A 57,671-nucleotide genomic window follows, 5' to 3' on the forward strand; every position below is an offset into this window, starting at 1 on the left:
TACTAAATATTAGTAGTTGGTCTTAACTAATAAATTGAACAATAGTAATTTTTTTATTTTCAAGATAAAAGGATTTCACTCAAATTTAATATATTCAGGGAACAGACAAAACATTAAAAGCCAAGGGAGAATTTTTTAATTTCTCCCTTGGCTTTCTATTTATAGGTGTTAGTTATTTAATTTTTAATTATTTTCCGCTCATTTGTTGTTGAGCCATTGCAACTAGACGCTTCGTAATTTCTCCGCCAACGGATCCGTTAGCACGCGCCGATGCATCTGCTCCAAGACTCACTCCAAATTCTTGTGCGATTTCGTACTTCATTTGATCAACAGCTTGTTGTGCACCACGAACTACTAATTGATTTGAGCTTCTTGAATTGTTTGACATGTGAATCACCTCCTTTGTAAATATAGAATGTGCGATTTAAAAAATATCATACACTGATGTTTTAAAAATTTGAGATATGGATATAAATGAAAGTTAAAAAGCATTTTTTGTTAGTTATAAGAAATAATAAGTGCGTACAATTAAAAAACCCTAATTCAGATTTAAAATAAATTATCCTCTGCTAAAGTGAAAAGCCGAGGAAAAATTCTTTTGAATTCTTCCTCGGCTCTTTTTTTACTTTAGTTATTTAGAATAACCGTTCAGCTGTTGTTCAGCCATTGCAACTAAGCGCTTTGTGATTTCTCCGCCAACGGATCCGTTAGCACGCGCTGATGCATCTGCGCCTAGCTGTACACCAAATTCTTGTGCGATTTCGTACTTCATTTGGTCAATGGCTTGTTTTGCGCCACGAACTTCTAATTGATTTGAACTTGAGTTGTTTGACATGTGAATCACCTCCTTGTGCATATAGAATGTGCTGGAGGTGAAAAAACATACAACAAATATTCAGGAAATATATTCTTATTTAGAGTAGGTCTAGAAATTCATCTGTTTTCTTTTTAGGGAATGTATGAATTTCACGATTTTTAACTGCCTTTTCAATCATTTCATCGAAATTTGTGAAGCTCTCATAATAATTCATCTTTTCTACTCTAGGCTTTGTTTTTGGATTTGCTGGTGTAAATACTGTACAACAATCTTCAAATGGACGAATTGAAGTTTCATACGTACCAATTTTTTGGGCTACTTCAATTATTTCTAATTTATCAAATGTGATTAATGGACGTAAAATAGGTGTAGTAGTCACATCATTAATCGCAGCTAAGCTTTCTAATGTTTGGCTAGCCACTTGTCCAAGATTTTCTCCTGTAACAATTGCTTTCGCATCTATTTCTTTTCGAACGATATCCGCAACTTTCATCATCATTCTTCGAGTAGATGTCATTGTAACATTTTCAGGTACACTACTTTGAATGGTTTGTTGAATTTCAGTAAAAGGTATAACATGTAAGCGGATATTACCACCAAATCGACTGATTTTTTCACATAATTCTTTAACCTTGCCTAAAGATTGATCGCTTGTAAAAGGTGGGCTAAAGAAATGGATTGCTTCTACTCTTACTCCGCGTTTCATCATATAATAAGCTGCAACAGGACTATCAATGCCTCCGGAAAGTAATAATAATGCTTTACCATTTGAACCGATTGGCAAGCCACCTGCACCATGTATGACATCTACCATCATATATACAGCTTTTTCACGAACTTCTACACGAAGTTCAATATCAGGTTTTTTCATTTGAACTGTCATGCCAGGGAGCGTTCCTAATACGTGGCTACCAATAGCTTGTTGAAGTTCATATGTGTCCATAGGGAATTTTTTAAAAGATCTTTTTGCATTTACTTTAAATGTTTTTCCTTTATAATCCATTCCTTTTACAATTTCGACTGCTAATTCTTTCATTGCTTCAATTGTAGGTTCACATTGTGCAACTGGACTAAACGAGTGAATACCGAAAATATGGGGTAATCGTTCAATTAGTTCTTCCATTTCAGTATCTACATTACTGCTCAAATACATGCGGTCACGTTCTGAACGGATTCGCAAATTTGGAATATCAGCGAACGTATAGCGTAAATTTTCTTTTAATCGATTGATGAATAATTTACGGTTACGACCTTTTGTTGTTATTTCTCCGTAACGAATTAAAATTTCATGCCATTTCATTTGGTTAAAACTCCTTTACTTGGTGCATTACTTTAGAAAAAGCTGTTTTAAATGATGCAATATCTTCATCAGAAATTCCTTCACCTAGACTCATACGAATAACACCTTTTTCATAAGATGGTTCAACTTGAATTGCTTTTACTACATGACTAATAGTATGGTCTTTTGATGAACATGCACTTGATGTTGAGATAATAATCCCTTCATGTTGCATCGCATTAACTAGTATTTCCCCTTTTAATCCTTGTACTGCACAACTAATAATATGTGGAGCACCCTGACTACTAGAAAGGACTCTTACATATGGGAACTGTTTAAAGAATTCGTGCAACTCATCTCTCAATTTACTATATTGAGCTGCTTTTTGGGGTTGTTTTTCAGTTGCTAAGCGCACGGCTTTGGCTAATGCAACATCTTGTGGTACTGCTACAGTGCCACTACGAAATCCCATCTCTTGTCCACCACCATGAATAATAGGTTGGATTTTCACCTGTTTACGTAATGCTAAAAAGCCAGTTCCTTTTAAACAATTTATTTTATGACCTGATACAGTAATTGCATCTGGACCATCTTCTCCATTAAATTGTACAGGAATTTTGCCAAAACTTTGGACAGCATCCATATGATAAAATGCACGGCTATTTTGATGCACAATTTTGGCTATTTCTGATACTGGTTGAACAGCACCCATCTCATTATTTACATGCATAATACTAACAACAACCGTATCCTTTGTTAGCTTTTTCTTTAAATCATCTATTAAAATAACACCATTTTCATCTACATTAACATATTCAACGATAAATCCTTCATTTTCTAATGCTTTTGCACTTTCTAAAACAGAAGCATGCTCAATAGCTGACACAAGTATCTTTTTACCACGATGTTTGTTCGCTCTTGCTAATCCTTTAATCGCGAAATTATTGGACTCAGATCCTCCAGATGTGAAAATAATTTGTAGTGGTGATGTTTTTATAATATCTGCAATTTGTTCTCTTGAACGAGATAATAATGTATTTGCTTCAACCCCCATTTGATGAAGAGATGCTGGATTTGCATAAAAACGTTCATTTGCTTGGATAAATGTTTGCAAAACAGCTGGGTCTGGTTTGGTTGTAGCGCTATGATCTAGATAAATCATTGTATTCCCTTCCTTCCAAAAGAAAACCACCAGCACAGAACCGTGCGGTGGCTTAATGCTTTTCTTATTATGAACGTCATACCTCGCTTTTGGCAAGTACCTGAATTTTTTTCATAGAACCTGGTTCAACAGCTTCTACTGCAGTTGCAGCATACTCTAAAGCTTTTGTATAACGCATTTCTCTAAATGCATCTTCTGCCTCTAAAAGTTGTTGGTGCATAGCAGGATTCGAATTTCTATAACGATTGCCATATTGTATAATTCGTTCAATCAATTGTACATTTTCAAGCATTTCAATTGCTGAACTATGTACATCAACAATGCATTTCTCTGCAATTTCAAGATTTTTGTTTACTGTTTCCATATTAAGTGGAATCTCTTGAAGATTATTGACAACAACAAAAATTCTTTCAGCTGCTTCTTCTAATCTTGCATCCATTTCTTCTGGTATCCCAGGTAAATTTGCTTTATGTAGCATACGTTCTGTTTCGTGCAGCAATTTTTTTTGATTATTTAATGTTGCTCTTGCTTTATTCTCATCTATTCGCAAGCTCTTCATACGGTCAGCAAATTGCTCTTGCTCTTCAAATAATTGCTCAATAGATGTTTTTAGTTCTTTTAAAACTTCTTCCATGCTTGAATAAGCTGATTGTTCTTCTTGTACTTCTATAGACAATAATTCATAATTTTGTCGTAAAGATAGTAACTGTTGTTTACAATTGACAGGAACATCTGCTTCTTTTTGAGATATTCGATAACTTTTTTGAACAGTATCAGCTTCTTTTGCTGTTTTTTCTGTAGCTTCAATAGCTGATTCTAGCAACTCTCCAATTTCTGCAAAATTGTTTTCAACGAATCTTTTACCGATAACTTCTTTTTCAAGTGCATCATAAAAAGATTCAATTTCGTCTTTAATCTCAACAACTCTATGTTGAACAGATGCAATATCAAGTTCTGCAATTTTTTGTTTAAACTCAACTAGATTCTCTTCGATACGATCTAATTTCTCCAAAATTTCTAGGTGCGCTAGGAAATAAGATTGTTCTTCCATCTCCCGGTGACCATTACGGATTTCGTGAATATCAGATGGGATTTTATGTTGAATCTCCGTCAATAATGCAGGGATTTCGTTGATTAGTTTAAAGAGTACCTGTCCTTCCTCATTAAGTTTCACAACGATTTCACGTGCGTTTAAATAATTTCCAGAAGCTGTTAACTGATCATATTCTTCGAATTGAGGATTGAACTTCTCTAATCTTTTTTCAATTGGATTTGCTGCTGGTCCATAAGAATATTGATGCGCTAGTAATGTCTTACGTGCAGATCGATATTGTTCTTTTATTTGCTCAATTTCGATTCTATTTCTTTCTTCACTACCGATTAACTCATCTAATTCTTTTAAAATTTTCACCATTTCTTGGTCATACTCTGTGATGCGAGATTCAATTTCCTTTTCAATCTCTGTAGCTTTACCAAAATGAAATTTATCTACTTGTTCTTCAGCATCAAATAAAAGGACATCAATTTTTGGCATTTCTACATCCATAAGCTCTGTCCATTTATTGCGCCAACGCTCGAACATTTCTTCAGTTTGCCCATTCATGTTCAACGCTTTAACTTTTGTTAGCTCTTCTAGCACTGGCTTATTTTGTATCTGTAGTTTCTTTTGGTCAAGTCTTTCAATTTCATTTCTATGTTTCCGACGAAAAATAAAGACAATTGCTAAAATTACACATAGTACGATGATGGTAGGAATGATATACTTCATCGTAAGCCCCCTTGTCCCAAAATCAATTTTTCAGCTTCTAATTATGCTTAATAGTACCATGTTTTTGGGTATTTTGTTTACCCTTTAAAGAGATTTCTTACAAATTTCTCAGTAATTCGACTATTTTTTTTAAATGGAGGGATTTTTTTTGAAAAGAGATGCACATATTCACACCCAATATTGTCCACACGGAACTAATGATACTATAGAAAATTATATCAAAAAAGCTATAAAATTGGGATTCAAAGATATAACTTTTACAGAACATGCACCGTTACCTACTAATTTTGTTGATCCTACACCTGAAAAAGATAGCGGTATGGACCCTCATAAACTAATTTCATATTTAGATGAACTTAATACATTAAAAGAACAATACAAAGAAAACATACATATCCGCATTGGTTTCGAGGTTGACTATATCGTAGGATATGAAACAGAGACGACTAGTTTTTTAAACATAGTAGGCCCTCAAATTGATGATGCAATATTATCAGTACATTTCCTAAAATATAATGATGAATATACATGTATTGATTATTCAGAAGATACTTTTTTAGAATTTGCAAACAAATTAGGTTCTGTTCAAGCAGTATATGATTTATACTATGAAACATTAAAACAATCAATCTCTGCGGATCTTGGAAAATATAAGCCAAAACGAATCGGACATCCTACTTTAATCCACAAATTCCAACTTGCGCACGGAGAATCTATTAATGATGATGAACATATTAAACAAGTTCTACAGCTTATGGCTGACAATCACTGTGAACTAGATGTAAATAGTGCTGGACTTGCAAAGAAATTTTGCAAAGAATCCTACCCTCCACTACCGTATATTCAATATGCAAAATCATTAAATATACCATTGGTTTTTGGTTCAGATGCTCACCAAGTTGCTGATTTGCATCAATTTTATGATGAAATATTTCCATTAAACAACTAATTTTAAAAGACTAATTCGGAGGAAAGATATTATGAACTATAGTAACGATTTAAAAGCAAAATACAATTTATTAGCCAAACAATTAGATGCCTTACTAGCAGGTGAATTTGATAACGTTGCTAATTTAAGTAATGCCTCTGCTCTTCTTAACCAATTCCTAGACAATATTAATTGGTGCGGATTTTATTTATCAAAAAATGATGAGTTACTTTTAGGGCCATTCCAAGGGCTTCCTGCTTGCGTTCACATTCCATTTGGAAAAGGGGTTTGTGGTACTGCTGCCGAATCACAAAAAACAATTGTTGTAGAGGATGTTCATGCATTTCCTGGACATATCGCCTGCGATAGTGCCTCTCAATCTGAAATTGTCGTTCCTATTGTTAAAGAGCAAACACTTTTCGGCGTACTTGATATTGATAGTCCTATTAAGAATCGATTTTCAACAGAAGATCAGGATGGTCTGGAACAATTTGTTACTATCTTGACAAAGCATCTCTATTTGTAAAAGAATTTTTTCTCAGTTGTGCACCATACTAAAAAGTAAAAACCATAGAATCCACATTATTTTGGGTTTCTATGGTTTTTTACTATATAACGCAAATCATCTATATTTGAATTTTGAGAAAATTAATCTTTATAATAATTTTAATAAGTCACGTAAATGATATTATTTTTCTTTTGAATATTCACTATTAAATAAGCAATATCTGTTTTTGCCTGAATTTTTTGCCTTATACAATGCGACATCTGCATTCTGAAATAGCCTTTTATATGAAAGTTTGAAATCATTATGCCATTCTGAAATACCTGAGGATAACGTAACCGATGGTTCTGTTACACTTGGAATTAGATTAATAATGTGATTGACAATTTCAACCGTTTCATTTGCTTTCTTACTCGGTAGATAAATGGCCATTTCCTCTCCACCCCACCGAGCACAAATTCCTTCATCTTGTATACAAAGTTGTAATTGTTCTCCAATTGACTGTAAGATTAAATCACCCATTTGATGTCCAAATGTATCATTAACCATTTTAAAATTATCAATATCTAACAATACGAACGTCCCACAATTATCTTCGCTCATTGAACTTTCAATATAGCGTTCTAAATATTCTCGTGCATACAACTTTGTCAAATGATCGCGGTCTACCATTTCTTGTAATTGTTCACGTAAAAGAATATTTGAAATGGCTAAAGATGAGTGTCTGATGAGCGATTGCATTAATTTAAAACTATCAAATGAAAAATAGTAGGAATCTTGGTGTAAAATTGCACAATATCCCTGTACTTTTTCTCTAACAATAATTGGAACTACCATCATGGAATTATACGGTATTTTTTCTTCGACTAGACTATCAAATTCTGCGACAAACAAAGGATCTACTGAATTACTAAAATGATTTGAAATATAATCGCAGTAAATTTTTGACTCTTTTCGATAAAAGAACGCTGTAGTTCCATTAGCATTTTGAAATTCATCTTCATTTAGTAAAGCAAAACAAATTTCAGAAGGTTCAAATGACCTTTTCAATTGTTTAGTCAGAAAAGATAATATTTCTTCCTTGTTTAACTTCATATTCAATCGTTGGGATGTTTCATTAATCATTTGCAAATCAGAAACTAAACGATGAGATTGATGGTAAAGTTTGGCGTTTTCGAGTGCGTTTCCTGAAGTTTTAGTTAAATGTTGTATAAATCTTTTTTCTCTCGAACTATAACGATATTCAGTTGGAGCAAAAATTTGCAGAACACCATATATTCCCTGCTTTCCTTTAATAGGTGCATTTAAAAGACGATTATTAATATCGGTAGCATGTTCAATCGTCATTTCTCCTGATACAAACGCTTCTATTGTTGATGGACGTTCCAATAAATAATCAAAGACATATACATCTTCTATTTTAATGCGGTCTTGATCATTTGATAATATCAATTTCGAAGGGAATTTCGGGAAAATTCTTTTTACACCATGAATCATTGCTTCTAAAATATGATCAACATCCATTGTTGAATGGAATACTTCAGTCATTTCAAATAGTTCTTGACTTAACTTTTTCTCATAAATAATATTTTGTGTAATTTTTATCATTTTAACTGTATCGCGTAATAGGTTCTCTAGTTCATCAACGAAAGGAGTTTGTGCAAAAGAATTCCATAATGATGATTCTTCTAAAATAATCATCCCTATCTTGTCACAGTTTTCCTTATCACAGTTATCTTTTAATATAAGAACATCACCAGCATAATCAAAATAATGCTTTAATGTGTTAACTAGTCGATTAGGAAAATGATGTCTATGATTTAAATAAGGTTCAACCAATAGAAATGGAATGCCATTGGAAATATAATAGCCATCACTAGAAGTGGATAGCGGATATAATACGTCATTTTCAATGCTTAAATATTCAACTTTATTAATATTAAATTCTTTACTCATGATTCCTTTAAACAATTCTAAATACTCAACTGCAGTAAGTGGTTTCTTAGCATTTTCTATCCACAAATCAAGCATCTGACTTTTAATACTTTGCATTATTTGTAGACTTCGCAACTTTCCATCACCTTTTTTCTTTGATACAGTATGTAAATATTTTTTACTATTCCAGTATACATCAAATGAGTCTTTTAAACTATAAACAATCTGTATTTTTTACATAATAGCATAAATGCCATTATAAATGACTATTAGTTTTATATCTGTGATGTTTATCAACATCTATACCACATGAAAATTTACTAGATATTTTATAGATTTATCCAAACTACCCGTTAAACATTTTGAATTCAACTTATGATTAGAAAAAATCCATCTATATTCCTGCTTTCAAAAAGTAGGAACTCTAGTTATTAATGAAAAAAGTAATTTTCCTTGACACTTGCATTCATAGAAGATAGAATGTAATTTGTGTAAAATAAACGCAGCGGTTGTATGGTTTTATTGCTTCATTTTATTCCTCTACTTATGTAGACGGTGTATTGCGTAACTCTTCGGCTGCAAGAGCGAAGATACATGAAAATAAAATGACAGTGGAGCTAAATACATCTGGTTTTTATTTTATGCCAAATAAAAAACCAATAGGAGGGACTCTAAATGTCTCGTTATACAGGTCCATCTTGGAAACTATCTCGTCGTTTAGGCATTTCTTTAAGCGGTACTGGTAAAGAAATCGAAAAACGTCCATACGCTCCAGGACAACACGGCCCAACTCAACGTAAAAAATTGTCTGAGTACGGCTTACAATTACAAGAAAAACAAAAACTTCGTCATATGTATGGTATGAACGAACGTCAATTCCACAACTTATTCGTTAAAGCTGGTAAAATGAATGGTGTTCATGGTGAAAACTTCATGATCCTTCTTGAAACTCGCTTAGACAACCTTGTTTACCGTCTTGGTTTAGCTCGCACTCGTCGTGCTGCTCGCCAATTAGTAAACCATGGTCACATCTTAGTTGATGGCAAACGCGTTGACATCCCTTCATACAGCGTAAAACCAGGTCAAGTTATTTCTCTTCGTGAAAAATCTCAAAACCTTGATGTTGTAACTGAAGCTATCGAAGTTAACAACTTTGTACCAGAATATCTTTCATTAGACGCTGACAAAAAAGAAGGTACTTTTGTACGTCTTCCAGAACGCAGCGAATTATCTGCTGAAATCAACGAATCATTCATCGTCGAATACTACTCTCGTTAGTCTTCGAGTATTTCAAAAGATATATTTCAAAACCTTGTTTCCGTTTTATACGGTTACAAGGTTTTTTTATGTTCTTAAAACGTATCAATCTAAAATTTTGTTTATTTATAATACAAGTAGGCATACAACTACTTCTATTATCAGGGCTTTCATATGTTATAAATGACAAATACCTTAAAACAAAGGAGGTCATAAAATGCACAACAGAAATTGCGGTCAATTTGGTGAAAGTTGTCATCAAGGAATGATGCCTAATTACTCTCCAAATCAAATGTTTCCAGCTCATATGGGACCAACGCAAACTTTACCAACACAGTATGATCCAGCACGAGTTTCGCCAACAAGAGAAATGGTAAGAACAAACGTTATGAACACAGTAGTTCCACATATTCATCCAAGTCATACTACAACAGTCAATAAGCACGTTATTCACAACCAACATTATTTCCCTCACACAGAGTCCGTAGTAAATGAATGTTATGAAACAAATACTATTTGTGGTATGCCTCAAAAAGGTTGCTGTCATCCACGTCATTGGGGAAGAAGATAATAACTCGGTGCTGATTTCTTTGTAATATTATATTCTTCAACAATGCATCGGCCAGGTTATTTATTGCCTGGCCTGTTAAGTGTATACTATATAAAATCTATATTACTACCTATACAAAAAAGAGCTGCAGACCAGTATTTAATCTGCAACTCACACTATTTTTAGGTATTTACCAATTATTCAATTGGTCCTTCCCAAGCTAACATTCCACCTTCCATGTTAGTAGCATTATATCCGTTTTCCTCTAAAAACGATGTTGCTTGTGCACTTCTGCGTCCAGAGCGGCAAACCATAATATATTCTAGATTTTTATCTAATTCATCTAAATGGAAATCAAGTGTACCTAATGGAATTGTTTGCGCAATACTAATCTTTCCAGTAGCTGTTTCTTCAGGTTCACGAACATCAATAATGTTAATTTCTTGTCCTTCGTCTATTTTTTTTAATACTTCTTCGGGTGTAATAGTTTTCATTTTATTTTTTCTCCTTTTATTATATGGAAATTTAAAAGTTAGTTTTTACCTTTTTAATCGGAAATAGATTTTTAATGATTGTCATACCTAAAAGCTACTCACTTACTTTTATGTTATTATCGACTTTTTACTAGTAGATCTACCGCTTCCTTGATTAGTACTTCTTTATCCTTTCCCTGTGATCGCTCCTCATCTGACATGCAATGTACTAAATTTGTACTTACGATTAAACCAATCGTGCGATCAATAGCAGAACGTGAAGCAGATAATTGAGTCACTACATCTTTGCAGTCTTTTCCCTCATCAATCATTCGAATAACGCCTTTTAACTGTCCTTCTAATCGTTTTAAACGATTTCGAATTTGATCATTGTATTCCATATGTTCACCCCTTACAAACTTTATGTATAACTCGTACCGATATTATCCCCCTTATAGTATAATGTCAAGAATTGAGATAGGAAATAAATACATTGCATTTAAATACCCCTAATAGTATATTGTTCTTAAAATGAAATGTGTATGCATTATTTATTTCACATAAAGGAGAATATTCATGGAATTAGATGTAACAGTATATTCAACAACTAACTGTGGCTATTGCGAACTGATGAAAAATTTCTTAAAAGAACAAAATATAGACTTTAAAGTGGTCAATATTCACAACAATCCCCATATAGCTCAATTTTTGATGGAAAAGACGGGACGCCTTGGCGCTCCACAAACATGCATTAATGGTCAATGGGTACTTGGATATGATCCAAATAATGCCGTGAAAATTATCGAAAAACTAAAAAGCTTATAATATCCCGTTGACCAATACCATATGCATATCTTATTTGTTTATCGATCACTCACTACTTGTTCCTCCAATCCCATTTCTAAATATAAAAGGTGACTCAAAGGTAATAAAAACTTCCTTTAAGCCACCCTTTTTAAATAGAAACCATAGAATGCGTATTCTATAAAGATTTAGTTAAATTTAACCATATGATATTTCTTTTTACCACGTCGGATAATCGCAAATGAATCTTCCATACGATCTTTTGCATCGATTACATAATCTAGATCTTTGACTTTTTCACCATTTACAGAAATGGCGCCGTTTGTAACATCTTCACGAGCTTGGCGTTTAGAAGATGAAATTTTAGCTTCCACTAATAGCTCAACAATATTTTTATCTTCTTTCTTAAGTTCAACGGAAGGAACGCCTGAAAATGCAACTTTCATTTCTTCTGCTGAAAGTGATTTTAAATCTCCAGAGAATAATGCTGCTGTAATACGAAGAGCTTGCTCAAGTCCTTCTTCACCATGAATGAGTTTTGTCATTTCAGATGCAAGTGTTTTTTGAGCTTCACGTAAATGTGGTTCAGTTTCAACTTTTTGCGCTAGCCCTTCTATTTCTTCGCGAGTTAAGAAAGTGAAGATTTTTAAGTATTTTACGACATCTGCATCAGCTGTATTTAACCAGAATTGGTAGAATTCATATGGAGATGTTTTTTCAGGATCTAACCAGATGGCGCCACCAGCTGTTTTCCCGAATTTTGTACCATCAGATTTTGTTACTAACGGAATTGTAATTCCATATGCTTTTGCATCTTCATCATGTGTTTTTCGGATGACTTCAAGACCTGTTGTGATATTCCCCCATTGATCGGAGCCTCCAACTTGAATACGCACGCCATAATGATCGTATAAATGATTGAAATCAATACCTTGGATGATTGTGTAAGTAAATTCAGTAAAAGATAATCCTGTTTCTAAACGTGAAGAAATTGTATCTTTGTTTAACATGTAGTTAATATTAATCAATTTACCGTAGTCACGTAAAAATTCAATTGCACTTAACTTTCCTACCCAACCATAGTTATTCACTAATTGTGCACCATTTTTATCACCAGAAAAATCAAAAATGCGTTCAAGTTGTTTTTTAATACCTGCTACATTATGGTCAATTTGTTCTGTTGTAAGGAGATTACGTTCAGTTGAGCGACCAGATGGATCCCCAATCATACCTGTTGCACCACCTACTAGAAGAATAGGACGATGACCAGCTTTTTGGAAACGACGTAAAGTCAACATAGGGACAATATGACCAATATGCATAGAGTCTGCAGTCGGATCAACTCCCACATAAAGAGAAACCTTTTCCTCGTTTAATAATTTTTCCATTCCTTCAGCATCTGTTTGTTGGTACAACAAACCACGCCATTTTAAATCTTCAATTAGTGCGTTTGTCATTTAAATTTCCTCCTCAAATTTTTTTGATTTCTGCATCTAGGTCTCCTAGAACTTATAAATGAAAATAAAAACGCCCCTACACAACTATGTGCAGGGACGTTAATGTCAAATTTAACGCGGTACCACCCAGCTTGAAGAAAATACTTTTCTTCCGCTTCAATCGCTTTATCGCAGCGGCTACGTTCTCGCTCCAGATGTGTAATTCGCGTCCATACTTTGACTAGCTTTCACCAACCGCTAGCTCTCTATACAGGGAATAGGATCACTACTGCGCATCGTTCAACGCAAGAAAACTATATTAATGACTATTGTACTTCATTTTAAGTAGTTGTCAATAAGTATTATTATTGTCATTTCGTATTATGGTATAATAGACAATATTTTAGAAGGTTATTCAAAAAAATTTTGAAAGTATAGTTATCTTCAGAAAAAAGTGCTTAAATAACGCTGTTGTAGAAAGGAATAATTGCAACAGAATATGTAAAATCTGAACATATAACAAATATATCAATATTGCTATATTTCTATTTTACATTCAATTAGCTTCATGATGATTAATGGCTTAGCTATTAATCATCTGACAAAACATCATAGAATTAGCATTCTTCTAAAACAATAATAACTGTATAGAAAAATCATTGATGGATGCAACAATGGTTATTTCATTGAAAACATTTAAAGGAGGTAGGCTTCTGTCAAAAATGCATCATCAATCTTTATATATTTATATAGAGATTTAGAGTTTTGACATTGGTCGAGTGATCAAAAAGATGAAAGAATGGATAGCCAATATAAATCAAAAAATTGATGAATTATCAAAAACCACATGGATGAAATATTTCCGCATTACTTCGAGTGTCGCTTGGAATTTAGTTTTAATCTTTATACTATTTGTTTCAATGGGATTTGTTTTTGTTGGTTCAATCGGTGCTGGTTACTTCGCTTCGCTTGTAAAAGACGAACCATTACGTCCCAAGACTGAAATGCGTAACACAATTTTTAACTACGAAGAAACGAGTACCCTCTATTTCGCTAGTAATAAGTATCTAGGGAAAATGAGGACAGACTTAGAAAGACAGGAGACAACATTAAAAAAAGTATCACCTAATGTCATCAATGCAGTATTAGCCACTGAAGACGAGTACTTTTATCAACATAACGGAATTGTACCTAAAGCAGTCGTACGTGGGATTTTGCAAGATGTGAGTAACTCCAATACTCAAACTGGTGGTTCCACATTGACACAACAATTAATAAAAAACCAAGTTTTGACCAATGAAGTTTCTTATGAACGAAAAGCAAAAGAATTACTCTTAGCTATGCGTTTAGAACACTTTATGACCAAAGACGAGATTTTGGAAGCTTATTTAAACGTTATTCCTTATGGTAGAAATGCAAGTGGGCGTAATATTGCTGGTGTTGAGACAGCTGCTGAAGGACTTTTTAATAAAAGTGCGAAAGACCTAAATCTTGCACAATCTGCATATATCGCGGGGATTCCACAATCTCCTTATGCCTATACACCTTTTACACAAAGCGGAAAACTGAAAGACGCAGATAATTTAAAACTTGGCATTAACAGAATGAAGACGGTTTTATATCGTATGCATGAAACAGGTTATATTACGGAAAAACAATATAAGAAAGCTTTAAAATACAACATTAAAAAGGATTTCCGTAAACCAGAAGTTCGTCCTGAAGAAAAATATCCATATGTAACATATGAAATTGAAAATCGTGCAAAAGAGATTATGGCTAAGATTCTAGCTAAAAAAGATGGCATTGATGTTGATCGTTTATCCCATGAAGCTAAACTGAAAGAAAAATATAAAATCCTTGCAGATCGTGAATTACGTTCAAAAGGATATAAGATATACTCAACTATTGATAAAAAAATGTATGATACGATGCAAAAGGTAAAAGATAATTTCCCATATTATGGTGCAACTTTCACTAAACAAGTGACAGATTCTGAAACGGGTAAAGTAACGAATGTTCCTGATCCAGTTCAAGTCGGTAGTATCGTCATCGAAAATAAGACAGGTAAAATTTTAAGTTTTGTCGGTGGTAGAGACCATAAATTAGAGGCTACGAATCACGCTACACAAGCAAAACGCTCAAACGGCTCTACTATGAAACCTTTACTTGTCTATGCACCTGCCATTCAATATGGTGTCATCGGTGCGGGTAGCCCTGTAGCAGACGTTAAATTCAGCATAAATGGATGGTCACCTTCTAACTATACTGAAACAGATGAACGTGGCTTAATATCAGCTCGCGAGGCTTTAAAAGATTCTCAAAACTTACCAGCTATTCGGTTGTATGCACAAATCATTAACCACAGACCCGCTGGATTATTAAGGAGAAATGGCTTTACAAGTTTAGATGATAGTGATTACACAAACTATGCAACTTCTATCGGTGCTTTAAGAAATGGTGTCACAATTGAAGAAAACACAAATGCATATGCAACATTTGCAAATGGAGGCAAATTTGTTGATGCTTATATGATTTCTAAAATTGTAGATAGCAACGGTAAGACAGTCTATAAACATAAAGTGAAATCTAAAACTGTTTATAGTAAACAAACATCTTATATCACAACAGATATGCTACGTGATGTATTAAAACAAGGTACAGGTACAACCGCGAATAGCAATTTAAAATTCAGAGCAGATTTCGCCGCGAAGACCGGTACATCTCAAGAATATAAAGACGTATGGTTAGTCGGTTACAACCCAGATATTTCTTTAGGTGTTTGGATGGGGTATGACCAACCTAAAACGTTATACCAAGCTAATGGTGTTTACGGTCAACCAAGTACACGGATAAACCTTCTATGGGCAAGATTGATGAATGCAGTTTACGATACAAATCCAAAATTAGCTACTGCTAATGGTAAAACATTCACACAACCTGCTGGCGTTGTTAGCCAAACGTTCTGTGGCATAACAGGTAATGCTCTTACAAATGCATGCTCAGGAAATGCAAGAACAGATTTATTCAACGCAAATGTAATGCTACCTGGTGCTGAAACAGCATTTTCTGGAGGCGGTTTATCGAATGCCTTTAAACAAAAAATGTTAAGTCCATTTGGTGGAGACTATTCAAAACTATTTGGTGCAAAAGAAAAAGAGAAAAAAGAGAAAGAAAAAGAAAAAGAGAAGGAAAAACAAAATAATTCTAGATCTAATAACACTAACTCTAACAATAGTAGTAATTCTAACAGACCTGGAAATTCGAATAGCTCAAACAACTCGAATAACTCAAACCAATCCAATAACAATGCCGGTAATTCTAATAATAATTCCGGTAATAATAACTCAAACGGGTCAAATAATTCAAATGGATCCGGAAATTCAAACGGATCGGGCAATTCAGATGGAAATTCAAATGGATCCGGAAATTCAAATAACTCAGGTGGCACAGGAGCCAACGGTGGTAACAATAATGTAAATCCTAAACCTGAAGAAGACGGTCAATAATTGTTAAAAGAAAGCAATTAAATAAGCACAATACGAAGGACATTACATATTTTAAACGACTAATATGTAATGTCCTTCTTTTCTTATGAATTGGCAGTGTGGATGAAAAGTCAAATAGGCATTCTACTCATTTACAACGATTAGCGAAGCAACACAAGTACACAAAATATTCTCATTTATGAAGTTTTTTTCTACTTTACTCATGTATAATGAATTAAAACAGTAAAATAAGGATGTGGATATATGGAGCATCTGCGAAAATATAATTCAAAAAAAATTGAAATCCCCAACGGAACGATTTTAGTGGAAGGCCCAGTACCAACCAATGTGCTTCAAAGACTCAAATTCCATGAAGGTTTGACCGCTTTTAGAATACCTGAGCAACAATTTGCTGCCATTATAGAAATTTCGAAGCTTCCAGAGGGACGAATGATTATTGCAAGATTAAATGACACAATCATTGCATATGCAACTTTTCTTTATCCTGATCCTCTCGAGCGTTGGTCAGAAGGCAATATGGAGAATCTAATAGAATTAGGTGCTATAGAGGTTGCCCCCGAATTTCGTGGAACAGGTGTAGGAAAAAGCATTTTACAAGTAGCAATGATGGATGATGCTATGGAGGATTATATTGTCATTACAACAGAATATTATTGGCATTGGGACTTAAAAAGAACTGGATTGAATGTCTGGCAATACCGAAAAGTTATGGAAAAAATGATGCAGGCAGGAGGATTGGAAGTCGCGGCAACAGATGATCCTGAGATTTCCTCCCATCCCGCTAATTGCTTAATGGTTAGGATTGGGAAACGTGTTGATCAAAAGTCTATCAAAAAATTCGACCAATTACGTATTATGAATCGTTATATGAATTGATTGATCTTCAATGAAGGGGTGGATCTAATGTTAATCGAGGAAATAATGAAAACAAAGATTTTTACATTGAAATCAGATAATACGATTAAAGATGCCGTAAGAATTATGAGAGCAAATAAAATTCGCCATTTACCAATTGTTAATGACGAAAATAATTTAGTTGGGTTATTAACTGAAAGAGATTTAAAAAATGCACTTCCCTCTCCCCTTGTAAAAAAAACTGTAGAAAATATATACGAACAAAATTTAGAAAAATTGATGATTACAAATCCTATAGTTTGTCATCCACTTGATTTTGTAGAAGAAACAGCATTAATTTTTTATGAAAATCGAATAGGATGCCTACCCGTTGTAAGCGGAGGAAAATTAGTAGGTATTGTAACTACTAATGACTTATTGTACACATATATCGAAATAACCGGCGCCACTAAGCCCAGCTCTCAAATTGAAATTCGCGTTAATGATCAAGCCGGTACACTACATGATGTTACAAAAGTTTTTACAAAACACCATGCAAGCATTTTGAGTGTACTCGTCTATCCTGACTCTCAACATGAAGAAAAAAGGATTCTCTCAATTCGAGTAAAAGTCATGAATCCACTTCCAATAATCGATGATTTACGCAAGGAAGGATTTGATGTGTTATGGCCAAATATGCCGGGTATCAATCGTCTATAAATAAAGCTGTTTTTATATATTCACCAGAACAACTAGACTATAAATTTTCAGATACACACCCATTTAATCAAAAACGTTTGGAACTAACGATTGACCTTCTGACTAGTATAAATGCGCTTAATCCATCAAATATTGTTAAACCACGTAATACTACAGAAGAAGAGCTTCTTCTAGGACATGATATTCGGTATATAAATGCTGTTAAAATGGCTGGTCATGGAAAACTTACCGAAAAACAAGGAGAACCTTTTGGAATTGGAACAGAAGATACGCCCATTTTTCCGAATATGCATGAAGCAAGTGCAAAAATTGTAGGAGCCACACTTACTGCATGCGATTATGTCATGCAAGGACTATCAGAACATGCATTAAATCTTGGAGGTGGGCTCCATCACGGTTTTAAAGGACGAGCTTCAGGATTTTGTATATATAATGATAGTACGGTTGCTATCAAATACATGCAAAAAAAATACAATGCACGTGTCTTATATATTGATACAGATGCACATCACGGTGATGGGGTTCAATGGAGTTTTTACGATGACCCAAATGTTTGTACTGTATCTATTCATGAAACTGGTCGCTATCTATTTCCAGGGACCGGGACAATCACTGAAAGAGGCAGTGGAAAAGGATATGGGACATCCTTTAACTTCCCTATAGATGCCTTCACGGAAGATGAATCCTTCTTAGAAGTATATACAACAGCACTTCGGGAAATCACAGATCATTTTAAGCCTGATGTTATTCTTTCTCAAAATGGGGCAGATGCGCACTACTTAGATCCTTTAACACACTTATATGGGACTATGAATATCTATAAGGAGATTCCAAAACTTGCACATGAACTTGCTCACAAATATTGTGACGGTAAGTGGGTTGCTGTTGGCGGTGGCGGATATGATATATGGAGAGTGGTTCCACGCGCATGGTCATTCATCTGGATGGAAATGACCGATCAGGCTTTACCCACCGGAAATCTCCCAAAAGCTTGGCTTGATAAATGGCAAAAAGAATCACCAGTAACGTTAATACCAACTTGGACGGATCCTGAGAACCTATATGATCCCATTCCACGTAAAACAGAAATAACTGAAAAGAACCAACAAATATTAGAAAAAGCATTACTTCCTATTCGTTCAAAGAATAGTGAACTTATATAGATATCGCCCAAATAATACATTGATTATATTATAAAACTATAATGAGAATACTAGCGTTCACATAAAAAAAACTGTTTCTTTACCATTCTAAGATGGAAAACGAAACAGTTTTTCAGTTATTTTGTAGAACTTCGATCCTCAATACGATGCGGTAATATAAAGTTTTCTTCTTCTACTTGTTCTTTATTCATATATTTTGTTAGTAAACGCATTGATACTGCACCTATATCATAAAGCGGTAGAACAACACTTGTAAGTTGTGGACGAACCATCCGCGCAAGTTTTGAGTTTTCAAAACTGATCACTTCATAATCATCCGGAACTTTTTTCCCTGAATCTAATGCACCATGGATAATTCCAATTGCTAATTCATCACTTCCTGCAAAAAATGCAGTTGGTGGGTTTTGTAAACTATTTAATGTTTTGAAGTCCTCCAGACCACTATCATAGGAATCCTCAGCAGCTACTACTAGATTTTCATCAAGTTCAATACCAGCTTCATCTAAGGCCTTTTTATAACCTTCAAATTTGTATTTTTTGTTAATAGTAGATGTAAATGGACCAGAAACATATGCGATTCGTTTATGTCCATTATCGATAAAATGTTTAACTGCTTCATAAGCAGCTTGCAAATAATCAATATTAACAGATGGTGTTTGATGAGTTTCATCGATAGAACCTGCTAATACAATCGGAACTGGCGAATGACTCATTTTCTTTAATAATTCATCATTCACTTGATCGCTCATCATGACAATACCATCAACTTGTTTGCCGTACATATTATCTAATAATTGTAATTCTTTCTCTTCACGTTGGTCAGAGTTGGAAAGAATAATATTGTAGCGATACATTGTAGCGATATCTTCAATTCCGCGTGCTAATTCAGCATAAAAAATATTAGAAATATCTGGAATGATAACGCCTACTGTAGTAGTCTTCTTACTTGCCAAGCCACGAGCAACCGCATTTGGTCTATATTCTAATTTTGCAATAACATCGAGTACTTTTTTTCTTGTGGTCGGTTTAACATTTGGATTACCATTTACAACACGAGACACAGTTGCCATTGAAACATTTGCCTCTCTAGCAACATCATAAATTGTTACGGTCACTTGATGACACCTCTCTTTTCATATCTTATTTCAATGATACGATAAATTGGAAGCGATTTTCAACAAAATAAAAGTGACGAATCTAGTAACGATTCGCCACTTACTTTACATAGTAATTATTGAACTTGATAATTTTTCATAAAACTTTGGATTTTTTCATAGAAATCGTCAAATTGTGGAATACTCATTTGTTGTTGAGAATCAGACAATGCAACAGCTGGATCTGGGTGAACTTCCGCCATAACGCCATCTGCCCCAATTGCGATTGCAGCTTTTGCACATGGTAGGAGTAAATCACGACGACCAGTTGAGTGTGTTACATCGACAAAGACTGGTAAATGTGTTTCTTGTTTTAAAATTGGAACAGCTGAAATATCTAATGTATTTCGAGTTGCTCTTTCATAAGTACGGATACCACGTTCGCAAAGGATAATTTGATCATTACCTTTTGAAATAATGTATTCTGCTGCATTTATAAATTCGTCGATTGTTGCAGCTATACCACGTTTTAATAATACTGGCTTATTAACAGAGCCCGCAGCTTTTAATAATTCGAAGTTTTGCATATTTCTTGCACCGATTTGAATGACATCGATGTAGTCTAATGCTTCTTCTAAATGAGATGGTGTAACAATTTCAGTAACAATGCCTAAACCGAATTTTTGACCAACTTCTTTTAAAATCTTTAATCCTTCTACTCCTAAACCTTGGAAGTCATATGGTGAAGTACGAGGCTTATATGCTCCACCACGCATTAATTTTAGACCTTTAGATTGAATAGATTCAGCTACTGCTGCTGTTTGTTCATATGATTCAACAGCACATGGTCCAAATACAAATGTAGGTTTACCCTTTCCTATAGGTTCACCATTAACATTGACAATTGTATCTTCTGGTTTACGTTTTCGTGATACTAATAATTCTTTTTTCTGATTTGTTTCTTGTAATTTTAATGCTGATTTGAAAATCTCTTTAAAAATGTGTTCAACTGTACCCTGACTTAATGGACCTTGATGATGCTCTTTCAATAGATTCAACATATGTCTCTCACGAAGAGGATCATAACGGTTAACACCTTGTTTCTCTTTTACTTTACCGATTTCTTCTACCACTTCTGCACGTTCATTAATCAAACGTAAAATTTCAAGGTTTAATGCATCAACTCGATCGCGAAGTTGATCTAAATTTTGATGACTCATTGCCGTTTCTCCTCTCTTCCTTCGTATCAGGTACTTTCAGAAGTCTGAAAACTATGATACATTTTATGATATTAGGAACATTATAATCAATTCAAACAAGAATGTCACGCTTTTTCTTTAGCGCTTCAACGCGATAAAGCTAAAAGTTTTCTAATTTCTTAGAAAGGTTGGGTAAATGTGGCTTCAAAACTCTTTGCATTAGATATAGGAACTCGTTCTGTAGTCGGTATCATTTTAGAAGAACAAGATGAAAAATTTCACGTAGTTGATTTAATAGCAGAAGAACACAAAGAACGCGCAATGGTCGATGGTCAAATACATAATGTTATACATGTTGCGTCTGTAATTCAACATGTAAAAGAACAATTAGAAGAAAAACACGGTCCACTTCGTTCAGTAAGCGTTGCTGCAGCTGGACGTGCTTTAAAAACAGAACAAGGCTCTGCTTCATTGGATATAAAAAATCGTCCAGCAATAACAGAGGATGATATTAATCGATTGGAATTGGCGGCTGTTCAGAAGGCACAACAACAATTACTAGCGCATAATGAAAAGGGACATAGTAATCATTATTATTGTGTTGGCTATTCCGTTTTATACTATCGATTAGACAATCAAGAAATCGGTAGCTTAATGGATCAACAAGGTGAAGAAGCAGAAGTTGAAGTAATTGCTACATTTCTTCCGAGAGTCGTCGTAGAATCCCTGCTAGCTGCCTTAAAACGTGCAGGTTTAGAAATGGAAGGTTTGACATTAGAACCTATTGCAGCCATTAATGCTTTAATCCCAACAACTATGCGTCGTTTAAATGTCGCACTCGTTGATATTGGTGCTGGTACCTCTGATATTGCGATTACAAATAAAGGGACAGTTGTAGCATATGGGATGGTACCAACAGCTGGAGATGAAATTACAGAAGCTTTAAGTGATCATTACCTATTAGACTTCCCAGTTGCTGAAAAAGTAAAACGTGACATGTCAAAACATGATGAAATTTCCATCTCAGATATTTTAGGATTTGAACAAATCTATCAAAAAGAAGAAATAATGGATGTTCTAAGACCAGCCGTAGCATCCCTTGCATCATCAATAGGAAATGAGATTCTTCGACTTAATAGTCAAGTAGCACCGAAAGCCGTCTTGCTTGTCGGTGGTGGAAGTTTAACACCTGAAATTACTGATGAATTGTGTAAGTTTCTCGAAATCCCTAAAAATCGTGCAGCAGTACGAGGAATAGATGCTATTCAAAAACTTACTCATGAAGATCATGTACCAGTATCACCAGAACTTGTTACACCTATTGGAATTGCTATTGCGGCAAAAAACTCTCCAATTAAATACATGTCAGTAATAGTGAATCAGCAAGTTGTTCGATTATTCGAAGTTAAAGAGATGACAGTGGCTGATGCCCTTTTAGCTGCAAATGTTAGCATCAACCGTTTATATGGGAAACCTGGGCTAGCAATAGGCGTAACAGTGAATGGACAAGATATTTTTGTACCTGGTGGTCATGGTAGCCCTACAGAAATACTTGTAAATGGCGAAAAAGCATCTACAAAACATCCTATCCAAAATGGGGATGTCATTGAACTTATTGAAGGTGCTGATGGGGAACCAGCAAAAGCAACCATACAAGACATGATTGAATGTGAAGATGATTGGACAGTTTATATTAATGAGGAGCCGTTTGTAATTCAACCTAAAATTAGGTTAAACGATCAACCAGCAGAAATTACTACTCTTCTAAAAGATGGAGACATATTAACTATCGACAAAGCCCAAAATGTTCAACAAATATTATCATGGACAGGTAAAGAACATCTATTGAATGAGACTCAACCATTCTTTATTATAAAAGATCGTACAACTGTACAGTTTCCAGAATTTAATAACCAAATTTTTGTTAATAATCAACCCGCAAAACCATACTTTCAAGTAAAGAATGGCGACCATATTAATATACAGGCAGCAAAACGTCCAACTATTTATGATATTGCTAACCACTTCAATATAAATTTAGAAAATCGTATTTTAGTTTCTTTTCAAGATGAAAAGTTAGAGTTAAAAAAACCATCCTTTAGCATATTGGTCAATGGAGAAATAGCGAATAGCACAACTGAAATTAAAAGTGGGGATCAACTTCAATTTTCCGAATTAGAATCTTCTCGTTTTACATACCAAGATGTATTCCGATACTCTGATTGGCAATTACCTACTAATTTCAAAGGAACCTTTGAAATCTTAAGAAATGGCGAGCCATCACAGTTTGATGCTGAAATTTTCGGGGGCGATCAACTTTTGATTAATCTTATACCTACAACTGCTACTCATATTAATGAGGTTCTCACATCACAAGAGAATAACTAATTGACCTATTTTACATTGAAAGTGTCCGTTGTAAAAATATTTGACCACGAACTAAACCAAAACAAAGCCACGAAAAATTTACAGATTGTAAAATTTTCGTGGCTTTTTGTAAAAAGTTGTTTTTCGTTAACTTTTTTATCTTATTTAGTTTCTTTTTTTGCTGGTTCTGATATAGCTTCTTCAATTGCTTCAGTAACAGCTGTATGTTCATTGTTTTCAGCTTCAAATTCAGCAATAGTCTTTTCCATCGTTTCCATAATATCTAATGGTTCTTCTCCTTCATAGGAAACTGTTCCATCATCAAATGGAGGTGTAGAAGTAGATTTTAAATTTTTCACTTTTCCAACCAACTGACCAGACTGTTCTTGTACTTTTTTGGATAATTCTACTGTTTTTTCTTTTGCAGTAGATGTAAATCCAGCGCTTTTTTCTTTCAATTGGCTAGCTTGAATTGCCACATCACTGCGTAATTCTTTTCCAGCTTTAGGCGCTAAAAATAATGCTGTAGCTGCTCCAACTATACCTCCAACAAATGCACCTATGATAAAGTCTTTGAGATTGACTACTCCATCTTCGTTTGTATAAAGAGAATCAGAACGTCTTTCATAAGTTTGGGGTAAATACGTTTGTCCACTTTCTTCTAAACCAACGTTTCTTACTTCACTGTAATTAGGTTTCTTTTCCACCAATTAAATCCCCCCTATTATTTACGTTTGTGTTTCTTTGGAACTTCTTCATAAATTGTTTCTGTTTCTGTTGCCTTTTGCTTTTTCAGCTTATCACGGATTCCGATAAAGGCATTGCTCCATTGAATTACTTGAGCGATTTGATCACTATTTTTTGATACATTTGTATTAATGGATGTAGTTATATGCTTTACAGAATCACTTAAGCCACTAACAGACTCACCGAAGCCCTTAACCGCAGTTACTACTGAATTCAATTGTTGAGACTTTCCTTGAATGTCTTCAGCAAGCATATTCGTCTTTTCTAATAGACTTGTAGTTTCTCTCGTAATACCTTCCATTTGCCCTTCAATGCCTGCCATTATATTGGCAACATTATCCATTGTCTTTTTCAATGAACTCAATGTCATAGCTAAACCAATACATAATACTAAAAAGCCAATTGCGGCTACCAATGCAGCAATGTATAGAATAACAATCATTTTTGTACCTCCATTCTCTCTATATGGATATTTCCACAAAATAAGTGTATTTAAACATCACTTATCTAATTTATATTCTACAAATATTTTCTATATCCTGCCAGTGAAATGTTAGTCTATTGGCGACTATTTCAAATTTGTTTTTTATAAGATTTTTTGAATTGTAATATGTATGTTTTATTATCGAAAATATGCATATATTTAACATAAAACTTTTAGCGAGTTTCATTCTTCATCTTTTTCATTATGCAAAAAGCTGAAGTAAACAATAATGTTCCTTCAGCCTTCTACTTTACGTTGTTATTTAAATATTTTCTTTAATAGTATTTTCAAATGCATTTTGGAATTTATGGATATCTCCAGCACCCATGAATAAGAATACAGAATCTTCATGTGTTAGTAAATCTGGAATAACATCCATTGTTAGCACTTTGCTACCTTCAATTAAATTAGCTAAATCTTGAATTGATAAAGCACCAGATTTTTCACGTGCTGAACCAAAAATATCACATAAGTAAACACTATCAGCTTTACTTAAGCTATCTGCAAAGTTTTGTAGAAATGCTTTTGTACGTGTAAAAGTATGTGGTTGGAAAATCGCCACAAGTTCACGATTTGGATATTTTTGACGAGCAGATTGAATCGTTGCACTTATTTCAGTTGGATGATGTGCGTAATCATCGATTAATGTACGTTTACCGATGTTTGTTTCAGTAAAACGACGTTTAACACCTTGATACGTATGAAGGCGTTCTTGAATCAAATCTGCTGGAAGTCCTTCATAATGACAAAGTGATATAACAGCCAAAGTATTTAATACATTATGATCACCGAACATAGGGATAAAGAATTTATTATAAAACTCATTGCGTACATATACTTCAAAAGAAGTCCCTGTAGTTGTTTTTTCTACATTACGAGCTTCAAAATCATTTTCTGAACCAAAACCGTAATAAACAACTGGTACATTTGCTTTAATCTTTTGTAAGTGCTCGTCATCGCCGCAAGCTACAATTGCCTTTTTCACTTGAAGGGCCATAGTTTGAAATGCATCAAATACATCCTCAATATCTTTATAATAATCTGGATGGTCAAAATCGATGTTCGTCATAACCGCATAGTCTGGATGATATGCAAGGAAATGACGTCGATATTCACAAGCTTCCATTACTAGATTTTGAGCGTTTTTAGCCCCGCCTCCAGTACCATCACCGATTAAATAAGATGTTGGATTAGCACCTTCTAATACATGAGCCATTAACCCTGTAGTAGAAGTTTTACCATGTGCACCTGTTATAGCAACCGAAGTGAACTTTTCTAAGTAATTACCTAAGAACTTATGATAACGAATAACTTCAACACCTAATTCTTTGGCACGTACAATTTCTGGATGGCTGTCTGGAAAAGCATTACCTGCAATAACAGTCATCCCTTCTGTAATATTATTTGCATCAAATGGCAAAATTGTTATGTTACGTTTTCTAAGTGGTTCTTCAGTGAAAAAGTATGTTTCAATATCTGATCCTTGTACTTGTTCTCCTGAATCAAACAAAATTTGAGCAAGTGAACTCATTCCTGAACCCTTAATACCTGTAAAATGATAAACTGTCATGTTGAAACCTCCTGGGAAAGTTTCCTTACCCTTGAATAATCAAATCTATGAACTGCTCGCCGTAAAAAACGGTGGCTTCTTGATGGTAAAGTTATTTGCACAACCATTCAAGCAAACCCTCTTGTTCTTCAAGTTTTTGAGTTGTCGTTCGACTTTATCTTTGGACAATACGTCCATTAATAGGCTGAAACTCTAACCTTTTAAACTTCCATAGTAAGTTATTTTTTATCTGCTTAAATTAAAACATCTATCATTATAGCACGATTTAACGAAGTTCTAAACTAATCACTAATTCCTTATTATTTTCTGCTTAAAGTAGAAAAATTATGTTGAATTAAGTGTATCTTATACATCATAAGAGCCAAAAATTTCTTCTAAATCTTTTTCTGTTAAAAAAACATCTCTCGGTTTTGTTCCCTTAGATTCTGATATAAATCCTTGTGCTTCCATCATATCTACTAATCTTGCTGCTCGATTATAGCCGATACGATATTTACGTTGTAAAGAAGAAGCTGATACAGAACCTTCACTACAAATATAGCGACATGCTTCTTCGAAAAGTTCATCTTGTTCTTCAATAGAATCGACTTTCTTTAATAATTCTTCTTGTTCAAATAAGTAATCCGGTTCCCCAAGAGTACGAACATAGTCTGTCACTGCTTCAATCTCTTCATCTGTGACATATGTACCTTGTACACGCACTGGTGCAGACATGCCATTGCCTAAGTAAAGCATATCTCCTCTACCTAATAGTCTTTCAGCACCTTGGCTATCTAAGATAGTACGAGAGTCCACATGTGATGAAACAGAAAACGCAATTCGCGTTGGAATATTGGATTTGATCAACCCCGTAATAACATCGACTGATGGTCTTTGTGTTGCCAAAACTAGATGAATCCCGCATGCACGTGCTTTTTGTGCAATGCGGCAAATAGACTCTTCTACTTCTTGTGGAGACATCATCATTAAATCCGCTAATTCATCAATCACTATTACAAGATAAGGCATCTTCAACGAGAATTTCCGTTCTTTTTCAACCATCTTGTTATATCTTGTGATGTCACGCGCCCCTAAATGAGCAAATAGTTGATAACGTCGGTCCATCTCTTCAACTGCCCATTTAAGAGCCGCAGTTGCTGCCTTAACATCTGTAATAACAGGACTTACAAGATGTGGAATATGATTGAATGGTGCAAGCTCTACCATCTTAGGGTCGATTAACATCAATTTTACATCTTGCGGACTAGCTTTCAATAGCAAACTGATTAAAAGTGAGTTTATACACACAGATTTCCCTGAACCAGTAGCTCCTGCAATCATTCCATGTGGCATTTTTCGTAAATCGATAGTAACAGGCTCCCCTGTTAAATCCAATCCTAATGCAGCTTCCAGTGGAGATTTTGAATCTACAAAAGATTCATGGGTAACAACTTCTGAAAGTCTGACAGGGCGAGATGTGCGATTTGGGATTTCAATACCAATTGAACTTTTCCCAGGAATAGGCGCTTGAATTCTTATGTCTTTTGCTGCTAAAGCAAGTTTTAAATCGTCCGCTAAATTACGTATTTTACTTACTTTTACCCCATGACCAACAGTAATTTCAAACTGTGTTACAGCAGGTCCCTGAACAATTTGTACGATTTCCCCTTCAATTTGGAAATATGACAAAGCCTCGATTAATTTTGCACCTTGAGCATCCATCCATTCAAAGTCCTCAGTTTGTTCTTCTGGTGGTTCAAGATACGAAATTGCTTTTTCAAGATGATCATTCACTTGTGGAGGCTCTTGTTCTACTATAGTATTACTTTGTTGTTCGAAAGTAACTGGAATCGTTGCTGATTTTTCTTCTTGTTGGGCATCATCTAAGGTAATTGAATGATCAACTGTAGCTATAACTGGTTCATCTTCTATAACTTTCTCAGCTTCAATTACTTTTTCATTTTCAATTACTTCTTCATCTTCAATTACTTTTTCGTCTTCGATTACTACTTCATCTTCGATTACTTTTTCTTCTTCAATTACTTTTTCATCTTCGATTACTACTTCATCTTCAATTACTTTTTCTTCTTCAATTACTTTTTCTTCTAGAATTGCTGAAATTTCTTCTTGTAAATTTTTTTCTATAGAGATTTCTTCTTTTCTTTGAATAGGATTTGTTTTGAAATCGCCCCAAGACTTTTTACTTGGTAATGGTATGATCTGTTTATTTAATTTTTCTATTTTTTTCTTATCAGATTTAAGCATCACTACATTAAATGGTATGCGACTTCCAGTTTGAATCGGCTCTTGAACATTTTGCACATCATTGGATTCGTTATGCTTTAATTCTTCAGAAATATTGTCTATAGTATCCATTTGATCTGCGTCAACAGAGATAGTGGAATCTGTTCCTGGTATTTCTGTATCTACTTCTTTCTCAGCTTCTTGTTCTTGAGCTGAGCTTGTTTCTGTTTGTTCAACTAAACCTTGCGTATCTAACTCATCCATCATCATTTCTATTTCATCAGATTTTATATTAGTAGTTACTGATTCATCGCAACTAATTTCATTTTTGGTTTCCAATGAATTTGTTTCTACTACTGATTTATCTTGTACACTTATAGGACTTTGCATTGGTTCTTGAGATAAAACCTTTTCTACAACTATATGTTCATTTACAGTATTTTGAACCTGTCCTTCCTGTACTTTAAGTTCTATATCATCTTGTTTCTTTTCGAATACATTGCTGTTAGTGTTTTTTACAGGAGTTTCACTTAGATTCGCTTTTACGACAGAATTATCGGATGAATGCTCTGCAGCATCTTTTGAAATTGAAGAAACTGTCGATTCTGTTACTATTGTAGCTGCTACTTCATTTTGTGCTGCTAGATTTGAAGAGTTCTGTTCTTTTTTCTCTTTTTTATCTAACAAATCGTAAATGTCTCGACCTTGTTGTGGGCGTTTTTGGAACCCATATATTGGAGATGGGACATCCGTCGGTACAAATTTTTTCTTCTTTGGTACGTATGAAGGCGTTACAGACTCACTTTTAATCGTTTTTGTTTTTAAATCATTTGATTGTTTTTCAATTGGATTCTTTTGATTTAAGCTTTTAGTCCAATTTGGATTAAATGGATTATAATTTTCCCTATTTGTCTTTTCCACAACACCTCTTAATCCTCGTGGTTCACGTGCAAATGGTGTATATGCTTCTGGCCGTTGATTATTACCTTGTTTAGCTAGAAATGGGTTTTGGGTGTTAGCTTGCTTATTTGTTCTTTTAGAAACAGGTCTTACCAATTCTTTCGATTGAAGCCAATCGGGCACATCTACATTTTGTGATTGTTGATGCTGAGTATGTAAAGTAGATGTGCTTGTCCTACTATTTTTATCATTTTCATCCGGAATTAAAGGGAATTTAAACGATTCTCTTTTACGGATGAAGTTAGGTTCACCATTTTGATTTTGTTGTTGTGTGTATGTGTCATCTAAATATTCTTCATCTATATTGTTTACTTCATAATCATTTTCAAATTGTTCAAAAGTTTTATATTGATCTTCATCATTGTAGTTTTTATTCGCATGATTCTCAGTTAATGTATCTTCCACTTCGTCACCTAGAATGCGAGAGACGATTTTTTTAAACCAGCTCATTTTTTGCACCACTCTTTTCTAAATCATTGCCTTCATTTTATCAATAAAAAACGCATTATTGCAACGTTTGAAATGATTCTATTATATATACTTATATTTCTTATAGATTTCTTTTTAAGAAATAATAAAAAGTACCTTGCCCAATATTTTGAGTAAGGTACTTTTCTGTAAGTATTTATTTTTAATCGATTCAATTTCAACGATGAACAAAACTAGTTCATTTGATTAAAACTTAAATGCTGAACCTACTTCTGTATCATCGTCTAATATCATTATGCCTCTTACTTGTGGTGCATTTGGAATACCTAATTCACGAGCAGAGCACATCATACCGTATGAATCAACACCTCGTAATGCAGATTCTTTAATGACCATTCCAGATGGCATTACAGTACCTACTTTGGCAACGACTACATGTTGTCCTTCTGCAACATTTGGAGCGCCACATACAATTTGTAATAGTTCATCTTCACCAACATCCACTTTACAGATATGTAGTTTGTCAGCGTTAGGATGTTCTGCTACTTCTTGCACAAAACCAACTACAAATTTTGGTGTTAAGTCTACATCAAGACTTACGTTCGCACCACTTTTGGCAATAATGTCTTCTAATTGAGCAACAAGTTCTTTTGTCACTTCCACATTTCCTACTTCTTCTATTGTGAGATAATGACTAGCATTAAAAAGGTTAAAACCTTTTACTTCACCTGTTGCTCCTTCTTTTAGTAAGACTAGGTCTCCATGTCTTTCTAATTCAGTTTTGACAATTGCTTCTGTAGCTAGTTGGACTAGTAATACGTCACCTACATGCACTTTGTTGTACGATACGATCATTTTTTTTCTTGCTCCTTTTTCACTCTGTTTTTCGCTAGGATGAAGATTGGCTCTAAGTGACCTTCTTCATAGACAAAGGACAATGATGTAATAGGCACTGTTCCAATTGTGAAGAAATGCATGGTCATTTGAGCTAAAACATCATACCCTGTATTATTGCGAATATCACCGATAATCAGTACATCTTGATGAGGTACTGAAATGGTCATGTCTCCTTCAATTTTACCACGCATTTCTTTTAAGAACGCATCATTTAAAATACGACTTGCATCATATCCATCATTTTCGTTTAAAAAGTAAAAGATATTACCTGCAACTTCGTCCTTTTTAACTTTAGTTGGTAATTTACGTACTTGAAAGCGCGCAGATTCCTTTATTCGTTCTACAGGGACATCAAGCTTTTTCACCATATCTTCATCGATTAAGCGATACGTATTACCAAGGTCAAGTGCATAGTAAATTCTTGTTTCAGCAGTATGCTCTGTTGTGATAAATGCGTGACCTTCTTTTGTTTTTTTAGGAAAAGATCCAGAACGAATCACTGGGTAAATATTAGTTAAATCGTGAAAGCCTCGCTCCTTTTCCTTTTTCATCGCTGCAAAAGTTTGTTCAATCGTATAAACGACCTCATCAATTGCTTTTTCTTTTCGTTCGTCATATTTTGTTAGAATATCGCCTAAAAAAAGGTCCATCCCTTTTCCTAATTCAAGATCTTCTAATCGTAACTTATTTGTTTTTGAATCTAACTTCCATTCAAAGTGAGCTTCACCTAGACGCTCTTTTAAAAGATTCATTAACTCCTGTGCTGACATCTGGTTACTCACCTCATTAACAATAACTTATTGTTCTTGTATAAATTTTTCGATTTCTTCTTGAGTTTTACGGTCTTTAGAAACAAATCTACCTGTTTCTTTACCATTGTTATAAGCGATAAAACTTGGAATACCAAATACATTTTCTTCTCCACATAAATCGATAAATTCATCTCGGTCAACAGAGATGAAAGAAAAATCGCTGAATTTTTCTTCAACTGCAGGCATAAATGGCTCGATAAAACGACAGTCTTTACACCATCCAGCTTCAAATACGAAAACGTGTTTTCCTTGTTCTTTTAAAGAATTATATTGTTCGACTGATTGTAATTTTTCCATCTTTAAGACCTCACTTTTTTTTTAGTTGTACGGAGTTTGCAATAGTCATTAATTCAGGAATTATATTATTCATATCCTCTGTCTCTACATTTCCTGTAACTTTAACTCCACCTGTGCTTGCAATGACTTCGTAAGATTCTTTATCTTTTTTCAAAACAGTCGCAAAGCCAAAACGGCCATTTTTTTCATAAGTCTTTTCTTTAACAATTTCTTCTTTTTCGCTCGATTGCAATGCTTTATAGAAGTGTTGGCTTTTCTTTGATTCATCTGGATTATAAAAAATAGAATAAGTTCTTTTACCTTTCGATAAAATTACATTCGTTTCATCGGAAGAATTTTTAACTTTATAACCTTGTGGTAGATAAAATTGTAAATGTTCAGTTGATGCCGTACTACTTTTGGGTTTCGCATTGAAAATTGTGTCTGCATCTGAAAGTCCTTGCGATATTTGGGAATCCACTGAATTACCACATCCTGCAATATTCAATATAAAAAGCGTTGATACAAATAGTTTGGTACATTGACGGAACATATGTAATTCCTCCATTCGTACTTATACTATCTTTATTGTAAAATGGGAGATTTTCCTATGCAACTATCGCGCATTTCTTGCTATTTCGAGTATTTTTGATAAAAGAAATATTGGCCAACCAATTGTTGTAATATATGTTCAAACATTTCTTTTCTATCGATCATTCCATCAGTCAGAATACCAATAGCGCCACTATTTTGACGTGTATCTAGTTGATGAATAAAATCATCCATTACAGGACCTAACTCTCGACCTGCTAATATTTGATCTGCTATTTCTTTAGGTAATGGGATTTGAGCACCTGCAGCGGTAAAGACTTTTCCATTTTCTAAAGCTAAAGATCCCCAATTACATAAATACATGATATCGTCAATCATTGTGACACCGCCCTCTAAACCGAAAGCAAGATTAGCACCTGTTTGTGCCAATGCATTTTGCGAGCGATTTATAGAACCTTTTCTAGTCTCTTCAGTTGACATCGGTTGTGCCGAAACGCCAGAATCTACCGAAATATGTTCAAATGTCAATATATCATGAAAATATTTTGTCATTACGGAAAGTACCGCACCAACTTTGGCTTTGTTTGTTGTACCAATTCCAACTTTCATCATGACACTTCCTAACTTCGAAAAATTAAAGGAGACTTCCAATCGGAAATCTCCTTTACTATAACAAATTATAGTTAGTTATATCCAGCTACCAAGCTTTTTAAATGCAATTACTACTAATTAGCTATTGCGTATTGTTTCTAATGTGGATTTGTCTGCATTTTTCACAAGTTTTACGATTAATTCTTTTGCTGCTTCAATATCATCTGTATGAATAACAGAAGCATGTGAATGGATATAGCGAGAACATATTCCGATTACCGTACTTGGGACACCTTCATTTGAAACGTGAACGCTACCAGCATCTGTACCACCTGGTGATACGAAGAATTGATATGGGATATTATTAGATTCTGCAGTATCCAATACATATTCACGCATTCCCTTGTGAGTAACCATCGTACGATCATAAATTCGAAGTAATGGCCCTTTACCTAGTTGACCAAATTGGTTCTTATCACCTGATACATCATTTGCAGGGCTTGCGTCTAATGCAAAGAATAAGTCTGGTTTAATCAGATTAGCAGAAACCTTTGCACCTCTTAAACCTACTTCTTCCATCACATTAGCACCTGAGTATAATGTATTTGGTAGTTTTTCGTCTTTTAGTTCTTTTAATAATTCGATGGCTAAACCACAGCCATATCGATTATCCCACGCTTTTGCCATGATTTTCTTAGGATTTGCCATTGGCGTAAACGGACATACTGGAATGATTGATTGTCCAGGTCGTACACCTAATTTAATCGCATCTTCCTTATCATCAGCACCAATATCAATCAACATATTGCTAATTTCCATTGGTTTTGACTGCATTTCTGGTGTTAGCAAATGTTTAGGAACAGAAGAGATTACACCTGGAATTGGACCGTTTGATGTATATACTTCTACTCTTTGCGCAAGCATTACTTGGTTCCACCAACCACCAAGAGTTTGGAAACGAATCATACCCTTATCTGTAATTTGAGTAACCATAAATGCTACTTCATCCATATGACCTGCAACTAAAATACGTGGACCATTTTCATCGCCTTTTTTAAGTCCAAAGATGCCTCCTAAATTGTCTTGGACAATTTCATCAGCATACTTTGATAACTCTTGACGCATATAAGCTCGAACTGCATGCTCATTCCCTGGAGCACCTGGTAATTCTGTAAGTGTTTTAAACATTTCTAGCATATCTTGTTTCACTATAAAAGCCTCCCTTAGAGCATTCATTTCCATTGTAGACAAAATAAAAAGAAAATTCTACCCATTCTATTTCGAATTTCGAAGTTTTTTACAAAAATAAGTAATTTTCATCCATCTAATTTTCACACATCGAACAGTTATGTTAAACTAATGGCATATACAGAAGGAGGCGTATCAAATGAAATTACAGGATTTCTTACTAGGAGTTGCTACAGGAATTGCTACTGCATATGTTATTAAAGAAGCCAGTGAAAAAGTAAGTCCATACAAAAATGCCAATTCAGTTTTAGATGAAATTAAAGACGCATTTAAAACTCAGGGGCCAATCGATGGATCATGGATTTTCATGGAGCCTCAATTATTCCACAAGGAAAGTATTGAAATTCCAGTATATAAAGGCGGAATCTCCCGTATCGAAGAAGGAGAAGCTGTCAACTTTGAATTTGCTGCAGATGCAAGAACAGGTTCTGTCGTTGATTTAGTAAGAGTATAATATTATAAATAATGTAATGGGATTTTCCCAAGAGTAAAAAAGTACAATTCAAAGCTAATTTGAATTGTACTGTTTGTTTTTCATACATAATTACTTTTAATATAGACTATTTCGTTGTATGTGATTCTCTTTTTCGTGGTAATTCATCAATTATTTTCTTACCAGTGGTATCCCATTTGATCAATCGTTTGAAGGCATCATGATAAAAACTAACCCAATATCCATTTTCTAAGATTTCTTTTACTAATTTTTCTTTTGCAAAGACCGAATTCATAGGATAGTCATCATAAGCCATTACCCATAATGGATTTTGATGTGCGTGAGTTGGCATTATATCTGCCATGTGTATGATTGTTTCACCTTTTTGAGCTAGACGGATAATACAATGACCATCACTATGCCCCCCTGTATGAACCATCAAAATACCTGGTAAAACTTCGAATTGCCCCTCAAATGGAATAACTTGATCGACAATTGGCTTCCAATTTTCAGTCCAATATGTATTGGCTGAACGAATATTCGGTTCACGCATTTCATCCCACTCTATTTGAGAAACCAATATTGAAGCATTTGCAAATGTAGGAACTAACTTATTATCGTGCCATTTTGTTAATCCACATGCATGGTCAAAATGTAGATGTGTCATTAATACATAGTCAATATCATCCGTTGATAATCCTAACTCTTGTAAACTACTATCAATCTGAGATTGTTCTTTCACACCATAATTTCGCAATTGCTTTTCTGTAAATTTCCCATTTCCTACACCAGAATCGATTAATAAATTTTTCCCCTTGTATTCGATTAATATTGGATCTGTTCGTAATTCGATTTGATTATTTTCATTTCCTTCATATTTTCGCGACCATAATGGTTTTGGTACAACGCCAAACATTGCCCCTCCATCTAAGTAAGTAACTCCTCCATTTAACCAAGTTAACTTCATATCATGGAATTGAAATGTATCCATACTATGAATCCCCCTTTGTGTATTTTCACTCATCGCTAGTAATGCGAGATGCTTCATATAATTGTAACATGTTATAAAATACTTGTACTATTTACTTTAAAATTAGACAAAATTTTCTATAATATAATAAAATAGATAATTATATCTATTATTTCTGTAAAATATAGTTATAAAGGTTCAATACCAAAAGCTTTTTCATGAAAAAAGGGGGATGCTTTATGGAAATTCACACTGATTTTGAAATGATATGTGAGCACTACCTAGAATTATTGACAAAAATCGAAAAAATCAATACGGAAGACTTTTCATCAAAAGCCTTGCAAAAAGAACTGTGTATACAATTACACCAATTAGAAAAAGAAATAATACTTCAATCTCAAATACATATGAAGTAAAAAAGAGGTGTCTTAAATGTTTGTACAATTTAAGACACCTCTTAATGGTATTTACGCTATCAATCATAGTCGTTATTCAGAAACTTATTTTGTTTGAAATTGAGCTTCTAAACGATAGATTGGTTGCCCTTTAGAAGAAAATTTTTCTTCATATTCTGTCATCACGTTATCTTCTGGCATTTCTTGATGCAAATCAAGAGATACATAGTTAAGTTTCATACCATAGTGTGACATGCTCACTAGAGAGAATTCAAATAATCCGCGGTTATCTGTTTTGAAATGTACTTCTCCATTGTCTATTAACACTGATTCATATAATTTTAAAAAGTTCTTATGTGTTAATCGTCTTTTAGCATGTCGAGTTTTTGGCCAAGGATCAGAAAAGTTTAAATATAAACGATCTACATCATTTTTGGCAAAATACTTTAGTAAATCTGCACCATTCACCATAAGTAATCGAACATTTTTTGGTGTCCCAGCTGCTATCACTTTTTCTGCAGCTTTCACAATTACACTATCAAATAATTCTATGCCTAGATAATTGATCTCTGGATTTTGCAATGCCATACCAGTTATAAATTGTCCTTTTCCTGAACCTACCTCAATATGCAAAGGATTATCATTTCCAAATAGCTTCTGCCAATTTCCTTTATATTGCTCTGGATCAGGAATGATAATTTCAGAATGCTCTTTTATAAAATCTGCTGCCCATGGTTTGTGTCGAACTCTCAATGTATTTCCTCATTTCTATATTTTTCATACAACTCAACATTTAATTATTCAAGAAAATAATATCTTAGTCAAGGAGACTTTCTAGCTAGTTTCCAGGAATCTGATAATTTCACTTTGAATAATTTCATTAAATGTAAATTCTGCTTCAAGCATATTCACTATCAGTATGTGCAATGACATTGTCATCCATAATTTTTAAGATATAATTGGTTATCTGCAAATAATCTATAGAGGCTGTTATGAATGATTTTCAACAGTATGGTCAGGTGAAAGCAATGGTTCATCATCTGAATCTAATCTGTGGTAAGAAGTTGTTTGCACCTTATCTAGTAAGAATTGAACAGCTTTAAACTGCATAAGTTTCATCGGTGATGGATTTTTACTCAAATGACTAAACCAATCTGTGTATTTTCTTTTATCAACAAATTCGACACCAAAACTAGATCCAGGATAGTCAATGTAACCATTTCTAGAAAGTACAACTTTACGGATAGGTAAGTCAATTTCGTTCTTACGGAAAATCTGTTTTATAACGGATTCCATGCGATTTAGTCCAATAAGCGGACTGAGAACTTTTTTATCGATTTTCCCTACTTTTTTCTTCCAAAATCTATTACTGTCTCCAACAAACACCGCTTGCACTTCTTCTTCAAGTACTTGGATACAATAACAATCAGTTGGTGTTAGTAAAATGATTCCTAATTCAACAGGTGCCTTTTTCACTTGAAGAATTGGATAGTAAAATAGAAAATAACTATCTGGCAGACGTTGTGTAAATGCTCTTAGTAATGAATCACGATAATATTTTGGTTCTACATACGACTTTTCTCGAAGTGTTGAACTTGCCCATTTAAGCTGAAACTGAAATAGTTGATCTATATACATTTTTTTCAGTTCTTCAATTGTTTGTGGATAATAGATGATTGTAGGTTGAAACATAAAAGCAGTTTCCTCTTCAGGTATAACATCTTCATCTGGTTGTGTATGTAACTCTTCAGATAAGTCATTAAGAAAATCTCCCTTATCACCGATATCGTTACTTTCTTCCCAAGGATCTAATTTCTTTTTTCTTTTAAAAGATAATATTCGTTGAATAAAACGATTGTGTGGTTTTTCTTCAATTTCTTCATGCTCCCACTGTGGGATTTCCTCACCAGATTGCCACTCGCTTTTCATACGTTCCCATTGCATTCTTTTTAATCTAACAAATTGGGTTGGGTATCTTTTTAAATCACTTTGATAGCGTGAAACATAATCTTGTAGTTTAACTAATTGTGCCATATCATTTTCTCCCCAAAGTTTGAAATAAACAGAAAGTTATATAAATCTATTTTACCACGATAGCAGTAGAAAAAAAGGGATATATGAACCACTTGAGTCAATTCCATAAATTAGTTTCTAATTATAAAATCATAAAAATAATTAACCATCGAACATTCAAATCGAACATTCAAATATGATATGTTCGATGTTCAAAGGACCGAATTCACATAACTTGTTGTACTTTTTCTTCAAATGCTTGTTGTATTTTCCGTGTAAAATCACCAGGTTTACCTGAATTTATAATAGAATCATCTATTTTTATGATTGGTGTTATTTCAGAAGTGGTAGATGATAAGAAGACCTCATCCATTTGTAATAGTTCTTCTTTTGTCATAGGCTCCTCTACAACTTGTATGCCTAATTCTTGGCAACATTTCATCACAACCTGGCGTGTAATCCCATTTAAAATATATTGGTTTGTTGGATGTGTATATAATACACCGTTCTTAATACCGTAAATATTAGAAGAAGATCCCTCTGTAACTATCTCTCCGCGATGTTGAATGGCTTCATAACAGTTAGCCTCGTGCGCCTTTTGCTTAGCAAGAACATTGCCAAGTAAATTTAAACTTTTTATATCACATCGTAGCCAACGTATATCTTCAACAAGAATGGCACTAACGCCATTACGGTGATTATTGACAGGTCTTTCTGCTGTTTGCGTATAAGCGATCAAAACAGGTTCAGTAGGCTCAATAGGAAAAGCATGATTTCTTGGCGAAACTCCCCTTGTTATTTGTAGATAAATATGGCCATCAACTAACTCATTTTCTTCTACAAGATCGTAAAGCGTTTTATGTAAAACATCTTTTGTATATGGGATGACAAGGCGAATTGCATCTGCACTTCGGTATAATCTGTCGATATGCTCTGTTGGGGTAAATAAATTCCCATTATAGACTTTAATAACTTCATATATCCCGTCACCAAATTGATATCCCCTATCATTAATAGACAGTTTCATCTGGTCATTGTCAATTAAATCATTATTTAATAACATTTTTTCCATTCATTTTGCACTCCTTATTTTTTTATTTCTTTTCATTATACACAAAGAAAAGATGTGGTGAGATACAAATTCACCACATCTTTTTATCTATTTTGAAGTCAAGCTTATCTTTTCTGGCTTGCTGTATTCTAGATAAACCGAAGAAATACGGATAAAGCTTTCTGTTGTATTGAAGATTTGATTTGTTTTCAATAAATCCTTTTCCTCATCTGATAATACATCCTTAATCTCATCATATTGTTCTCCTGGGCCTGTATTTTTCCAAGCAATAAATTGAATTGCTCGTCCAACATTTGTAAAAGTGTTATCACGTATTTTAGGATTAATCGCCCCACTAGATAAAATCCCTCTTTTTTTAGGATTACCAACTGCGACGTTTCGAATATCATTCTTTTCAATAGTTGGGGTTTTCCAATTCATCACTCTTATTGCATCATTTCTCATCGTATCAATCGTATTTCCTCTAATAACTACATTCGTGTGAAGATGTCCTCCTGAATATTTGTGAGTTCCTATTGAGCGATCCAAATTTTTAAATACGTTATTAATGATGTTCACACGATTATTCGCTGTACAATCAAAATTACTCCATTTCGAACTCCAACCTAATGTTGTTTTATCAGGAGTATCAATATTAATGGCTTCTTTAATATTTCGGTCTGATGGTTTTGAATCGATAAATTGGTTATTTTCAATTGTGACATCTTCAGAGGCATCCATTTCGATAAAATGACCAGCATTCATATTACGAAATTCGATATTAGAAATATGAACATTTTTGTTATGGCCCATAATAATTGCAAAGCTACTTAGCTTATAATTCAGATTAAAAACAACTTTTCCTTTTCCGATAAAGCTTATGTTTTTTTCACCATTATGTCCGCTTACAACTCGTTCTTTTTTAGATAAAGATGGACGAATCAGTTGGAAAATAGAGCTAGAAGGATTCATAACTGTTGTACCAGTTTCATCACCTTTTCTAATTTCCGTGCCATCTTCAAATTCTAATGTTACATTTGACGGAACATATAGCACATTTGAAATTGTATATAAGCCCTTTGAGAAAATAATTTTCCCTCCACCTTGTTTTTCAAGTTGCTCCATATAAGAACGTAGTGCATAGTATTGTTTCGTTTCTGGAGTGTAGGAAGCGCGCAAAAGAAATTCTTTGTTAAGAGTTGGTGATTCAGGGGTTACTCTATATTCTCTTTTTCCAATATCATTCATATTCGTTATTTCAATTTTTTCTACTGGCTCCGTCGAATTATTCTCAATCTGCATATTATATTCTTCTAAATCTCTTCCTTGATTTGATGCAAGAGCTTTTTTCGTTCCTAATGTGACCGTATTATTATTTGATGGTTCATTTAAATCATTTTGTGCAGCTAAAAATACGGCAATTTGCATATTTGTAAATTGATTGAGCTGTATGATTGGTTTATAAGTACCTTTCACAAAAATCCCATAATCCCCATTTACAGAATCAATCTTATTATTTTCAATAGTAGGCAACTTCCAATTTTTCATAACGATTGCGCTAGCAGTTGTATTTTTAATTGTATTATTTAAAATTTTCACTTTAGAGTGAAAAATATCTACAGTAAATTGGTTGGAACTTATTGCTTCATAAACTCCATCAAATTTATTTTTTTCGATTAATACTTGTGAATTTGGAGTTTCATCATACATACTCCATCCAACTTTATACGTTCCATAAGAAAAGTCAGCTGCTTCAATACTAATTGACGGCTTGGATTTAGATTTTCCCTTTGTGAAAGTATTATTAATGATTTTCGAATTCTTCGTTGCCACTAACTGAATAAAATATCCTTCGTTTGCATTTTGAAATTTGATATTGCTTATTGTAAGGTTTTGGTTATGCCCTGTAATAATACCATTCACCTTTTCTTCATCTTTCAAATCGATAGTTGCCTTACCATTACTTGTTATCGTAATATTTTTGGAACCCGTATACCCATCATGAAGATCTCCATTCTTTTGGATACTAGGGGCTACTAGCTGAAACATGGATTTTGAAGGTTTCAATGAATTGCCTGTTTCCATACTTTTTTCTAATACCACACCATTATTTAATCGTATAGTGACATTTGATGGTACAAATAATGTATTTGTTATTTTATATGTACCTTTTTTTAATATTAAGGTTCCTCCTCCATTAACTTCTAACATTTCAAGATAGGACCTCAGTGTATAATAATTTTTTGTTTTGGATGAATATGTTCTATATTTTTTCATCTTTTGATTTATAGGAGTCGTACTTGGAGAAATTGTGTAAGTTTTCTGGCTGGCTAATGCGATTAAATCGTTATTTTTAAGATATAAAATACTAAACAGAATGCATAAAGATGCTATGTATATACTAATTTTAATCATTTTCTTCATGGTAAAATCACTCCTTCTTTAAAATAAGTTTTGATTTACTATTTGATCGATTGATGCGACATTTAACTATCCTAATCACCTTCTATCAATAATTATTTGTACTTGTTTAACCTTATTATTTGCGATAAGAATATTGTTATTCTGCTGTTATCAAATTTACTAAAAAACGAATTTATCCATTCCCTATACTTGGATGAACTCTAAACTCATAACATATCCTAAAAATTAAAACAGCCCTCATTTAAAGAAAACATGAGGACTGTAATTATATTTTACCATTTATTTGGCATATATGGAAGACTACTAGTTATTTTTTGTGCCTAATTCGACAATAGCATCAGCATAAATCGCTGCTGCTTTAACAAGGTTTTCGATTATTACATATTCATCCGCTTGGTGAGCTAAATCAGGTTCTCCAGGGAATAACATACCAAATGCTACGCCAGTCTCTAATTCGCGTGCATAAGTACCACCACCGATAGATAGCAATTCAGCCTTTTCACCTGTATTTCGTTCATATACTTTTGAAAGTTTTTGAATTAGCTCTTCTTTTGGATCAACATAATGTGGTTTGGAGTCATCAACCACATCAAGTGCAAAGCCAAGTTTTGCTACAGTAGAGCTTGCAGCTGTAATCTTTTCTTCATATGGATAAGATACAGAATAGCGCATACTTACATCAACTTGACCGCCTTTACCTTCTTCAAAAGTAACTACCCCAGCATTTAAAGTCGTATCCCCTGACATCTCATCTTTGAATGCAAGATCTAATGCACGACCACGAGATTCATTTGCAAAACCGGTTACTAAGAATTGAGTAAATTCTTTTGACTGTGGTGTTGTAAATACGGTGTTCAAATATTGAGCTAATTTTACAGCTGCATTAATACCAGCATTTGGTTCCATCGCATGTGCGGAACGACCTTTTATCGATAATTTAAACCCATCTGAAGTTTCTTCAATGTTTCCTTCTAATTCAGCAAAATTCAAATAAGCATTAAACGTCAATTCAAATTCTTCTGGTACATTTCGAACAATGGCTTCAGCAAAATCTGGTACCATATTAATACGGTGACCTGCATGGAATGATACTAGTTGTTCTTTTTCTTGTGATTTAGATTGTTGGCGGAATGAAATTTCAGCAATTCCTTTTTCAGCATTAATAATTGGGAAATCAGCATCCGGCGCAAATCCTAATGTTGGCATTTCTTCTTTTTCTATATAACGCTTAACACAGCGGAAACCAGTTTCTTCATCTGAGCCAACGATCATTCGAACTCTACGATCTAATTTAATGCCTGCGTCTTTGACCATTTTCATAGCTAACCATGCTGCCATCGTTGGTCCTTTATCATCAATAGACCCACGACCAAATAATTTACCATCTTCTACAACAGCACCAAATGGAGGATGTATCCAATCACTACCAGCAGGAACAACATCGACATGACAAAGGATACCGACTAATTCTTCACCTTCACCCATTTCGATATAACCAACCATATTATCGATCAATTTTGTTTTTAACCCTTGGCTTTTACCTTGTTCAAGCATCCAGTCCAATGCTTCTTTTGGCCCTTTACCAAATGGAGCATCAGCAGAAACTGTACTTTCATCTAACACACTGTTTATTTGTACTAATTCTTGTAAATTGCCAATTAACTCATCTTGGCGTTGTTGGGCATTTTTTAACCAATCCATTAAAATTTCCTCCTTTAAATAACTAATTACTATTTTACACCCTTTCATTCTTTCCACATAGGAATATCAAAAATCCGTATATTAAAGTAAATTTTTGATATTTCATTCGAGTTTAAAGACTTGTACTTTGTTACAAACATAAAAACTTAATCAAAAGTATGGAAAAGTCAAGTAACATTCGCTATAATGAAATTGTCAGACAATAAAGTCTGACCATTAAAATTGAAAAGGGGATGTCTAAGGCAAACTAAATTAGGAGCCTGAATACCTCACAATTATTTTCGTCCGCTAGTCTTGAGAAATAAGATGAAGGAGTGGTTCACCAATGAAACCAACCACTGATCGGATGCTTAATCGGATAAAAGATGTGTATATGTACATTCATAGTAAAGGTACTGTGACTACGCAAGATTTAGTCGATGAATTCGGCATCACTCCTCGCACCATTCAAAGAGATTTGAATGTGTTAGCCTTTAACGATTTGGTCGAAAGCCCAAGTCGTGGCAAATGGACAACGACGCGTAAGAAAGTGAAAATGACATCTTAGAAAGGTTCAACGAGTTGGATCTCACGCTTTTCGTTGAATGGACGGTCAACTCGCCATATGCTGGTGGCAAATTCGTCTAACATGTTAATACGCAAATTATGAACGTTTAAAAAAAGAATGACCTTGCTGCGTCGCTCGGTCATTCTTTTTATTTTTATTTTATTTTAAATGCTGAGGGCGCTCGATTAAGGAAGATAGCCTAAGTTCGCCACGTCCTGTGGCAACGGCTATCTGACCCACTTCCTGTGGTCCCGCGACAAGCACTGGAAGGCCCGAATCGAAAGCATCTTCTCAGCTTTCGAATGAGGGTCTGAAGTGTCTCGAGCAGCTAGCGCCCGAAGCTGGATATCTTTTTATGCTGAGGGAACTCATTCTGTTAACGAATACTCTCAATTTCTTCAGCAGTTAGCTCTCGGTATTCTCCTAATTTCAATCTATCGTCTAACAACAAATTCCCCATTGATAATCGTTTTAGATAAATCACCTTTTTACCTACTGCTTCGAACATTCTCTTCACCTGATGAAATTTCCCTTCTGAAATTTCCAACTCAATTTCAGAAATCTCACCAGAATTTATAATTGTTAGTTTACCAGGTTTCGTATGATATCCATCATCTAAAATTACGCCTTGGCGAAACTGTTCTATATCTTCAATTACTACTCTACCGTCCACTCTTGCATAATACACTTTTGGAACGTGCTTTTTCGGAGACAATAAGTTATGTGCTAAAACTCCATCATTCGTGATTAATAAGAATCCTTCTGTATCCTTATCCAATCTTCCTACTGGGAAAGGATTGAAATGTGCATGAACTGGATCAAGCAAATCAATTACAGTTTGATCATATAGATCTTCTGTAGCAGAAATCACACCTGCTGGCTTATTCATCATTAAGTAGATATATTCTTGATAGATGACTCTCTCACCAAGCACTGTGACACTTTGCTTGTCTGGATCAACGTGGAGTGATACATCTTTTGCTACCACCCCATCAATAGATACTGCCTTCATCTTTAGCAGTTTCTTCACTTCTTTACGTGAACCATAACCCATATTTGATAATAATTTATCTAAACGCATTGCTACCTCCTAAAGTCCAAATTTACGACCAATTTTAGTAATTTTTTCACCAAGTAGTTTTTGCGCTAGTCCAATTCGTAAAGATAAAAAGCCATAAACAACTACAGCGATAGTAATACATATAACCAAATATAAAAGCGCAAGTAATTTCGAATGCGCAACGCCGAACATCAATACTAATACTTTATGTGTCACAATGACAAATGCTGCCATAATAATCGTTAATGCAATAATGAGTATAGAACGTCTTATAACCATTTTAGATTTATAATTTAAGGCTTTTTTCAAAACAATGATATTGATCAAAATTGAGATTAAATAGCCAATCGCTGTTGCCATAATAGCACCTTTTGTTTCAAACGATTGGATTAAAGGAATGTTAATCGCTAATTTAACTAAAATTCCCGTTAATAAACTAAAGACAATCCATTTTTGATAATCAATTCCTTGTAATAATGCAGCAGTAACCTGGAACAAAGCAAAGAGAATGGCTACTGGTGCATAGAAAGCTAATATGCTAGAACCCATAGCACTTTCTGAATACAATAAATGATATATATCTGTAGATAACAACGAAATACCCACTACAGCAGGCAATGTGACAAATAATAAGACTTGATAGGTCTTGTCCATTGCATTGATCAATGCACCATTTTGTTTTCTTGTATAGTAGTTTGTAATTGCCGGTACTAATGCCATCGAAAAACCAGTTGCAAGCATTACCGGAATGATAACAATTTTCTGTGTTGTAAAGTTTAACATACCCAAATACTCATCCGAAACTTTTGCTAAACCAATATTAGACATTGCGGTATTAAATGTTAACATATCTACTAATTGAAAAAGCGGGTTCGCAATCCCCACAAATACATAAGGAATAGAATATGTGATAACTTCTTTATAAATACTTGTATATGATAATTGACCTGATGATACACTGCTTTTCAACTTTAGATCGAACTCTGGCTTTAACCTACGCCAATAATACCAAAGCGCAATTAAGCCTGCTAGTGCTCCGATAAATGCTGAAAATACAGCAAATGAAATAGCTGTTTGTGCAGTTCCATGGAAAACTCGCATTACAAGGAATGCGCCTACTAAAAGAACAATAATACGAATAATTTGTTCTACAAGTTGGGAAATAGCTGTAGGCTCCATATGATCATAACCTTGGAAAAATCCACGAACCAAGCTCATAAATGGCACTACGATTAACGCAAAGCTAATCCATCGAATAACTCCTGCAATTTGTGATACAGAAAATACTTGCTCTTCATCTTTAATGACTAGATGCGCAATTGGATCTGCTAATAAAAACAAAGCCAAAAATGTTACAAAACCAGTAAGCGTCATAATCATCAAGCCTGATTTGACAAGCTTTCTACCGGACGCATAATCACCTAGACTGTTATATTTTGCTACAAATTTTGATACTGCAATCGGTGCGCCAGAAATAGCTATCGATAGCATAATTGTATATGGAACATAGGCATACGAATATAATGCCACGTTTTTTTGCCCAATAATGGCGTAAAACGGGAATATGTAAACGAGGCCAAGTACCTTTGATAAAAACATGCCAATAGTTAATATGGCAGTGCCCTTCATTAAAGATGACATAATACCCTTCCAATCTATCCAATTCTAATAAACCTAAATTTTAGTTTACAACTCGTCATACAATTACTCAAATACTTTCTTTACTTCGTGTATAATTAATTTAAAAAAGAGAAAGTGAGTTCCCCAAATGTATGATGTAATTGTGGTGGGTGGTGGCCCATCTGGTCTAATGGCCGCTATTGCCGCCGGTACTGAAAAAAAGAAAGTCCTTCTTCTAGAGAAAGGTAATAAGTTAGGACGTAAATTAGCCATTTCAGGTGGTGGACGTTGTAATGTTACTAATCGCCTACCAATTGATGAAATCGTCAAAAACATCCCAGGAAATGGACGTTTTTTATACAGTCCATTCACTGTTTATAACAATGAAGATATAATTGCCTTTTTTGAAAATCTTGGTGTTGCGCTAAAAGAAGAAGACCACGGTCGAATGTTCCCTGTCTCAAATCGTGCACAAGATGTCGTCGATGCTATGCTAAAAGAGTTGGATCGTTTAAAGGTAGAAATCCGCCAAAATACTCCTGTCGCAAAATTATTAATGGATGATGAGAAAATTCTTGGTGTTCGTTTAAGAGATGGACAAGAGATTAAAGCTGGTGCAGTTGTCGTTGCTGTTGGTGGAAAAGCAGTTCCAAAAACGGGTTCCACAGGTGATGGCTATCCATGGGCTGAAAAGGCGGGTCATTTAGTAACAGAACTTTTCCCAACAGAAGTTCCCTTGCTTTCCAATGAGACGTTTATTCGAAGTAAAGAGTTGCAAGGATTAGCATTGAGAGATGCAATAATTTCTGTTTTAAATAAAAAAGGAAAACCAATAATCTCCCATAAAATGGACATGCTTTTTACACACTTTGGATTGAGTGGCCCTGCAATTTTGCGTTGTAGTCAATTTGTGGTAAAAGAAATGAAAAAGAACGGAGGAAATCCTGTTACTATTCAAATACAAGCTTTAACTGAATATAATGCAGAATCCGCATTCCAACTATTATTTAAATTAGCAAAAGCTGAACCGAAAAAAGCTTTAAAAAATGTCTGGAAGGGACTTACCCCTGAACGTTGGTTGTTATTCTTAATGGCTAAAGCAAATATTGATGAATCATTAACTGGTGCAGACCTTTCCGCTGACCAAACCCGACATCTTGCCAAAAATCTTGTTGGATTTGAAATGACAGTCAATGGTACACAACCATTAGAAAAAGCCTTTGTCACAGGTGGTGGAGTATCAACTAAAGAAATTGAGCCTAAAACAATGGCCTCCAAAAAGAAAAATGGTCTATACTTCTGTGGAGAAATTCTAGATATTCATGGTTATACAGGCGGCTATAATATCACCTCCGCCCTTGTTACTGGAAGAATTGCAGGAATGAGTGCAGCACAATATGTAAATCCGTAAATAGAAAGCTATATAAAAAGAAAAAGGTGAATTCAAGTGTTTTAAACACCTGATTTACCTTTTTTCTTATTTAAGCAGGTTCCATTTATAAAACTGATTCAAGAAAATACTTCCACTAAATAACGTCCAATTTCTTTTTTAATATATAGTTCAAAGGCTGATAAACTTTCTCCCTTTTTAATCTTATCCTTTAATCTAGAAATAAATTGTTGGTTATCATAGTCTTGTTGAACTAACACATCCAAAACATGCAAAATTTGCTGATTTGTATTTTCTGATAAATCCGTATCCAAAGGAATGCCATCGCTCTTTACAATTTGAAGAGGATTTTTTTCAAAGGGTACAGGGGCTATATGACTAATCCCATTTACTAGACTTGGGTCACCTATGAATAATATTCTTTCATTATTGATGTAGACATTAAATAATCCGGTGATTCTTTGATTTTCTTTCGTAAGAAAGATAACTCTCTCTCTAAAATCTGTTATTGATTCAAGGAATCTTCCAACAGTCGGATGGACATTTACCTCTACCTCAACGATGCATTCATCATCATCTATTGACAACTCATCCTCATATTCCACTAATCTCACTGCCCCTTTTTGAACAGGGATTTCCGAGTCTCTTATTAATATTTTTACAATTTCCATATAAAATCAGCTCCTAAAATTGAGCAGCCCTTAATTGAATAGATGGTGCCTTTGGTTGTAATGGCATATGCTTTGCTTTCGTATCAATAACCCAATTCATGACATCTATAATATGTTCAGGCATTTCCATTTCTAATTGTTGTTGAAAAGCATCAATTGATTGTTCTAATTGATCCATTTTTTCTGTATTTTTTAAAATTGCATCTAATTGAAGTTCTAATGATTTGCTTGATGATAATTCAAAAACTAGTCGTTGTTCCTTCAAATAGCTTAAATTAATCTTTTCTTGTCCAGGAAGATAGGAATGAATGAAAACAGGCAGTTTCTTTCTCAGTGCTTCGCTGATTGTCACTCCACCTGGTTTTGTTATAATGCCATCAACTTGATCATAGAGGTCGTTCATTTCTTCTCTTGAAGAAATATACGGTAAAGGTTGAACGTTTTCGGTATTCCAAGAAATAATTTCATCGTAAAGTTTTTCGTTGTTGCCACAAAGAACGATAAAATCATATTGCTTTAAGTTTTTCAGTTCAGTTGATAACTTCAATATTCCGCCTAACCCACTATTTCCACCTGCGATTAACAGTTTCGGCTTTACATTTTGCAATGTCCGAGTGGTTATTTTAATAATTTCTTCATGAACAGGAATACCCGTCACGATAATTTTTTCACTTGGAATATGATCTATATCTATTAAATTTTCCTTTACTTCTTTACTAGGAACAAAATGAAGTTCTATGCCTTCTTTAGCCCAAAAATTATTTATAAAAAAGTCTGTATATGCATTAATAACAGGGATGTTACATCTTCCCATCCTTTTTAGTTTACTAATTAGATAAGAGGGGAATCCATGTGTGCAAACGATTAAATCAGGCTTTTCTTCTGAAATTAACGCATACATTTTTCTCAAGAAATATCTTTCGTAAAATTTTAATATTTGTTTTGGTCTGTTTGATGAAAAAAAACGTTTTTGATAAATAAAATCATAGGATTTAGGTGCAATCTTAATCCAATTCAAATAATTTTTGGAGATTAATTTTTCCAATGTCTTGTTGGAATAACTTATAATATCTACTTTTTTTAAAGTAATATTTTCATCTCTTATTTTGATCATATCCATTATTGCGTCTGCAACTTGATGATGTCCTGATTGCATTCGTAAGAGTGGTAAGAAAAGAATTTTCTTCATTTTTTGCACTCCTTTTACACCTATATAGAACTGTAATGATTGCTTCTAATTTAGGTACCTCATAAGCTTCTGTTTAACAATTTGACAATATCATTGTTTTTTTTAAATCTTGCCGTTTTAATGTATTTTTAATTTAATATTTAGGTTACTTTTATGATTTACAAAACTAAAATTGTCCAAATAAAAAACGTAAGAATGTTGTGTAGTTACATTCTTACGTTTTTATTTGACGGTTTCTTATTTTTTTCACTATTAGTTGTGCTAAAAATAGGACAAAAAGTAAAAGTCCAAAATAAGGTACATACTTTGGATTGATATAAATGACTTTAGCCGTATAGTAACCCACTAAAATAATTGGAATTGTCCAAATCACACTACCTATTAAGGAAAATAAAATAAAAGAACGAAATGGAAAATGAGCAATACCAGCAAAGTAAGGACTAATTTGTCTAACTCCTGGCAGGTAGAAGCCAAATGTTATAGCTTTATGCCCATTTACTTTGTATCTACTCTCTATTCCACTCCATCGTTCTTTCGTCAATCCAACGTATTTTCCGTATCTATTGACAAACGGCTTTCCCAGGTACTTTCCACAAGAATAAGCAGTAAGCATACCTATAAAGGCACCTAATTCTGAATAAATTAGAGCTGAACTCATTGCGAGATGCTGATGTCTGATTAATATACCTGTTAAAAACAATAATGATTCTTCAGGAGCAGGGACTCCAACAATTCCAAAAAACAAGCAGATAAATAGAATGATATAACCATATGAATCGATATATTCTGTAATTACATCTATACTCATAGATTCCTCTCTAACTCTTTTAAAGTGATAAATCTCCTATTTTTTTCTTTACTTTCCTTTAGGAATAATTCTAAATTTCTAATCATATATGCAGGTGCTTCTTTTTCCGCACCTAAAGTATCCCCATTATCATGTAAGACGAAAATAACTCCTTCATTTGCAGAATTCCGCAATTCATCCAATAGTCCATTTTTGGCTTTATCAACCTTCCAATCTCCAAAAATGTATGACCACATGATTTTAGTGTATTTTTTACTAACAATCAGTGTAAATAAATTGAAATGCCCCCATGGTGGTCTATAAAACGATACCTTTTCCCCAGTGCATTCCGTTATCGCTTTTTCTGTCATTTCTAATTGTTTCTTTAGTCGAAATGGGGACATAATCCAGCTTGAAATATGTTCATAGCTATGAATGCCAATTGTATGTCCCTCATTTGACATACGTTTAATGATTTCGGGATATTTCTGTACATTCTCTCCAACTACAAAAAATGTAGCTTTTACATCATACTTTTTCAATACATCCAATAATTGTGGCGTATATTTTGGATTAGGCCCATCATCAAAGGTTAAAGCCATTTCTTTTGTACGAATTCGTTTAGTGATTCCCTTTTCAAATACACGAATAATGACTGTAGGTACTGCCCCATAAGAAAGAAACAATAGTACGACAATCCCTATTCCTATTAATGCATATGACACTTTTCATACAGCTCTTTTCAATTTTATTTTTATCAAGGAAGTTAAGTACTTCAATTCGGTAAGAAGAGTTCAACTTCTGTTCCTACGTTTTCTACACTCTTCACCTTTATCTCCCCTTCATGCTGCTTCATAATCTGTTTGGCAATGGCTAGACCTAGACCTGTACCGCCAGTTTCTCTGCTTCTCGCTTTATCAATCCGATAAAATCTTTCGAAAATATTGTTAATCTCACTTTCAGGAATACCAATTCCATAGTCTTTTACTCGAATGACTGTAGCATTTTCCTGATTTTCTAAATATATATCGATTTTTTCCTTGCTATATTTAATAGCGTTATCAAGAAGGATAATCATGACTTGTTTTAGTTTTAATTCATCTGCTATTACAGTCAACGATTCGTCACTATAATGGAGATCTATCTCTCTTTTATATGCCCTTTGTATTTGTTTAACTATATCCTTATTAAAAGCTATTAGGTCAATTGTTGTTTTTTCTAATACATTTTCTAATTCAGTATTCGCTAAATCCAGGAATTTTTCTGTCATCAACTGTATTCTTGTAGCTTCCGAATGAATAACGTCAACTGCGTCTAATGCTACTTCTTTATTTTGTATTCCATGTCTTCTTAAGAAATCTGCATAACTTTTAATAACAGTAATAGGTGTCTTGAGTTCGTGGGAAGCATCTGAGATGAATTGCTGTTGTTTTTCAATATTATTATCTAGACGATCCATCATACGATTAAAGGTAACGGCCATTTTTTGTAATTCATCTTTCGGTTGACCTTCAATAACCATATGCTTAGTGATACCGCTTTGCTCAATTTCTTCCATCGTATCAATCATATTGGATACAGGTCGAATAAGAATATTCGCTAGCCATTTACCACCTATAAGGGATAGTAAGGCTCCTAAAATCGTACATGCAATTAAAATGGATAGTAAAACATCCTTTCCCAACTCTAAACCGACTAACCTTTCTCCGATTTCAAGGGTTTTAATCACTTGTCCATTGGATTCAATTGGAATCCTCACAACCAACATTTGTTCTTCTCCTTGGGCTGTTCTTACTAAATATCGCTTGGACTTTGTTTTCGTAACAAATTCCCCTTTTATTTTGCTAGAAATTTGTTGATTATGTGTGACTTGATTCATAATTTTTGACCCTGGCTCTATAATTCGAATAAAAGACCCGTTGGTTAAATACTTTGTTAATTTTCCTTTAATGACTTCATTTGAATCTCCATTATTAATATCCTCTAAAATTGCATCTGCATTTTGAAGAACTACCTTTTCTTCTACATTTACGGTGACTTTCAAAAAGGAGTAAAATACGGCAATATTCACGACTATTAATACACAAATAATCCATGCAGTCGTAATTAGATTTATTTTGTTGGTGATTTTCATAAATCTACCCCTCCTTTACGATATATCCCACGCCCCTAACTGTCTGAATAATGGCTGGACTTGCAAAGCCTTCATCTACTTTCTTTCTCAAGTGCCATATATATACATCAATAACATTGGTATCTCCTTCATAATCATAATCCCACACGTCTTTTATAATATTTTCCCTTGTAACAATTTTATTTTTATGTGCAATCAAATACACAAGTAAGTCAAATTCTTTTGGAGTTAAAGAAATAGGCGTATCAGCTCTTGTCACTTCTCTTGTTTCTACATTGATCGATAAGTCATTGATTGTTAAAATAACATCCTTATTATTAGTAGCATTTGCAAGAATTTCATGTTGACGAAAACAAGCTCGAACTCGCGCAAGCAATTCTTCCATCTCAAAGGGTTTCGTAATATAATCATTTGCCCCAAAATCTAATCCAGTTACTTTATCCATTGTTAGATTGCGAGCTGTCAATAAAATAATGGGCATTGTTTTATTTTCTTTACGTACTCTTCTTAATACTTCCATACCATTCATCTCGGGCAACATAATATCTAATAACATTAGATCAATTTTCCCTTGCAACCCTACTTCTAATCCAAACTTACCGTTATTTGCAATAACAACTTCATAACCTTCATATTCAAGTTCTAACTTCAATATTTTAGCAATTTGAAATTCATCTTCTACGATTAAAATTCGTTTCACCATGGTATACACCTCTTGAGTTATATCTCCACTTTAATGTAGCACTTTTTTAATACATAACTTCATTTTTTAATGTAACTTTAATCTTTTTATATCTGCTTTTTAAAGACCTGTTTATCCAAACTAATAGTGTGAAAATAAAAAAACAAGTTCAAAGGTATTTTTTCTTACCCTTGAACTTGTCTTATTTTAAAGCAAGATTCACCAATTTATTCGTCTGAATCACCATCTGATGAATTTGAATAATCTACAGTAGTATTAGAATTATTTTCGTAAACAATTTTACCGCCTAAGTGTCCAGTTACTGCTAATGATGCTATGCCGCCAAGACTTAGAAGGACAATTAGTACAGACATAATACCACCTCTGAGTGCTTTACTTTGTAAAAAGCTAAATTTAAAAATATTATGTCTGAAAAGAATTTTAATAACTGTTAATACGCTAAAGATAATCATTGAAATATCAGCGAAATTTTCATGAGGTTCTATCTGACTTTCTACGGCATCTCCCCATTTACTTTCTGCAAAATGCTCTGCTCCATCTCCTGTAGCAAGGGTTACAAAACCTGAAATCACCCCTAAAACAAGTAATAGAGTACCGAATTTATTTAATAATTCCTTTTTCGCAAAAACGTTCACAATTTCGATTACCCCTGCTAAAATTAATAACGCAATTGGAAAATGAACAACTAATGGATGTAATGGCATGTTTATGCTCCTCTCTTTTTTTTTCATCATAAAGATTGAATCTGAAAAAGGGCTGAAATTCTATAATTTTCAAAATTTTAGGGGATGTATTCCTCTATACCATTCCTTATGTAAAATAGCGCTTCCAAAATAGTAACGCCTTTATTTTCCCCAGAGTTCGACTTATTATTCCTCCTCATTAAATTTCTAACATTATTTCTTTTGAGATTATAAATAGAAAAAAGGGCAAACCCAATTTGGATTTACCCTCTACTTCTTCTTGTTCTTACTGTTTGAGTTGATTTTTTTGTGTATTCTCCGTAAACTCTAATACTGCCTGCTATTATGATTATGCTTCCTGTTACAATATAGAAAATTTGAATAAGATGGTTTGAAGTATCTGTTCCAATAAAAACGCCATGTAAGAATGACAAAGCCCATGCAGGGAGCACTAAAAAGTGAATAGATTTCCAAACCTTTCTATTCATCACACCAATTAAAACATCTGATGTAAATATAACAACTAAAAATACATATATACTGATTGTGCCGAAAGCTGATAACAATGGTTGATACTGAGCACTAAAAGGTAATAAAATCTCTTTTACTTGATAAGGTTGATATTGATCGATTAACAAAAGTAACACATGTACCACTAATGCCAATAACCCCATCCATCCGGCATTTAAATGTAAATGGAATAATAAGTTTTTCTGTTTTTTAATCGATGGCGTTTTTCGGAATAAGCCAAAAATAACTGAAACAGTAAAATAAAAATATGCAAGAAAACCGCAAATTCGGATCCATTCCCAAGTATTAAACATTATTTTCATCTCCTGTTTTTATCCAATTAGTCGTTTCATCTTCATTGACGATAAAACGAGCTACTCGCCATCCGTTCTGTTCGAACCATTGGTTTAGTTTCTGTTCATCCATTAAAAAGCATAACTTGGCTCCAACTTCACATTGATACAAGCTATCCGTAACAACTGTCGCTTGTAAAACATTTGTCTTCGCTACTTCACCTGTTCGACCATTAAGAATATGATGTTTCTTTTCATTTTGGTAGATCCAACTTCTATAAGCTCTACTAGAAGTTGCAATTGCACCATTTTTTATTTTAATACTTCCAATACTTTGTCCATTAAAGGGATCAGCTATGCCAATGATCCATTCTTTTTCTCCGTCGGACCATAGTGTCATATCTCCTCCACCATCTACGATTCCATACGGGAAGCTTTGTTCTTGTAGCCATTTTTTTATATGCTCTACTGCATACCCCTTCGCAAATCCTCCCAAATCGATTGTCTGATTGGTTATCTTCAGTACTTCATAATTGCCCAAAAAGTCGATTGGATTTTTATTGATTGGATTTTCGACTTCAATTGTTTGTTTGGACAGTTTCCCTACTTTAAAAGGAAAAGATTGAACATATCCTTGGCTTTCAATTTGTCTTTTTAAATAGGGAGAAAATAATCCTTCTGTTTTTTTATAATACTCATTTGCCATTTTCAAACAATCATATAGTAAAGGATTTATTTTCAACGTTCTTCCTATAGGCAATTGGTTGATTTGATCTAATTCGTTATTTGGGATAAATCGTGACCATTCATTTGCTACATAGTTTAACCAATTTGTAACATGCTCTTGCCAACTGTCCGAAGATGATGGAACTTCTATATAAAATTCGGTATTCATCTTGTGAATTGTTAATGATCCCATGATTTCCACCTCTATGATCTTTGTGTCATTCGGTCTGTTCCTTGATCTACTCTATTTGATGGCTGTGTTGAATATTGTTCTGATGGCTCTTTTGATATTTGAAAATTAGTCCAATCTAACTGTAATAATTCTTTTTCTGTATTTGTTGAATTTGATTGGTTAACAGCTGTTTGTTGAGTAGTTGTGGCATGATTACTTGTATTTAAAGTTCCCGTTCCATTCATTTGAGTTAATAATAAACCTGACAAGAGAACTGCTGATGAACCAACTAACCATTTTGCCTTTTTTGGATCTTTCATTGTCAACATCCCTTTCTATTTTTTACCGATTAAAGTGCTTGGCATACAAATTGTTGAGTATCCTCTTGCCAATCGATTGAATAACCAAGAGAATTTAAAATCACACTTATAGGAACATAGATATCATCCTTGTATATAAATGATTTTGCGGGTATAGGTGTTTTTACAAGATTTTCATATACTACATTTGTATTTGCTCGGAAAATAAGCTCATTTCCATTGATATTTGTTTTCATAATCTTTGAATCTTTATAGTACTTAGAGTTTCCTCCTAATTTTGTTGTTAATTTTCCCGCAGAAACAAATACTTCTCCTTTTTTAGGAACAACATATAATTGAAACGTTTGATTATCTATTTTAAAAGTGGCAGTTTTTGCATCTTTAAAAGGTAATGTACTGTCGTTGTTAACTGTTGCTGTTCGTGTCCAAATATTCCATTGACCTTGTGTAACTGTATTATTTTCTTCATAATATTTATCTTCGTCGTGTTCGTGTTCATCATGATCATCATCATGTTCATATTCATCGTGTTTTTTATATTTATCATGGTCGTGATCATCATGTTCAAATCCATCAAAATACTTAGATTTTTCGTGGTGCTCATAACCTTCATCATCGTCTGCTTGAGCAATATATTGCCCACCCAACAGACTAAACATCATAATTGGTGCTAAAATCCATATTCTTTTCTTCACCTTTATCCTCTCCCTTCATCTATAGTGTATCTACCAATTATGAAATGAATCTGAAGAAATTTATGAAACATAAGAAAAAGTTTTTAACAAATGGTGAACATCTTATTTGCAGAAACTTCCCAAGGGTACATCCACAGTCTTTCACAACAACTGATACAAACAAAAAAGGACTAAATCCTGTTTAAAACAAGATTTAGTCCTTTTTAACAATTGGAAGAGAAACGATAAATTTAGTTCCTTGACCAAACTCACTCTCCACTGAAATATGTCCTTGATGCTGAGATACAACGGCTTGTGCAATCGAAAGCCCTAAGCCAGTTCCTTCTTTTTGTCGATTTTTTGTTGCTTGATAAAAACGTTCAAAAACATGTGGTAAATCACGCTGTGTAATACCAATCCCTGTGTCTTCCACGACTAATTTAATATAATTATTTATACTTGTAAGTGACACACTAATTGAACCTTTTTCCGTGAATTTTGCTGCATTTTCAAGCAAAATATAAAGCAATTCTCTAATACCTGTTTCATCCCCCACAAACTTGATATCATCAGCTATTTGTGTTTTCAATTGGACAGAATCTGGTAATGTTCGTTCAAA

The 57,671-nt window shown here is 33.9% G+C and carries 55 protein-coding genes and 1 other annotated feature (1 of these 56 only partly in view); of the genes, 14 read left to right on the forward strand and 41 right to left on the reverse strand.

All coding sequences use genetic code 11. The annotated features are described in order from the left end of the window. Nucleotides 1-187 precede the first annotated feature (187 nt). The 5 genes from Q0977_RS02205 to ezrA form a co-directional block, all read right to left on the reverse strand. Entirely contained in the window at nt 188-388 is a 201-nt protein-coding gene (locus tag Q0977_RS02205) for an alpha/beta-type small acid-soluble spore protein (protein WP_119415089.1), read from the reverse strand. Between the two features lie 243 nt (nt 389-631). After that, a complete protein-coding gene (locus Q0977_RS02210; RefSeq protein WP_119415088.1) occupies nt 632-835 on the reverse strand; it encodes an alpha/beta-type small acid-soluble spore protein in 204 nt (67 codons plus the stop codon). Nucleotides 836-914: 79 nt separating this feature from the next. Further along, nucleotides 915-2,117 (reverse strand): tRNA uracil 4-sulfurtransferase ThiI, encoded by a 1,203-nt coding sequence (gene thiI / locus Q0977_RS02215; protein WP_119415087.1) that lies wholly within the window; start codon nt 2,115-2,117, stop codon nt 915-917. Between the two features lie 4 nt (nt 2,118-2,121). Further along, nucleotides 2,122-3,258: a cysteine desulfurase family protein gene (locus Q0977_RS02220; protein ID WP_299510201.1), complete on the reverse strand. Its 1,137-nt coding sequence runs from the start codon at nt 3,256-3,258 to the stop codon at nt 2,122-2,124. 76 nt (nt 3,259-3,334) lie between these two features. Further along, a complete protein-coding gene (gene ezrA / locus Q0977_RS02225) occupies nt 3,335-5,026 on the reverse strand; it encodes a septation ring formation regulator EzrA (RefSeq protein WP_124217765.1) in 1,692 nt (563 codons plus the stop codon). A 148-nt stretch (nt 5,027-5,174) separates the two neighbouring features. Here ezrA and hisJ point away from each other — a divergent pair, with 148 nt between their 5' ends. Beyond that, nucleotides 5,175-5,975: a histidinol-phosphatase HisJ gene (gene hisJ / locus Q0977_RS02230; RefSeq protein ID WP_299510204.1), complete on the forward strand. Its 801-nt coding sequence runs from the start codon at nt 5,175-5,177 to the stop codon at nt 5,973-5,975. A 31-nt stretch (nt 5,976-6,006) separates the two neighbouring features. Next, nucleotides 6,007-6,480, forward strand: coding sequence for a GAF domain-containing protein (locus Q0977_RS02235; protein WP_299510206.1), 474 nt, complete (start codon nt 6,007-6,009; stop codon nt 6,478-6,480). Nucleotides 6,481-6,642: 162 nt separating this feature from the next. On the opposite strand, the gene Q0977_RS02240 is transcribed toward Q0977_RS02235, so the two are convergent. After that, a complete protein-coding gene (locus Q0977_RS02240; RefSeq protein WP_164489571.1) occupies nt 6,643-8,529 on the reverse strand; it encodes a sensor domain-containing diguanylate cyclase in 1,887 nt (628 codons plus the stop codon). 540 nt (nt 8,530-9,069) lie between these two features. Here Q0977_RS02240 and rpsD point away from each other — a divergent pair. Further along, nucleotides 9,070-9,672 (forward strand): 30S ribosomal protein S4, encoded by a 603-nt coding sequence (gene rpsD, locus Q0977_RS02245; RefSeq protein ID WP_119415081.1) that lies wholly within the window; start codon nt 9,070-9,072, stop codon nt 9,670-9,672. 247 nt (nt 9,673-9,919) lie between these two features. Continuing rightward, nucleotides 9,920-10,222: a CotD family spore coat protein gene (locus Q0977_RS02250; protein WP_255416303.1), complete on the forward strand. Its 303-nt coding sequence runs from the start codon at nt 9,920-9,922 to the stop codon at nt 10,220-10,222. 176 nt (nt 10,223-10,398) lie between these two features. Here the strand turns inward: Q0977_RS02250 and Q0977_RS02255 are convergent, their stop codons facing one another. After that, nucleotides 10,399-10,695, reverse strand: coding sequence for a rhodanese-like domain-containing protein (locus tag Q0977_RS02255; RefSeq protein WP_299510210.1), 297 nt, complete (start codon nt 10,693-10,695; stop codon nt 10,399-10,401). 116 nt (nt 10,696-10,811) lie between these two features. Beyond that, entirely contained in the window at nt 10,812-11,075 is a 264-nt protein-coding gene (locus Q0977_RS02260) for a metal-sensitive transcriptional regulator (RefSeq protein ID WP_299510212.1), read from the reverse strand. Between the two features lie 175 nt (nt 11,076-11,250). On the opposite strand from Q0977_RS02260, the gene Q0977_RS02265 reads away from it, so the two are divergent. After that, nucleotides 11,251-11,499 carry a glutaredoxin domain-containing protein gene (locus tag Q0977_RS02265; protein WP_299510214.1) on the forward strand — a complete coding sequence of 83 codons (249 nt, stop codon included), beginning with the start codon at nt 11,251-11,253 and terminating at the stop codon, nt 11,497-11,499. Between the two features lie 167 nt (nt 11,500-11,666). Here the strand turns inward: Q0977_RS02265 and tyrS are convergent, their stop codons facing one another. Next, complete coding sequence (gene tyrS, locus Q0977_RS02270) at nt 11,667-12,935, reverse strand: tyrosine--tRNA ligase (RefSeq protein WP_299510216.1); 1,269 nt, start codon at nt 12,933-12,935, stop codon at nt 11,667-11,669. Between the two features lie 89 nt (nt 12,936-13,024). Further along, nucleotides 13,025-13,227 (reverse strand) — a binding site (T-box leader). Nucleotides 13,228-13,705: 478 nt separating this feature from the next. On the opposite strand from tyrS, the gene Q0977_RS02275 reads away from it, so the two are divergent. The 4 genes from Q0977_RS02275 to Q0977_RS02290 all read left to right on the forward strand — a co-directional run bounded on the left by Q0977_RS02275 (nt 13,706) and on the right by Q0977_RS02290 (nt 19,137). Further along, nucleotides 13,706-16,420 (forward strand): transglycosylase domain-containing protein, encoded by a 2,715-nt coding sequence (locus Q0977_RS02275; RefSeq protein ID WP_299510218.1) that lies wholly within the window; start codon nt 13,706-13,708, stop codon nt 16,418-16,420. A gap of 243 nt (nt 16,421-16,663) precedes the next feature. After that, nucleotides 16,664-17,296 carry a GNAT family N-acetyltransferase gene (locus tag Q0977_RS02280; RefSeq protein ID WP_299510220.1) on the forward strand — a complete coding sequence of 211 codons (633 nt, stop codon included), beginning with the start codon at nt 16,664-16,666 and terminating at the stop codon, nt 17,294-17,296. Between the two features lie 27 nt (nt 17,297-17,323). Continuing rightward, the gene (locus Q0977_RS02285; RefSeq protein ID WP_299510222.1) at nt 17,324-17,974 is read left to right on the forward strand and encodes an acetoin utilization AcuB family protein; all 651 of its coding nucleotides are present in this window, start codon (nt 17,324-17,326) and stop codon (nt 17,972-17,974) included. Further along, nucleotides 17,941-19,137 carry an acetoin utilization protein AcuC gene (locus tag Q0977_RS02290; RefSeq protein WP_299510224.1) on the forward strand — a complete coding sequence of 399 codons (1,197 nt, stop codon included), beginning with the start codon at nt 17,941-17,943 and terminating at the stop codon, nt 19,135-19,137. Before Q0977_RS02285 ends, Q0977_RS02290 begins: the two co-directional genes overlap by 34 nt. A gap of 116 nt (nt 19,138-19,253) precedes the next feature. Here Q0977_RS02290 and ccpA read toward each other — a convergent pair whose 3' ends face one another. Continuing rightward, nucleotides 19,254-20,252 (reverse strand): catabolite control protein A, encoded by a 999-nt coding sequence (ccpA, locus tag Q0977_RS02295; RefSeq protein WP_119415074.1) that lies wholly within the window; start codon nt 20,250-20,252, stop codon nt 19,254-19,256. A 116-nt stretch (nt 20,253-20,368) separates the two neighbouring features. Continuing rightward, nucleotides 20,369-21,451, reverse strand: a complete 1,083-nt coding sequence (locus Q0977_RS02300) for a bifunctional 3-deoxy-7-phosphoheptulonate synthase/chorismate mutase (protein ID WP_119415073.1) — start codon at nt 21,449-21,451, stop codon at nt 20,369-20,371. A 177-nt stretch (nt 21,452-21,628) separates the two neighbouring features. Between Q0977_RS02300 and Q0977_RS02305 the strand changes: the two genes are divergently transcribed. Beyond that, a complete protein-coding gene (locus Q0977_RS02305; RefSeq protein ID WP_299510226.1) occupies nt 21,629-23,818 on the forward strand; it encodes a cell division protein FtsA in 2,190 nt (729 codons plus the stop codon). Nucleotides 23,819-23,958: 140 nt separating this feature from the next. Here the strand turns inward: Q0977_RS02305 and Q0977_RS02310 are convergent, their stop codons facing one another. The 10 genes from Q0977_RS02310 to Q0977_RS02355 all read right to left on the reverse strand — a co-directional run bounded on the left by Q0977_RS02310 (nt 23,959) and on the right by Q0977_RS02355 (nt 34,547). Then, on the reverse strand, nt 23,959-24,504 hold the full coding sequence (locus tag Q0977_RS02310) for a YtxH domain-containing protein (RefSeq protein WP_241155060.1): 546 nt from the start codon (nt 24,502-24,504) through the stop codon (nt 23,959-23,961). Between the two features lie 17 nt (nt 24,505-24,521). Then, complete coding sequence (locus Q0977_RS02315; RefSeq protein ID WP_119415070.1) at nt 24,522-24,986, reverse strand: DUF948 domain-containing protein; 465 nt, start codon at nt 24,984-24,986, stop codon at nt 24,522-24,524. A 304-nt stretch (nt 24,987-25,290) separates the two neighbouring features. After that, entirely contained in the window at nt 25,291-26,598 is a 1,308-nt protein-coding gene (gene murC / locus Q0977_RS02320; RefSeq protein WP_299510227.1) for a UDP-N-acetylmuramate--L-alanine ligase, read from the reverse strand. 345 nt (nt 26,599-26,943) lie between these two features. Further along, nucleotides 26,944-30,231, reverse strand: coding sequence for a DNA translocase FtsK (locus tag Q0977_RS02325; protein WP_299510228.1), 3,288 nt, complete (start codon nt 30,229-30,231; stop codon nt 26,944-26,946). Nucleotides 30,232-30,456: 225 nt separating this feature from the next. Next, complete coding sequence (ytpR, locus tag Q0977_RS02330) at nt 30,457-31,065, reverse strand: YtpR family tRNA-binding protein (protein ID WP_299510230.1); 609 nt, start codon at nt 31,063-31,065, stop codon at nt 30,457-30,459. Further along, on the reverse strand, nt 31,062-31,877 hold the full coding sequence (locus Q0977_RS02335) for a DUF1444 domain-containing protein (RefSeq protein WP_119415066.1): 816 nt from the start codon (nt 31,875-31,877) through the stop codon (nt 31,062-31,064). Before Q0977_RS02335 ends, ytpR begins: the two co-directional genes overlap by 4 nt. A 27-nt stretch (nt 31,878-31,904) precedes the next feature. Then, nucleotides 31,905-32,216, reverse strand: coding sequence for a thioredoxin family protein (locus tag Q0977_RS02340; RefSeq protein ID WP_119415065.1), 312 nt, complete (start codon nt 32,214-32,216; stop codon nt 31,905-31,907). 10 nt (nt 32,217-32,226) lie between these two features. Next, on the reverse strand, nt 32,227-32,748 hold the full coding sequence (locus Q0977_RS02345; protein ID WP_119415064.1) for a hypothetical protein: 522 nt from the start codon (nt 32,746-32,748) through the stop codon (nt 32,227-32,229). 80 nt (nt 32,749-32,828) lie between these two features. After that, a complete protein-coding gene (locus Q0977_RS02350; RefSeq protein WP_124217774.1) occupies nt 32,829-33,356 on the reverse strand; it encodes a DUF84 family protein in 528 nt (175 codons plus the stop codon). Nucleotides 33,357-33,476: 120 nt separating this feature from the next. Continuing rightward, nucleotides 33,477-34,547, reverse strand: a complete 1,071-nt coding sequence (locus Q0977_RS02355) for a M42 family metallopeptidase (protein WP_299510244.1) — start codon at nt 34,545-34,547, stop codon at nt 33,477-33,479. Between the two features lie 178 nt (nt 34,548-34,725). Here Q0977_RS02355 and Q0977_RS02360 point away from each other — a divergent pair, with 178 nt between their 5' ends. Next, nucleotides 34,726-35,040, forward strand: a complete 315-nt coding sequence (locus Q0977_RS02360) for a hypothetical protein (RefSeq protein ID WP_299510246.1) — start codon at nt 34,726-34,728, stop codon at nt 35,038-35,040. Nucleotides 35,041-35,146: 106 nt separating this feature from the next. Here the strand turns inward: Q0977_RS02360 and Q0977_RS02365 are convergent, their stop codons facing one another. Next, the gene (locus Q0977_RS02365; RefSeq protein ID WP_299510248.1) at nt 35,147-36,010 is read right to left on the reverse strand and encodes an MBL fold metallo-hydrolase; all 864 of its coding nucleotides are present in this window, start codon (nt 36,008-36,010) and stop codon (nt 35,147-35,149) included. Between the two features lie 218 nt (nt 36,011-36,228). Between Q0977_RS02365 and Q0977_RS02370 the strand changes: the two genes are divergently transcribed. Continuing rightward, nucleotides 36,229-36,405 (forward strand): hypothetical protein, encoded by a 177-nt coding sequence (locus tag Q0977_RS02370; protein WP_158582320.1) that lies wholly within the window; start codon nt 36,229-36,231, stop codon nt 36,403-36,405. Nucleotides 36,406-36,489: 84 nt separating this feature from the next. On the opposite strand, the gene trmB is transcribed toward Q0977_RS02370, so the two are convergent. The 5 genes from trmB to pepV all read right to left on the reverse strand — a co-directional run bounded on the left by trmB (nt 36,490) and on the right by pepV (nt 43,573). Beyond that, complete coding sequence (gene trmB / locus Q0977_RS02375; protein WP_119415059.1) at nt 36,490-37,137, reverse strand: tRNA (guanosine(46)-N7)-methyltransferase TrmB; 648 nt, start codon at nt 37,135-37,137, stop codon at nt 36,490-36,492. Between the two features lie 237 nt (nt 37,138-37,374). Beyond that, a complete protein-coding gene (locus tag Q0977_RS02380) occupies nt 37,375-38,418 on the reverse strand; it encodes an NERD domain-containing protein (RefSeq protein ID WP_119415058.1) in 1,044 nt (347 codons plus the stop codon). A 205-nt stretch (nt 38,419-38,623) separates the two neighbouring features. Next, the gene (gene dat / locus Q0977_RS02385) at nt 38,624-39,469 is read right to left on the reverse strand and encodes a D-amino-acid transaminase (protein WP_299510251.1); all 846 of its coding nucleotides are present in this window, start codon (nt 39,467-39,469) and stop codon (nt 38,624-38,626) included. An 87-nt stretch (nt 39,470-39,556) separates the two neighbouring features. Further along, nucleotides 39,557-41,872 (reverse strand): right-handed parallel beta-helix repeat-containing protein, encoded by a 2,316-nt coding sequence (locus Q0977_RS02390; RefSeq protein WP_119415056.1) that lies wholly within the window; start codon nt 41,870-41,872, stop codon nt 39,557-39,559. Between the two features lie 303 nt (nt 41,873-42,175). Beyond that, nucleotides 42,176-43,573 carry a dipeptidase PepV gene (gene pepV / locus Q0977_RS02395; RefSeq protein WP_299510253.1) on the reverse strand — a complete coding sequence of 466 codons (1,398 nt, stop codon included), beginning with the start codon at nt 43,571-43,573 and terminating at the stop codon, nt 42,176-42,178. Nucleotides 43,574-43,898: 325 nt separating this feature from the next. On the opposite strand from pepV, the gene Q0977_RS02400 reads away from it, so the two are divergent. Further along, a complete protein-coding gene (locus Q0977_RS02400) occupies nt 43,899-44,120 on the forward strand; it encodes a DeoR family transcriptional regulator (protein WP_119415054.1) in 222 nt (73 codons plus the stop codon). Nucleotides 44,121-44,496: 376 nt separating this feature from the next. Here the strand turns inward: Q0977_RS02400 and Q0977_RS02405 are convergent, their stop codons facing one another. Both Q0977_RS02405 and Q0977_RS02410 read right to left on the reverse strand, forming a co-directional pair. Then, nucleotides 44,497-45,201: a pseudouridine synthase gene (locus Q0977_RS02405; RefSeq protein ID WP_299510256.1), complete on the reverse strand. Its 705-nt coding sequence runs from the start codon at nt 45,199-45,201 to the stop codon at nt 44,497-44,499. 9 nt (nt 45,202-45,210) lie between these two features. Beyond that, complete coding sequence (locus Q0977_RS02410) at nt 45,211-46,821, reverse strand: polysaccharide biosynthesis protein (protein ID WP_124217776.1); 1,611 nt, start codon at nt 46,819-46,821, stop codon at nt 45,211-45,213. A gap of 127 nt (nt 46,822-46,948) precedes the next feature. On the opposite strand from Q0977_RS02410, the gene Q0977_RS02415 reads away from it, so the two are divergent. Then, nucleotides 46,949-48,211, forward strand: coding sequence for an NAD(P)/FAD-dependent oxidoreductase (locus tag Q0977_RS02415; RefSeq protein WP_299510259.1), 1,263 nt, complete (start codon nt 46,949-46,951; stop codon nt 48,209-48,211). A gap of 98 nt (nt 48,212-48,309) precedes the next feature. Here Q0977_RS02415 and Q0977_RS02420 read toward each other — a convergent pair whose 3' ends face one another. The 12 genes from Q0977_RS02420 to Q0977_RS02475 all read right to left on the reverse strand — a co-directional run. Further along, nucleotides 48,310-48,861, reverse strand: coding sequence for a hypothetical protein (locus Q0977_RS02420; protein WP_299510261.1), 552 nt, complete (start codon nt 48,859-48,861; stop codon nt 48,310-48,312). Nucleotides 48,862-48,874: 13 nt separating this feature from the next. Next, nucleotides 48,875-50,050, reverse strand: a complete 1,176-nt coding sequence (locus Q0977_RS02425; RefSeq protein ID WP_299510263.1) for an MGDG synthase family glycosyltransferase — start codon at nt 50,048-50,050, stop codon at nt 48,875-48,877. A 214-nt stretch (nt 50,051-50,264) separates the two neighbouring features. Further along, nucleotides 50,265-50,858 carry a DedA family protein gene (locus Q0977_RS02430; RefSeq protein WP_299510265.1) on the reverse strand — a complete coding sequence of 198 codons (594 nt, stop codon included), beginning with the start codon at nt 50,856-50,858 and terminating at the stop codon, nt 50,265-50,267. Beyond that, nucleotides 50,855-51,562 carry a polysaccharide deacetylase family protein gene (locus tag Q0977_RS02435; protein WP_299510266.1) on the reverse strand — a complete coding sequence of 236 codons (708 nt, stop codon included), beginning with the start codon at nt 51,560-51,562 and terminating at the stop codon, nt 50,855-50,857. The genes Q0977_RS02430 and Q0977_RS02435 overlap by 4 nt, the downstream gene beginning before the upstream one ends. 50 nt (nt 51,563-51,612) lie before the next feature. Next, nucleotides 51,613-52,971 (reverse strand): cell wall metabolism sensor histidine kinase WalK, encoded by a 1,359-nt coding sequence (locus Q0977_RS02440; RefSeq protein ID WP_299510269.1) that lies wholly within the window; start codon nt 52,969-52,971, stop codon nt 51,613-51,615. Nucleotides 52,972-52,975: 4 nt separating this feature from the next. Further along, complete coding sequence (locus Q0977_RS02445) at nt 52,976-53,674, reverse strand: response regulator transcription factor (protein ID WP_299510271.1); 699 nt, start codon at nt 53,672-53,674, stop codon at nt 52,976-52,978. Between the two features lie 206 nt (nt 53,675-53,880). Continuing rightward, nucleotides 53,881-54,378 carry a DUF2231 domain-containing protein gene (locus tag Q0977_RS02450; protein WP_299510273.1) on the reverse strand — a complete coding sequence of 166 codons (498 nt, stop codon included), beginning with the start codon at nt 54,376-54,378 and terminating at the stop codon, nt 53,881-53,883. 242 nt (nt 54,379-54,620) lie between these two features. Next, nucleotides 54,621-55,181, reverse strand: a complete 561-nt coding sequence (locus Q0977_RS02455) for a ferric reductase-like transmembrane domain-containing protein (RefSeq protein ID WP_299510275.1) — start codon at nt 55,179-55,181, stop codon at nt 54,621-54,623. Next, nucleotides 55,174-56,079, reverse strand: coding sequence for an FAD:protein FMN transferase (locus tag Q0977_RS02460; protein WP_299510277.1), 906 nt, complete (start codon nt 56,077-56,079; stop codon nt 55,174-55,176). The genes Q0977_RS02455 and Q0977_RS02460 overlap by 8 nt, the downstream gene beginning before the upstream one ends. A gap of 11 nt (nt 56,080-56,090) precedes the next feature. Next, entirely contained in the window at nt 56,091-56,378 is a 288-nt protein-coding gene (locus Q0977_RS02465) for a hypothetical protein (protein ID WP_299510279.1), read from the reverse strand. Between the two features lie 29 nt (nt 56,379-56,407). Then, a complete protein-coding gene (locus Q0977_RS02470; RefSeq protein ID WP_299510282.1) occupies nt 56,408-57,073 on the reverse strand; it encodes a copper amine oxidase N-terminal domain-containing protein in 666 nt (221 codons plus the stop codon). Between the two features lie 193 nt (nt 57,074-57,266). Continuing rightward, nucleotides 57,267-57,671, reverse strand: the final stretch of a protein-coding gene (locus tag Q0977_RS02475) for a cell wall metabolism sensor histidine kinase WalK (protein WP_299510284.1). It continues 876 nt past the right edge of the window; the window shows 405 of its 1,281 coding nt (coding positions 877-1,281); the start codon falls outside the window, past its right edge; it ends in the stop codon at nt 57,267-57,269.

The sequence above is a fragment of the uncultured Rummeliibacillus sp. genome (genome assembly GCF_934216135.1).
In the GTDB taxonomy this organism is placed as follows: domain Bacteria; phylum Bacillota; class Bacilli; order Bacillales_A; family Planococcaceae; genus Rummeliibacillus.

What these genes read in the sequence shown, in the direction of transcription:
- Q0977_RS02220 (WP_299510201.1), bottom strand. Translation starts at nt 3,258, where the DNA reads ATGATTTATCTAGATCATAGCGCTACAACCAAACCAGACCCAGCTGTT.
- Q0977_RS02425 (WP_299510263.1), bottom strand. Translation starts at nt 50,050, where the DNA reads ATGAAGAAAATTCTTTTCTTACCACTCTTACGAATGCAATCAGGACAT.
- Q0977_RS02380 (WP_119415058.1), bottom strand. Translation starts at nt 38,418, where the DNA reads ATGGCACAATTAGTTAAACTACAAGATTATGTTTCACGCTATCAAAGT.
- Q0977_RS02365 (WP_299510248.1), bottom strand. Translation starts at nt 36,010, where the DNA reads ATGGATACATTTCAATTCCATGATATGAAGTTAACTTGGTTAAATGGA.
- Q0977_RS02315 (WP_119415070.1), bottom strand. Translation starts at nt 24,986, where the DNA reads ATGATTGTTATTCTATACATTGCTGCATTGGTAGCCGCAATTGGCTTT.
- Q0977_RS02325 (WP_299510228.1), bottom strand. Translation starts at nt 30,231, where the DNA reads ATGAGCTGGTTTAAAAAAATCGTCTCTCGCATTCTAGGTGACGAAGTG.
- Q0977_RS02370 (WP_158582320.1), top strand. Translation starts at nt 36,229, where the DNA reads ATGGAAATTCACACTGATTTTGAAATGATATGTGAGCACTACCTAGAA.
- Q0977_RS02335 (WP_119415066.1), bottom strand. Translation starts at nt 31,877, where the DNA reads ATGTCAGCACAGGAGTTAATGAATCTTTTAAAAGAGCGTCTAGGTGAA.
- Q0977_RS02460 (WP_299510277.1), bottom strand. Translation starts at nt 56,079, where the DNA reads ATGGGATCATTAACAATTCACAAGATGAATACCGAATTTTATATAGAA.
- Q0977_RS02235 (WP_299510206.1), top strand. Translation starts at nt 6,007, where the DNA reads ATGAACTATAGTAACGATTTAAAAGCAAAATACAATTTATTAGCCAAA.
- Q0977_RS02205 (WP_119415089.1), bottom strand. Translation starts at nt 388, where the DNA reads ATGTCAAACAATTCAAGAAGCTCAAATCAATTAGTAGTTCGTGGTGCA.
- Q0977_RS02400 (WP_119415054.1), top strand. Translation starts at nt 43,899, where the DNA reads ATGAAACCAACCACTGATCGGATGCTTAATCGGATAAAAGATGTGTAT.
- Q0977_RS02390 (WP_119415056.1), bottom strand. Translation starts at nt 41,872, where the DNA reads ATGAAGAAAATGATTAAAATTAGTATATACATAGCATCTTTATGCATT.
- Q0977_RS02345 (WP_119415064.1), bottom strand. Translation starts at nt 32,748, where the DNA reads ATGTTCCGTCAATGTACCAAACTATTTGTATCAACGCTTTTTATATTG.
- Q0977_RS02250 (WP_255416303.1), top strand. Translation starts at nt 9,920, where the DNA reads ATGCCTAATTACTCTCCAAATCAAATGTTTCCAGCTCATATGGGACCA.
- Q0977_RS02440 (WP_299510269.1), bottom strand. Translation starts at nt 52,971, where the DNA reads ATGAAAATCACCAACAAAATAAATCTAATTACGACTGCATGGATTATT.
- Q0977_RS02430 (WP_299510265.1), bottom strand. Translation starts at nt 50,858, where the DNA reads ATGAGTATAGATGTAATTACAGAATATATCGATTCATATGGTTATATC.
- Q0977_RS02260 (WP_299510212.1), bottom strand. Translation starts at nt 11,075, where the DNA reads ATGGAATACAATGATCAAATTCGAAATCGTTTAAAACGATTAGAAGGA.
- Q0977_RS02410 (WP_124217776.1), bottom strand. Translation starts at nt 46,821, where the DNA reads ATGTCATCTTTAATGAAGGGCACTGCCATATTAACTATTGGCATGTTT.
- ezrA (WP_124217765.1), bottom strand. Translation starts at nt 5,026, where the DNA reads ATGAAGTATATCATTCCTACCATCATCGTACTATGTGTAATTTTAGCA.
- Q0977_RS02465 (WP_299510279.1), bottom strand. Translation starts at nt 56,378, where the DNA reads ATGAAAGATCCAAAAAAGGCAAAATGGTTAGTTGGTTCATCAGCAGTT.
- Q0977_RS02360 (WP_299510246.1), top strand. Translation starts at nt 34,726, where the DNA reads ATGAAATTACAGGATTTCTTACTAGGAGTTGCTACAGGAATTGCTACT.
- thiI (WP_119415087.1), bottom strand. Translation starts at nt 2,117, where the DNA reads ATGAAATGGCATGAAATTTTAATTCGTTACGGAGAAATAACAACAAAA.
- Q0977_RS02210 (WP_119415088.1), bottom strand. Translation starts at nt 835, where the DNA reads ATGTCAAACAACTCAAGTTCAAATCAATTAGAAGTTCGTGGCGCAAAA.
- murC (WP_299510227.1), bottom strand. Translation starts at nt 26,598, where the DNA reads ATGACAGTTTATCATTTTACAGGTATTAAGGGTTCAGGAATGAGTTCA.
- Q0977_RS02445 (WP_299510271.1), bottom strand. Translation starts at nt 53,674, where the DNA reads ATGGTGAAACGAATTTTAATCGTAGAAGATGAATTTCAAATTGCTAAA.
- rpsD (WP_119415081.1), top strand. Translation starts at nt 9,070, where the DNA reads ATGTCTCGTTATACAGGTCCATCTTGGAAACTATCTCGTCGTTTAGGC.
- ytpR (WP_299510230.1), bottom strand. Translation starts at nt 31,065, where the DNA reads ATGATCGTATCGTACAACAAAGTGCATGTAGGTGACGTATTACTAGTC.
- dat (WP_299510251.1), bottom strand. Translation starts at nt 39,469, where the DNA reads ATGGAAAAAATGTTATTAAATAATGATTTAATTGACAATGACCAGATG.
- Q0977_RS02255 (WP_299510210.1), bottom strand. Translation starts at nt 10,695, where the DNA reads ATGAAAACTATTACACCCGAAGAAGTATTAAAAAAAATAGACGAAGGA.
- Q0977_RS02415 (WP_299510259.1), top strand. Translation starts at nt 46,949, where the DNA reads ATGTATGATGTAATTGTGGTGGGTGGTGGCCCATCTGGTCTAATGGCC.
- Q0977_RS02420 (WP_299510261.1), bottom strand. Translation starts at nt 48,861, where the DNA reads ATGGAAATTGTAAAAATATTAATAAGAGACTCGGAAATCCCTGTTCAA.
- Q0977_RS02300 (WP_119415073.1), bottom strand. Translation starts at nt 21,451, where the DNA reads ATGAGTCATCAAAATTTAGATCAACTTCGCGATCGAGTTGATGCATTA.
- Q0977_RS02275 (WP_299510218.1), top strand. Translation starts at nt 13,706, where the DNA reads ATGAAAGAATGGATAGCCAATATAAATCAAAAAATTGATGAATTATCA.
- Q0977_RS02455 (WP_299510275.1), bottom strand. Translation starts at nt 55,181, where the DNA reads ATGTTTAATACTTGGGAATGGATCCGAATTTGCGGTTTTCTTGCATAT.
- pepV (WP_299510253.1), bottom strand. Translation starts at nt 43,573, where the DNA reads ATGGATTGGTTAAAAAATGCCCAACAACGCCAAGATGAGTTAATTGGC.
- tyrS (WP_299510216.1), bottom strand. Translation starts at nt 12,935, where the DNA reads ATGACAAACGCACTAATTGAAGATTTAAAATGGCGTGGTTTGTTGTAC.
- Q0977_RS02405 (WP_299510256.1), bottom strand. Translation starts at nt 45,201, where the DNA reads ATGCGTTTAGATAAATTATTATCAAATATGGGTTATGGTTCACGTAAA.
- Q0977_RS02280 (WP_299510220.1), top strand. Translation starts at nt 16,664, where the DNA reads ATGGAGCATCTGCGAAAATATAATTCAAAAAAAATTGAAATCCCCAAC.
- Q0977_RS02340 (WP_119415065.1), bottom strand. Translation starts at nt 32,216, where the DNA reads ATGGAAAAATTACAATCAGTCGAACAATATAATTCTTTAAAAGAACAA.
- Q0977_RS02450 (WP_299510273.1), bottom strand. Translation starts at nt 54,378, where the DNA reads ATGCCATTACATCCATTAGTTGTTCATTTTCCAATTGCGTTATTAATT.
- Q0977_RS02350 (WP_124217774.1), bottom strand. Translation starts at nt 33,356, where the DNA reads ATGAAAGTTGGAATTGGTACAACAAACAAAGCCAAAGTTGGTGCGGTA.
- Q0977_RS02285 (WP_299510222.1), top strand. Translation starts at nt 17,324, where the DNA reads ATGTTAATCGAGGAAATAATGAAAACAAAGATTTTTACATTGAAATCA.
- Q0977_RS02265 (WP_299510214.1), top strand. Translation starts at nt 11,251, where the DNA reads ATGGAATTAGATGTAACAGTATATTCAACAACTAACTGTGGCTATTGC.
- Q0977_RS02290 (WP_299510224.1), top strand. Translation starts at nt 17,941, where the DNA reads ATGGCCAAATATGCCGGGTATCAATCGTCTATAAATAAAGCTGTTTTT.